The sequence below is a fragment of the Anaerotalea alkaliphila genome, assembly GCF_010179735.1.
In the GTDB taxonomy this organism is placed as follows: domain Bacteria; phylum Bacillota; class Clostridia; order Lachnospirales; family Vallitaleaceae; genus Anaerotalea; species Anaerotalea alkaliphila.
Genome location: NZ_JAAEEH010000001.1, coordinates 172,133 through 214,746 on the forward strand (window position 1 = coordinate 172,133; position 42,614 = coordinate 214,746).

Consider the following 42,614-nt stretch of genomic DNA (forward strand, 5'->3'; position numbering starts at 1 on the left):
CAGGTCTATGCGAAGATGAACAAGCACCGGTTGAAGGAAGTATATGCGAAGGCCCATCCAAGGGCATGAAAAAAGGGCTGTTGCAGACCAACTTGCGGTTGGATGCAACAGCCCTTTTCACGCATTTATCCGAAATACCTCTTCAACAATCCTGCAAACTGCTGTCCATGCCGCGCCTCGTCCTTGCACATTTCGTGCACGGTGTCATGGATGGCATCGTATCCAAGCTGCTTGGCCTTGGTTGCGATCTCCTTCTTGCCTGTGCAGGCTCCGTGCTCCGCATCCACCCGTACCTGCAGGTTGGATTTGGTGTCGGCTTTGACGACCTCGCCCAGAAGCTCCGCAAATTTAGCGGCATGCTCCGCTTCTTCCCAGGCGATCCGCTTGTAGGCTTCCGCAACCTCGGGATAGCCTTCCCTCTCAGCCTGACGGGCCATGGCCAGATACATGCCGACTTCCGTGCATTCGCCGGTGAAGTTCATGCGAAGGCCTTCCAGAATTTCCTGGTCCACATCCTGGGCCACACCGATCCTATGCTCGTCCGCCCAGACCAGTTCCTCTCCGTTTTGTTCCGTGAACTTGGAAGCAGGGGCCTTGCATTGGGGACAGTGTTCGGGAGCCTGGTCCCCTTCGTGTACGTAGCCGCAAATGGTGCAAATGAATTTTTTCAATGGATGATCCTCCTGATGTAATGAATGTCATATGATAATGTCTATCTGCTTGTTCATTATAGCATACACGTCAGGAATGTCAAGGGGAAAGTTCCGGCCCGTGTTGTTGCGGATGGGAGCCTATGCTATACTGGAGCCATAGACATTGGAATAAGGAGGCGGCGATATGGTTGATAGGATAGTCTGGATCGTACTGGACAGCGTGGGTGTGGGGGAACTTCCCGATGCCGGCAGGTTTGGGGATGAGGGAAGCAACACGCTGGTCCACACGGTCCAGCGTACAGGAATCCGCCTGCCCCATCTGGCTGGTCTGGGCCTTGGCCGGATCCAGGGCGTAAAAGGTATCGAGATGCCGGAACAAGTCAGCGGAATTTATGGGAAATGCGCGGAGATGTCCAATGGGAAAGACACCACCATCGGCCATTGGGAGATGGCGGGCATCCACTCTCCGGATCCGCTTCCCACCTATCCGGAAGGTTTCCCCGAGGAGGTCCTTCAGCCTTTCATGGAAAGGACAGGGTATGGGGTCCTTTGCAACAGGCCCTATTCGGGAACGGACGTGATCCGGGATTACGGGGCGGAGCATATGGAGACGGGCAAACTCATCGTCTACACCTCGGCGGACAGCGTCTTCCAGATTGCGGCCCATGAAGCGGTGGTGGATGTGGAAACACTCTACAAAGTCTGCTCCGTGGCCAGGGAAATACTTCAGGGAAAGCATGGGGTGGCCCGGGTGATCGCCAGGCCCTTCCAGGGGGAGCCGGGGAAGTTCACCCGGACAGCCAACCGCAGGGACTTTTCCTTGGACCCGCCCGGTCCTACGGTGCTGGACAGGGCGAAGGAAGCGGGATTGGACGTGGTCGCCATCGGCAAGATCGAGGACATCTTCAATGGGAAGGGCATCACCCATGCCATCCACACGAAAAGCAACATGGAGGGCGTCGATGTCCTGTTGGAGTCCATGGAGTGGCAAGGGAAAGGAATCATTTTCGCCAACCTGGTGGAATTCGATTCCGCCTGGGGACATCGGAATGATGTGGCAGGTTACGCCAGAGGGCTGGTGGAGTTCGACGACCGGCTTCCGGAAATCTTGGGAAAGATGAGGGAAACGGATGTGCTGGTGATAAACGCGGACCATGGCTGCGACCCCACCACGCCCAGCACGGACCATTCCAGGGAATATGTGCCCCTGCTGCTGTACGGCCACCGGCTTGGGAAGGGTGTGGATTTGGGCATACGGTCCAGCTTCGCGGATATCGGCCAAACCCTGGCGGAACTGCTGGGGCTGCAGGAACTGCCGTTCGGCAAATCTTTTGCCGGGCTAATCCTGCCGCAGTCCAATTGAGGAAAGGAGGTTGTTCCATGCGCATGCTGGACATCATCGAAAAGAAGAAACGGGGTGGAATCCTGAACCGGGAGGAGATCGCCTTTTTCGTCCAAGGATATACAAGGGACCAGGTGCCTGACTACCAGATGGCAGCCCTACTGATGGCCATTTGGTTCCGGGGACTGGAGGATCGGGAGGTTCTGGACCTGACCCTGGAAATGGCCGGCAGCGGGGAGACGCTGGACCTGTCGGACATCCGGGGGGTTGTGGTGGACAAGCACAGCACGGGAGGGGTCGGCGACAAGACATCCCTGGTGGTCGCTCCCATGGTAGCATCCCTTGGGGTTCCGGTGGCCAAGATGTCAGGAAGGGGGCTGGGCCATACGGGAGGGACCATCGACAAGCTGGAGGCCATACCAGGTTTCAGCGCCGCCTTGGACAAGAAGGCGATGGTGGACACAATCAACCGGGTGCACATGGCCATTGCTGGCCAGACGGCAAACCTGGCTCCGGCGGACAAGAAAATGTACGCATTGCGGGATGTGACGGGAACGGTGGACCAGACGGGACTCATCGCCAGCAGCGTCATGAGCAAGAAGATCGCCTCCGGAGCCCAGGTGATCGTGCTGGATGTGAAGACAGGGTCGGGAGCCTTCATGAAAAGGGAAGAGGACGCCCTGGAGCTGGCGGCCCGCATGGTTTCCATCGGAAAAGGCCTGGGAAGGACGACGGCGGCGCTGGTGACGGACATGAACCAGCCCTTGGGGGAAGCGGTGGGCAATTCCCTGGAGGTGGTGGAGGCCATCCGCACCCTCCAGGGAAAAGGTCCGAAAGACCTGTATGAACTGTGTCTGGCTTTGGGAAGCCAAATGCTGCTGGGTGCGGGAAGGACAGGCGACCCTGGGGAGGCGAAAAAGCTGCTGCAGGAGGCGGTGGCTTCCGGTGCGGCCCTGGCCACCTTCAAGGCCTTTGTGGAGGCCCAGGGGGGGGATGGGGCCTATGTGGACAATCCTGGACTCTTTCCCGAAGCCAGGCATGTGGCGGAGGTGCCCGCGCCGAGAAGCGGCTATGTCCAGGCCATCCAGACCGAAGAGGTGGGTGTGTCCGCCATGCTTCTGGGAGGGGGACGGGAAACGAAGGATAGCCCCATCGACCTTGCGGTGGGCCTGTTGGTTCGCAAGAAGGTGGGGGATTTCGTGGAGCAAGGCGAACCCCTGGTGCGGATCCATGCCAGCGGCAGGGAGCGTCTGGAAGCGGTCGCCGCCCGTTTGACGGAAGCCTACACCATCGGGGATGCCCCAGTGCAACGCCTCCAGCTTGTGAAAAAAGTGCTGACCTAGCAAAAAAAGTATTGCAATATCGTAATATTATGATATAATGAACTCAACGGTTCCGGTACAGGAAAAGACAACCCAAATCAGGAAAGTTGAGGTAAGCATATGTTTTTTACGAAAGCATACAAGAACATCTCCCCCAAGGCGGGAAAAGAAATGATGGAACAGGACAAGAACGTCCTGCTGTTGGATGTAAGGACCAGGGAAGAACACAAGGCAGGCCATATCCCGGGAAGCACCCTGATTCCCCTGGACTCCCTGGAGCATACGGCCGAGACCAAGTTGGGGGACAAGGACCGACCTGTCATCGTCTACTGCCTGAGTGGGGGAAGGAGCGCTGTCGCCTGCAAGATCCTTGCCGGCAAAGGATACACCAACATCCTAAACATGGGAGGTATCATGAACTGGCCTTACGAGAGGGTTTCCAAATAGGCTTTGGCGGTTTGACAAATGGGTCCCATATGTTATAATAATGTAGAAATGAAGGTATTCTTAGTACTAAGGATACCTTTTTTAGTTGCCGGGAACATTCGGTCCCAGGCTTATGTAAAGAGGAGATTCGACTTATGACCTATTTGATCGACATTGCCATCCGGGCTGTCTGCGTCCTGCTGACCGTCTGGATCCATGAAGTTCCAAAGGCTGCGGCCGCCTACAGCCTCACCCATCCCATCCACCGCAAGAAAGAGGACTTCAGGCTGGACCTGAAGTCTTACATCGACCCCATCGGCTTCCTGCTCTTCCTCTTCATGAACTTCGGATGGCAGAAGCCGGCGGAATACAACGCCAGCAGATACAAGGACAGGGACAGGGGGCTGGTCGCGGTGGCCATGGCCGGGCAGCTGGCCAACATCCTTGCTGTGGCGGTCTTCCTGCTCCTCAGGCGCTATGCCGGCGGCCCCGTCTGGAACCTGTTCACCCTGTACATGGTGTATTTCAATTTCGCCATCGTCCTTGTGAATTTCCTGCCGGTGCCTCCCCTGGAGGCCAGCAAGCTGGTCTACGCCTATTCCAGCAACGCCTATTTCAAGCTCATCCAGAACGCCAGGATGGTCCATGTGGTATTCCTGCTCCTGATTTTCCTGGGCTTCATCGGCAGCTTCATCAACCTGCTTTTCGAACCCATCAGGAGGATCCTCTAGACCATGGAACTGTCCTACAAGCTGGAAATCTTTGAGGGGCCATTGGACCTGCTGCTGCATCTAGTGGAGAAGAACAAGGTGGACATTTCGGAAATCCCCATCGCTCTGGTGGCGGGACAATACCTGGAGCATGTCCGGGAGATGGGGGACTGCCCCATGGAGGTCATGAGCGGCTTCCTGGAGATGGCCGCCACATTGATCTACATCAAGACAAAGATGCTCCTTCCAAGGCATCGGGAGCAGGAAGGGGAGGCGGGCCTCTCCGCAGAAGAGGAAAAGGACGCACTGGTGGCCAGACTTCTGGAATACAAGAAATTCAAGACCCTGGCCAAGGAGCTGGCGGACATGCAGGAAGCCGGCGGAAGGCATTTCTACAAATCCCCGTCCCTCCCAGCCGGCCTGCTGGACGACATTCCGAGGCCGGACCCCCAGGAGCTGCTTGCGGGGCTGGCCTTTGCGGACCTGTACAAAGTCTTCTGCTCCCTCCTGCGGCAGTCCGACGACCGGGTGGACCCGGTCCGGAGCGGTTTCGGCAAGATCCGCAAGGAAAGCCATACCGTCCACGAGAAGATGGAGGAGCTGCTTGCGGGGGGGAAAAGGGGGGTGAAGCGCAGCTTCAGGGAGATCCTGGCCGCTGAGCCGGAACGGATGGGGATGATCGTGCTGTTCCTTGCGGTGCTGGAACTGGTCAAGGGCGGCAGGATACAGGCCAGGCAGTCGGATGCGTTCGACGACATATTGATCGAGTACCTTTAGAGGAGTGTAGATGCGATGCGATTGAATCGGAAAGAGGCCGCCCTGGAGGCGGTCCTGTTTGCGGCGGGGGAGGCCGTTTCCCTGGAGAAGCTGGCGGCGGCGCTGGAATTGGACAAGGATACCGCCAAGCGCCTGGCGCTTCGGCTGCAGGACACCTACCAGCTGGAGCAAAGGGGGATGCGGATCATGGAAATCGGGGACGGCTTCCAGATGTGCACCTGCGAGACCCAGTTCGAGGCGGTAAGGCGTCTGGTCGGGAAAGAGCCGGCCTCTTCCCTGACGGACGCCCAGGTGGAAACGCTTTCCATCATCGCCTACAGACAGCCGGTCACAAAGGCGCACATAGAAAAAATCCGTGGGGTCAAATCCGACGGAATCGTAAACAAACTGGTGGAATACGACCTGGTTTGCGAACTGGGAAGGATGGACGGGCCTGGGAGGCCAATCCTCTTCGGCACGACCCAGGCCTTCCTGCGCAGTTTCGGGTTGCGGTCCCTGGAAGACCTGCCCCAGGAGTCAATGGAAAAGGGAATGGAGATGGAAACATGATGAGATTGCAGAAAATGATGGCGGAAGCCGCCGTGGGATCCAGAAGGGCCTGCGAAAAACTGATCCAGGAGGGAAGGGTCAAGGTGAACGGTGCGGTGGTCACGGAATTGGGTACGAAAGTGGACCCCGAGAAGGACCAGGTGGAGTTGGATGGAAACAAGGTGCAAACCCGCCGGGCAGCCCAGAACATCTACTACATGCTCCACAAGCCCGTGGGTTATGTGACGACAGCCTCCGACGAACAGGGAAGGGATACGGTGTTGTCCCTGGTGCCCCAGAAGGACAGGGTCTACCCGGTGGGAAGGCTGGACATCATGTCCAGCGGGCTGCTGCTCCTGACCAACGACGGCGACCTGACATACAAGCTGACTCATCCAAAACACGCCATCGCCAAGCAGTATGTGGTGAAGGTGCGCCCTCCGGTCCCGGAGGACAGGATCCTCCAGTTGCAGAAGGGCGGGGACATAGGCCCCTACGCCATCAGCCCGTCCAAAATACGGCTGCTGTCCTCCGACGGGGAAACGGCCGTCTACAGGGTGGCCATCAAGGAAGGGAAAAACCGGCAGATCCGCAGGATGTTCGAATTCGTGGACGCCCAGGTCGTGCGCCTGCAGCGGGTTGCCGTCGGGGAGCTGACATTGGGAGACTTGCCCAAGGGTGCCTACCGCGCCCTGACAGAGCAGGAAATCTCCTACCTGAAAGGGCTTTGAGCATGTTTCATCAGCGGATCACGGAAATCGTGCAGGAACTGATGAAGCCCTATCTTCCCCCGGGAGGGACCGTGTTGGACGCCACCATGGGGAACGGCCGGGATACCCTTTTCCTGGCGCGTTGCGTGGGAAGCCGGGGCAAGGTGTACGCCTTCGACATCCAGCAGGATGCGTTGGATGCCACGGCAAGGCGTCTGGAGGAGGCAGAGTGCAGGGAATGGTGCAACCTGGTCCTGGAAGGGCACCAGCACTTGGAGCGGCATGTGGGGGAGCCCCTGGACGGCGCCATGTTCAACCTGGGCTATCTCCCGGGAGCGCCCAAGGAAGCGGCCACCCGGGGGGAGACCACGCTGCTGGCGCTGGAGTCGGTGCTCCGCCTCCTGAAACCCGGCGGCGTCTGCTCGCTGGTGCTGTATCCGGGCCATCCGGAGGGGGCCCTGGAACAGCAGGAGGTGCTTGCATATCTGCAAGAGAAAGATGGGAAAGAGTTGGATGCCTTGCTCATGAGTTACCCAATTCGTAGTGGAAAACCACCGAGTATCCTGGTGATTTACAAAAAAAGTGCGTAATATTTAACAAACACCTTGCAAGTCTGATGGTAATATTGTAGAATGATACTTGATTTAGAAATTTTCTCAAGAATGAATCAATGGAGGGTTGATATGAGTATCCAGCAACGCAAGAACGATCTCACAAACCGCCGCGCACACATCGAACTGGGAGGCGGGAAGGATGCCATCGGCAAGCTCCACGCCAAGGGGAAACTCACCGCCCGGGAAAGGATTTCCAGGCTGTTGGATGAAAACAGCTTTGTGGAAGTGGGGGCTTTCGTGACCTCCCGCGTCAAGGATTTCGACCTTGGGTCCAAGAACCCGCCGGCGGATGGTGTCGTCACCGGATTCGGGACCGTACGCGGCAGATTGGTGTATGTATACAGCCAAGATGCCACTGTCCTGGGTGGCGCGCTCGGGGAAATGCATGGAAAGAAAATCGGCGCCCTGTACGACATGGCGTTGAAGATGGGAGCGCCAGTGGTCGGGTTCCTGGATTCCGCAGGACTCCGCCTGCAGGAAACCTCCTACGGCCTGGAGGGCTTCGGAGCCATCTACCAGAAACAATCCCAGGCATCCGGCGTCCTTCCCCAGATCACAGCGGTCATGGGAAATTGCGGAGGCGGATCGGCGGTGATCACATCCCTGTCGGACTTCACGTTCATGACGGAGAAGAACGCCCATCTCTTCGTGAACAGCCCCAACACGCTGGACGACCGGCACGCCACCATGGACAAGTACGCAAGCGCCAAGTTCCATGGGGAAACCACGGGTATTGTGGATTTCGTCTGCAAAGACGAGGCAGGCCTCATCGAGGATATGGTCCGCCTGCTGGACATGCTGCCCTCCAACAATAGAGAAGAGGCCTACAGCGGCTCCACCACAGACGACCTGAACAGGGAAGACTGGGAGATTGTGGACCTGGTGGGGGAAGGCATGGACGGACGCCAGATGGCAGCCATGATCGCGGACAACCACCAGGTGGTGGAAGTCAAGGCCCTGTATGGACAGGAAGTGGTCACCGCGTTCGTGAAGATGAACGGGAACACCGTAGGCCTGGTCGGAAGCCAGTCGGCCGGGGGGGCCGGCAGGATCGGCAGGGACGGGTGCGACAAGATCGCCGATTTCGTACGGTTTTGCGACGCATTCAACATCCCCCTGGTCACCCTGGTGGACGTGGAGGGGTTCGAGGCCACTGTGGAACAGGAACAGAAGGCCGTCTCCAAGGCCATCGCGGACATGACCGCCGCTTTTGTGGGGGCCTCTGTCCCCAAAGTGGACGTCCTGGTGCACAGGGCCTACGGTTCCGCCTATGTTTCCCTGAACAGCAAGCATGTGGGGGCGGACATCGTGCTGGCCTGGCCTAGCGCCACCATGTCCGTGATGGACCCCAAAGCCGCCGTACGCATCATGTACGCCGAAGAACTGGCCGCCTCCAAGGACGCCAGGGCCCTGCAAGAGGAAAAGGCTGCAGAATACGCCAAACAGCAGGCCAGTCCCTATGCCGCCGCGGAACGGGGTTTCGTCGACGACATCATTGAACCGCAAGCCACCCGGAAGCATGTGATTTATACGCTGGAAATGCTGCGTACGAAGCGCGCGGAGGGTTTGGACAAGAAACACAATACAATTTAGAGAGGTGTAAAAATGGAATGGTTTTCAGAAGGCATGGTCGCTTTGATCAGCGGCATGGGTACGACGTTCCTTGTTTTGATTTTCCTTTCCTGGTTGATCGGATTGCTGAAATATGTGAACAAGCCCCAGCCCGTCAAGGTGGAAACGGTCACGACCGTAACACCGGCGCCGGCACCGGCACCAGCCCCTGCGGCTGCAAAGCAGGATGATTCCGAATTGGTGGCTGTCATCGCGGCTGCGATTGCGGCAACCTTGAACACAACCACGGACAAGTTCCAAGTAAGGTCATTCAGAAGACTGCAGCCATCCGAGAGATGGAATGCACGCTAAATCACAGGAGGATATGAAAGATGAAAAAATTCCAAGTTACGGTCAATGGCAGCACCTATGAAGTGGATGTAGAAGAGATCGGCGGCGTGTCCGCTCCGGCAGCTCCCAGGGCAGCAGCCCCCGCGCCCGCAGCAGCGGCCCCTGCGCCCGTTGCGGCGGCCCCCGCACCTGTTGCGGCGGCACCGGCAGCGGCACCGGCGGCAGCCGGCGGCGTTCCCGTGGAAGCCCCCATGCAAGGCAAGATCTTCGCCGTCAAGGTAGGTCCCGGACAGGCGGTGAAGGCCGGTGATGTCCTCATCGTGCTGGAAGCCATGAAGATGGAAAACGAAGTCGTGGCACCCCAGGACGGAACCGTCGCCAGTGTGAGCGTTGCGGTCGGTCAAACTGTAGAGGCAGGAGACATACTCGCCACTCTCAACTAAAACCAGGGAGGTATTGACACAATGCTTTACGAGCTGCAAGAAGCCGCGGTGGATTTCATACAGAGTTCAGGACTCTACTGGCTCTATGAGAATTTCACCGGCGAAGGATACAAGAACGTAATCATGATTGCGGTTGCCCTGGGACTGATGTACCTGGCAATCAAGAAACAGTACGAGCCGCTGCTCCTGCTTCCCATTTCCTTTGGGATGCTCCTGGTGAACCTGCCGATCAGCGGCGTCATGAGCCATGTCATGACCGAAATCACCATGCCGGACAGCTCCATCGTCACCTACGACGGGAAACTGGTGGAGGCGGCCCTGGCCTACGGCCCCAATGCGGCCGGATATATCCTGGAGAACGCCCGGGAAATCCCCGGAGGACTGATCTACTACCTCTACCAGGGGAACAAGCTGGGAATCTTCCCTCCCCTGATCTTCATGGGTGTAGGCGCACTGACGGACTTCGGTCCCCTGCTGGCCAACCCCAAGAGCTTCCTGTTGGGGGCCGCCGCCCAGTTCGGCATCTTCCTGGCCTTCTTCGGAGCCCTGGCGGTCGGCTTCACCACCGATGAAGCAGCCTCCATCGCCATCATCGGCGGAGCGGACGGCCCGACGGCCATCTTCACAACCATCAAGCTGGCACCCCATCTACTGGGACCCATCGCGGTGGCGGCCTACTCCTACATGTCCCTGGTGCCCATCATCCAGCCTCCCATCATGAAGCTGCTGACCACCAAGGAAGAGCGGAGGATCAAGATGAAGATGCTGCGTCCGGTTTCCCAGACGGAGAAGATCATCTTCCCCATCCTGGTCACCATCGTTGTCATCCTGATCCTGCCCACCACGGCGCCTCTGATCGGCATGCTGATGTTCGGAAACCTGATCAAGGTCTCCGGTGTCACGGAGAAGCTGGCGGAAATCGCATCGGGACCGCTGATGTACATGATCACCATCGCCCTGGGCATCAGCGTGGGCGCCACAACCAGTGCGGACGCGTTCCTCAACCTGGCGACAATCAAGATCCTCTTCATGGGGATGGTGGCCTTCGCCTTCGGCACCGCCGCCGGCGTGCTGTTGGGCAAGGCGATGAACTTCTTCGCCGCCGGAAAGACCAACCCCCTCATCGGGGCCGCCGGGGTATCCGCGGTTCCCATGGCCGCCCGTGTGGCCCAGAAGGTGGGATCCCAGGAAGACCCCACCAACTTCCTGCTCATGCATGCCATGGGACCCAACGTGGCCGGCGTCATCGGTTCCGCTGTAGCGGCCGGGGTGTTCCTGTCCTTGTACCTGTAGGGAATATGCAAACATAGGAAAAATGCGACCGCCGCAAGCCATTGGATGGCTGGCGGCGGTCGTTTACAAACGATATCACAAGGAGGTCATTATGGAGCAAACGAAAAAGCCCATAGGTATTACCGACACCATCCTTAGGGATGCCCACCAGTCCCTGATTGCGACGCGGATGACGACGGAGGACATGCTCCCCATCCTGGACGCCATGGACAGGGTGGGCTACCATTCCGCAGAATGCTGGGGGGGAGCCACCTATGACGCCAGCATCCGCTTTCTGAAGGAAGACCCTTGGCACCGGCTGAAAATGCTGAAGAAGGGATTGAAGAACACCAAGCTGCAGATGCTCCTGCGGGGACAGAACCTGCTGGGATACAGGCACTACGCGGACGATGTGGTGACCTATTTCGTGCAGAAGTCCATCGCCAACGGCATCGACATCGTACGGATCTTCGACGCCCTCAACGACATCCGCAACCTGGAGACTTCCGTGAAGGCCACGAAAAAGGAGGGCGGACACGCCCAGATCGCCATCGCCTACACCTTGAGCGACTACCACACCCTGGAATTCTACGGTAAGCTGGCCAAGGACCTGCGGGATATGGGGGCCGATTCCATCTGCATCAAGGACATGGCGGGCCTGCTCATGCCCTATGCCACACCGGATCTGGTGAAGACACTGAAGGAAGCCTCCGGACTGCCCATCCAGGTCCACAGCCATTACACCTCCGGGGTGGCTTCCATGACCTATCTGAAGGCGGTGGAAGCGGGAGCCGACTACATCGATACGGCCATCTCCGCATTCGCCATGGGAACCGCCCAACCGGCGACGGAAGTCATGGCCGAGACCTTCCGGGGCACGGAATACGACCCTGGTCTGGACCACGACCTGTTGGCGGAAATCGCGGAATACTTCAGGCCCATGCGGGACGAGGCGCTGCGCACGGGACTTCTGGACCCCAAATCCCTGGCGGTGGACATCAAGACCCTGATGTACCAGGTCCCCGGGGGCATGCTTTCCAACCTGATTTCCCAGCTGAAGCAGCAGAACGCGGAGAGCAAGTACTACGATGTCCTGAAGGAAATCCCCCGCGTGCGGGAAGATCTGGGGTATCCTCCCCTGGTGACGCCCACCAGCCAGATCGTGGGGACACAGGCCGTGTTCAACATCCTGGGCGGGGAGCGGTACAAACTCGTGACCAAGGAGACCAAGGCCCTGGTCCGGGGAGAGTACGGAAGGACGCCGGGACAGATCAAGAAGGAAATCGTCGAGAAGATCATCGGCAAGGAAGAGCAGATCACCTGCCGTCCCGCGGACCTGCTGAAGCCGGAGCTGGAACAGCTGCGGCACGAAGTGGCCGCCTACGCACAGAACGAGGAGGATGTCCTGCTCTACGCCATGTTCCCGCAAGTGGCACTGGACTACTTCAAGCACAGGGAAGCCCAGGAGAGCAAAATCGACCCCGCCCTGGCAGGGAAGAAGGACAAGACCTACCCGGTATAGAAACCGGAGTGGAAATGCAAGAAACGTCTGCAGTCCGGACGGTTCTTGCATTTTTTGTTGGGGAAATTTCAAGTGTTGCGGAAACAAAGGCCTTCATGTATAATATGATGAAGGATGAATGTGAAGGAAATTCATTTATTTTATTATTAGATGCAACTCACGTTGCAGCAGAGAGGTTGTGTGGAAGGGATGCAAAGGCAGAACGATTTGATAAAAAAGATCAACGACCATTATCCAAAATTGAGCAAGGGCCAGAAGCTGCTGGCCAACTACATCATAGACCACTACGAGAAGGCGGTCTTCCTGACGGCCGCCAGACTGGGGAAGATCGTGGGAGTCAGCGAATCCACAGTGGTGCGTTTCGCCAACGAGTTGGGGTACGACGGCTACCCGAAGCTGCAGAGAGCCCTGGAGGAGCTGGTCAAGAACAAGCTGACCTCCATCCAAAGGGTGGAGGTCACTTCGGACAGGATCGACAAGACCCATATCCTGCGGTACGTGCTCCAGTCCGACTCGGAAAAGATCAAGCATACCCTGGAGGAGCTTTCGGAAGAGGATTTCGACAAGGCGGTGGAAACAATCCTGGGAGCGAAGAACATCTATATCCTGGGGGTGCGCAGCTGCTCCTCCCTGGCGGGGTTCCTGGGGTTCTACTTCAACCTGGTATTCGACAACGTGCGTCTGATTCAGACAAACAGCCCCAGCGAGATGTTCGAGCATCTCTACAGGATCGGTCCGGAGGATGTGATCATCGGCATCAGCTTCCCCCGCTACTCCAAGACCACGCTGAAGGCGGTGGAGTTCTCCAAATCCAGAGGGGCCCAAGTCATCGCCATCACCGACAGTGTGCTGTCCCCCCTGATCCCCTACGCGGACAGGAGCCTCATCGCCCGCAGCGACATGGCCTCCTTCGTGGACTCGTTGGTCGCTCCCTTGAGCCTCATCAACGCCCTGATCGTGGCCATCTGCATACGCAAAAAGGACGCCGTGGTGGACAGCCTGGAGAGTCTGGAGAAGATTTGGACCGAATACCAGGTGTATGAGAATGACGAGGAGATCGCCATCAGCTTCAATTCCACCTTTGTGGAGAGCGGCCTGTGAGCGGGACGAAGGAAAAGCCCCTTGGGATCGTGGTCGGCGGAGGTCCGGCGGGAATGGCCGCCGCCATCTCCCTGGCCAGGGAAGGGGCCCGGGTGCTGCTGCTGGAAAAGAACGAGAAGCTGGGCAAGAAGCTCTACATCACCGGAAAAGGCAGATGCAACCTGACCAACGCCTCTCCCGTGGAGAACCTGCTTGAAAACACGGTCTCGAATCCAAAGTTCCTCTACAGCGCGTTCCATCATATGGACAGCTTCGCCACCATGGCCTTCTTCCGGTCCATCGGCCTTCCCGTGAAGACGGAGCGGGGAAACAGGGTGTTCCCGTCCAGCGAGAAGGCGTCTGATGTGAACAAGGTCCTGGAGAAGGAGCTGCGCCGTCTGGGTGTGGAAGTCCGCCTGCATACGGAAGTCACCGGTCTGCTGGTGGAGGACGGGGTGGTCCGGGGGGTCCGGACCGCCGACAGCCGCCGGCGGGAGGAGGTGCTGGAGGCCCAGGGGGTCCTGCTTGCTACGGGGGGGCTCTCCTATGCCATGACAGGCTCCACCGGGGAGGGATTGGAATTCGCGGCCGCTTCCGGCCACCGGCTGGTGGAACCTGTGCCCAGCCTGGTGCCGCTGGAGACAAGGGAGGAAGAGTACGCTGCCATGCAGGGACTGGCCCTGAAGAACGTCTCCCTTGCCTTGTGGAACGGGAAGAAGAAGCTGTACGAGGGGTTCGGGGAAATGCTGTTCACCCATTTCGGACTGTCCGGCCCGCTGGTGCTGAGCGCCAGCGCGTATCTTCCACGAAACATGCAGGGGGAGGCGACCTTGTCTTTGGACCTGAAGCCTGGCCTGAGCTTGGAGCAATTGGACGCCCGGGTGTTGCGGGAGTTCCAGGCCAACATGCGCAAGGCCTTCAAGAACAGCCTGGACAGCCTGCTTCCGAAAACGATGATCCCTGTCTTCCTCGGACGGCTGGACATCCAGCTGGAAAAGCCGGTGGACCAGGTAACGAAAGAGGAGCGGGCCGCCCTGGTGGCGCTGATGAAGGACTACCGCTTCACGGTCAAAGGCCCCAGGGGCTTCCAGGAGGCGGTGGTCACCCGGGGAGGGGTGAGCACCAAGGATGTGCGGCCGGGGACCATGGAATCGAAAATCGTAGAGAACCTCTATTTTGCCGGAGAAATGCTGGACCTGGATGCGTTGACCGGAGGATACAATCTGCAAATCGCCTTCTCCACGGCCTTCTTGGCGGGTAAATCCATGGGAGAGCGTCTCCTGCAGAATTCTGACACAAGGAGTTGAAATGATGATAGCAATCAGAGGCGCCATCACAGTGGACGCAAATACGAGGGAGGCCATCCTGCAGGAAACGGAGGCGCTTCTCAAGGAGATCCTGGAACGGAACAGTTTGGAGCGGGAGGAAATCGTGGGCATCAACTTCACGGCGACCAGGGACCTGACGGCCGCCTATCCTGCGGTCGCCGCCAGATCCCTGGGGCTGGTGGACTGCAGCCTCATGTGCTTCCAGGAGATGCATGTGGAGAACAGCCTGCCCATGTGCATCCGGGCCATGGTCCTGGTGGAACGGCAGACGGGCCAGAAATCGGCGGCACATGTATATATGAAGGAAGCCAGGAGACTGCGTCCCGATCTGGCGTCCGGGGAAGCGGGGGCCGGACGTCCACTGGCCGTGGCCATCGACGGGCCTGCCGGTGCGGGAAAGAGCACGGTCGCCAAGGGCGTGGCGAAGCGGCTGGGAATCATTTATGTGGACACGGGAGCCATGTACAGGGCTTTGGCCCTCCATTGCATGGAGCAGGGAGTGGACCTGGAAGATGGGGAAGCGCTGGCGAAAGCCCTGGACCGCTCCGGCATCCGCCTGGAGCACGGTAGCGACGGCCAGCGGGTGTTCCTTGGAGAGCGGGATGTGACGGAGGAAATCCGCAGGGAGGATGTGGGGAACAACGCCTCGCGGGTGTCCGTGCACCCTGATGTCCGGGAAAAGATGGTGGAAATGCAGCAGCGGATCGCCGGCTCCCAGGCGGTGGTCATGGACGGCAGGGACATCGGAACCCATGTCCTGCCGGATGCCACGCTGAAGGTCTACCTGACGGCCAGCAGCCTGGTGAGGGCCCAAAGAAGGCATTTGGAGCTGCAGGCCAAAGGAATGGAAAGGCGGTTGGACCTGCTGGTAGAAGAAATTGAGGAGCGGGACCGGAGGGATATGGAAAGGGAGCACGCGCCCCTTAGGCAGGCGGAGGATGCGGTCCTGCTTGATGCATCGGACCTGGATGCGGAACAGGTGGTGGAAAGGGTCCTTTCCCTGCTGGAGAGGGTGGAGGCATGAAAATCATCGTGGCCGAGACATCGGGCTTCTGCTTCGGCGTGGAGAAGGCCGTGGAGAAGGTCTACGCCCAACTGGGGCAGGGCCCCCTGTATACGTATGGACCCATCATACACAACCGGTCGGTGGTGGAGGATCTGGAATCCAAGGGGGTTCGGATCATCCATGACCTGAAGGAACTGGGGACAAGCCCCAAGGGGACCATCCTCATCCGGAGCCATGGGGTATCCAAGGCGGAAATGGATGCCATGACCGGCAGCGGCTTCCGGGTGGTGGACGCCACCTGCCCCTATGTGAAAAAGATCCACCGGGTGGTGGAGCGCTGCAGCAGGCTGGGAGACGGAGTCATCATCGCAGGGGATGAAAACCACCCGGAAGTGGCCGGAATAAAGGGATGGAGCGCAGTTCCCGTCTATTACGCCACCGATGAAGGGGACCTGGACAAGCTGCCCCTGGAAGAGGGCAAGGAATACTGCATCGTGGCCCAAACCACATTCAATTACGAAAAATACCAAAGAATCTTAAAAAAATTGCAAAATTTTCCTATTCGTGTTATTATGAACGAGACAGTGTGCCAAGCCACGGAAGACCGCCAAAAGGAAGCCGAAAAATTGGCTGGAATGGTAGACAAGATGATTGTTGTCGGCGGCAAAAACAGTTCAAACACGCAGAAGTTGTATGAGATATGTAAAAGCCGATGTGCCCAAACCTATCACATTGAAACCATAGACGATTTAGTGTTGAATGTTTTTTCTGAGAGTGATATTATTGGTATAACTGCAGGAGCTTCAACTCCAAAGAACATTATTGAGGAGGTCATTTTACATGTCAGAAATGCAACAGAGTTTTGAGGAAATGCTGGAGGCGTCATTGGTTGAAATTCATAGAGGGGAAATCGTAGAAGGTACCGTCATAGATGTCAACGACAACGAAATCTACGTCAACATCGGATACAAATCCGACGGGATCATCCCCAAGAGTGAATTCTCCAACTTTCCGGCTATCCACCTAAAAGACGCGGTCAAGCCAGGAGACACCATCCGCGCAAAAGTTTTGCGGGTGAACGATGGGGAAGGGCAAGTCCTTTTGACCTATAAGAGACTGAAGTCCGAAGAGGGCCTCAGAAAGGTGGAAGAACTCTACAATTCGAAAGAGCCTGTGACAGCCAAAGTGAATCTGGTCCTTGATGGTGGTCTTGTAGTGATCATTGATGAAGTCAGGATTTTCATCCCTGCATCCCTGGTATCCGACACTTATGTGACGGATTTGTCCGAATTCAAGAACCAGGACTTCACCTTCGTCATCACCGAATTCAATCTCAAGAAAAACAGGATCATCGGAAACAGAAGGATCCTTTTGGAAGAGGAAAAGAACGCAAGGATCGAAGAGGTTTTCGAGACATTGGCTCCGGGCCAAGTCATCGAAGGCACCGTAAAGAACATCACAGATTACGGGGTGTTCGTCAGCGTCAACGGTGTGGATGGGCTGGTGCACATCTCCGAATTGTCTTGGGGCCGGATCCGTTCCCCCAAAGATGTGGTCAGCGTGGGTGACACCGTAAAAGTGCGCATCTTGGACGTGAACACGAAGAAGAAGAAGATTTCCCTGTCCATGAAGTTCGAAGAGGACAACCCATGGAACAATGCGGAAGAAAAGTTCGCCGTAGGCAACGTGGTGACCGGCAGGGTGGCCAGAATGACCGATTTCGGCGCATTCATCGAACTGGAAACCGGAGTGGACGCGCTGCTGCACGTATCCCAGATTTCCATCAAGCATGTGGAAAAACCCTCCGATGTGCTGCAGGTTGGTGAAATGGTTACTGCAAGGGTGACCGACTTGAATCTGGAAGACAAGAAGATCAGCCTTTCCATCAAGGAACTGGAGAGGGAGCAGGAAGCTGCCGGCGTATACGATGACGCTGTGGAAGACGAAGAGTAAGCTGTATTGTCCATAGAATCCCTTAGGGGAAGAAAAACTCAGAGGTCAGGAATGACTTCTGAGTTTCCTTTTGAAGCAGGGAAATCGGTCAAGGAGATGTGCGGCTCCCCTTCCAGGAAGAGCCGCCACACCCCGGGACCCAGCAGCGGCCCCAAAAGCCGGGGGTCCAGGGAAGCCAGGGCGCTTGCCTCCACATAGACATGCTCCCGGCGGGGGTCCTTATGGAACAGGGGCAACCCTTTCAAGTGGGGGCCGAGGACGGCGGGTAACTCCACGAACAATCCGGATTTCCTGACAAATGCGGTATCCTTGCCGGCTTGGACCCTGTGTCCGGGGGCAACGAAACGCCCTACGCTCTTGTGTATGGCGGTGTCTTCTTTCGGGAGGTAGTAATAGTTCCGATAATCGCTGAAATAGTGCAGCAGGGACAGCGGCCGGATGGGGAGGTGGAGGGACAGCAGGCTTCCTTGCAAGAGGATCCGGTGGCCGCTCCCGTCGAACGCCGCGGTTCCGAAATGACGCTGCTCCAGCCGGAAGAGGAAAGTGATCTGGTCTTCTTCCCTCTCCAGGGAAAAGGATTCCGGATGGAAGCGGTTTTCCTTCAACTGCAGCACGGTTTCCAGCAGGGGACGCAGTGCAAGCAGTACGAGGGTGTTTTCCAGGTCTTCCCTGTTGTGGACCAGAAGGGGTTGGGCAAGATCCCGCCTATGGCCTTCCAGGAATTCCCGGTGTGTCCTGGCGAGAAGGAAACCGGAGGAGTTGTCCGTCCGACCCAGCCCGAAGTGGGCCGCCAGGACCTGGAGGCGCAAGCCGGGAAAGCCAAGCGCCTGTTTGCATGGCCGAAGACGAAGGTATAGGTCGTACTGGCCCAGGTCCTCCAGGGGGCTTTCCAGACCGAAGGACCTGAAGCGGGCCCCCAGGAAGGGGAGGTCGAAGGCGGTACCGTTGTAGTGGGCCAGGGTCTTGAATGGGGACAGGAACTCCCGAAGCCGGTACAGCAGCTCGTATTCGTCCGCGGGCCGTTCCCCCAGCCACTGGACGGAGCGGATTCCGTCCGGAGACCGGTACAGGCAGCCTGCAAGGAGGAGCTGGTCGCTCCTTCTGTCGAATCCGGTGGTTTCGATGTCCAGGACACATTCGCCTGGACGCAGATGCTCCAGGAAAGGCAAAGCCGTTTCCAAATTGTTTTCGACGATCAGCATGGTCCACCTCCTTCCTTCCATGCTAGGGCAAAGGCCTGGAAATGTCAAGAGCCCTGGGGAATGAAAGAGTTGCCTATACGGGAAACTATATGATAAAATGTTTAATAGCATGGTCCTATGAATAAGATGCAGAAGACTGCCGGGCCGATTTAAGGAAAGGAATGTCAATGGAAAAATTGGTTTTGTATGGTTTCAATAATTTGACCAAATCGCTCAGCTTCAACATTTACGACATCTGTTATGCCAAGAGCAAGGAGGATCAGGAAAAGTACATCGAATACATCGATGAGCAGTACAATTCCACCAGGCTCACGAAGATCCTCACCGATGTGACCGAGATGATCGGAGCCAGTGTCCTGAACGTGGCGAAGCAGGACTATGACCCCCAGGGAGCGAGTGTGACAATTCTGATTTCGGAAGAGGAAGTGCCGCTGCATGCGGTGGACCCTTCCTGCAACAGAGGCATCCTTGCGCCCATGCCCACCCATGTGGTCGGGCATCTGGACAAAAGCCACATCACGGTCCACACCTATCCGGAAAGCCACCCGGACCAGGGAATCACCACATTCAGGGCAGACATCGACGTTTCGACCTGCGGTACCATCTCCCCGCTGAAGGCTTTGGACTACCTGATTGAAAATTTCGATTCCGACATCATCATCTGCGACTACCGGGTCCGCGGATTCACCAGGGACCTGAACGGAAACAAACACTACATCGACCACAAGATCAACTCCATCCAGGACTACATTGCCGAGAGGAATCTGGAGATGTACAACATCATTGACGTGAACGTCTACCAGGAAAAGATTTTCCATTCCAAGATGATCCTTAAGGACCTGGAACTGGACAACTACCTGTTCGGACTGAACAAGGCAGACTTGTCGGATGAGGAAGTGGAAAGGCTGGAAAAGCAGATTTACGCGGAAATGCACGAAATCTATTACGGAAAGAATCTGAAGAAATAAGGGCGCGCCCGACTGGAGGTATGAAATGACACAATGGTTTATGGAACAGCATACGAAGGACGCACAATTCAGAATAGAAGTCAAGAAACACCTGCACAGTGAAACATCCCCTTTCCAGAAGATCGACTTCTACGAAAGCGACACCTTCGGCAAATTCTTTGCCCTGGACGACGTGCTCATGGTCACGGAAAAGGATGAATTCATCTACCATGAGATGATTGTCCACGTGCCCATGGCGGTGCATCCGGAAATCAAGAAGGTGCTTGTCATCGGTGGAGGGGATGGAGGGACAGTCAGGGAGCTGACCCGGTATCCCTCCATCGAAAGCATTGAAATGGTTGAGATCGACGAACGTGTGGTGCGCCTTTGCCAGGAATACTTGCCGCAAACTGCAGGAAAGCTGACAGACCCCAGGGTCAAACTCCATTTCGAGGACGGCATTTCCTTCGTGGCAAGGAAGAAGGACGCATACGACCTGATCCTGGTGGACTCCACCGATCCCATCGGACCAGGGGAAGGGCTTTTTTCCTCCCGATTCTACCAGGATTGCTTTGATGCGCTGAAACCGGACGGCATCCTGATCAACCAGCATGAAAGCCCCTACTACGAACGGGAGTCTACGGAAATGAAGAAGGCGCACAGCAAGATCAAGAAGACCTTCCCGATTTCAATGGTATACCAGTTCCACATCCCCACCTATCCTTCCGGCCACTGGTTGTTCGGTTTCGCATCCAAGAAATTGGATCCGCTGAAGGACCACAAACCCCAGGTGTGGGAGCAACTGGGCCTGTCCTGCGGATACTACAACAGCGAACTCCACAAGGCGTCCTTTGTGCTGCCCAATTATGTGAAGGAAATGCTGGAGAATGCATGATCCTCAAGCCCTTTACCTCTTCGACAGGCAGTTCGGCTGCAAGGGACCCGTTTGCGGCATAGACGAGGTGGGCCGGGGACCTTTGGCCGGACCGGTGGTTGCCGCCGCGGTGGTGCTGCCCGCGGTGGCTGACCTGCCGGGACTTGACGATTCCAAAAAGCTGTCGCCGAAAAAGCGGGAACGCCTGGCCGGACTGATCCGGGAACAGGCGGTGGCTTGGGCGGTCGGCATGGCGTCGGTGGAGGAAATCGACACGTTGAACATCCTGGAAGCCACAAAATTGGCGATGGAGCGGGCTGTGGCGGATTTGGGCGTCGAACCGGAACTGCTGCTGGTGGATGCGGTGCGGCTGCCCCGGATTTCCCTTCCCCAGGAGAGCATCCTGCAAGGGGACGCCAAAAGCGCATCCGTCGCCGCAGCCAGCATCGTCGCCAAAGTGGCAAGGGATGCCATGATGGAAGCTTATGCCGGAGCCTATCCGGATTACGGATTCGAAAGACACAAGGGATATGGGACCAAGCAACATATCCAAGCCCTGCGCTCCCTGGGGCCGACGCCAATACACAGGAAACTTTTCATCCGGAATTTCATCGGCCGGCCGGAGGAGGCAGGACGGTGAACAACCAGGAGAAGGGGCGCCAGGGGGAAGACAGGGCTGCCGCATTCCTGGAAGCCGCAGGCTACAGGGTGCTTGCCAGGAACTACCGGTGCGTGTACGGAGAAGTGGACATCGTCGCCTTGGACCCCGCCGTTCCGGAGCAGACCATTTTCATAGAGGTGAAATATCGGAAGACCGGCACCAGGGGAAACCCCTGGGAGGCGGTGAACCGAACAAAGCAACAGAGGATCATCCGGACATCGGCCGCATATCTGCGGGAACATGGAGGGATGAAGGGCCAGGTGCGCTACGATGTCCTGGAGATGGACGACCGGAAGGTGGTCCATCATCCCTGTGCCTTCGACGCAAGCGGCATGCGCGGGATATGAAGGAGGATTTTGTGTCAATGGAAGAGATGCTCCTGACAGAGCGGGAAGGGGTTCCTTTCCTGGAATTTGCACATTTCAAGGAGTCCGGATTGGTCAGCCATGGGTTTTCGACACGGCATGGAGGCGTCAGCCCCAGTCCGTTCGACACCTTGAATCTGGGACTTGGAAGAGGGGACGACCCGGCCCATGTGGTTGAAAATTTTACAAGAATATGCAAGGCTTTGGAAATCCCCCCCCGATCCCTGGTGTTTTCAGACCAGGTCCATGGTTCCGGGCTTCTGGAGGTGGGACTGGGGGACCGGGGCAAAGGACTCTTCAGGGAATCGGACATCCGCAATGTGGACGGCCTTATGACGGACAGCCCAGGGGTGGCCCTGGCCACCTTCTATGCGGACTGTGTCCCCCTGTTCTTTTTGGATCCGGCGCACAAGGCGGTGGCCCTTTCCCATGCGGGATGGCGGGGGACCGTGGACGGCATCGGGCCCAAGACCGTGGCTGCCATGGCCAAGCGTTTCCAAAGCGTTCCCGGGGAATTGCTTGTGGGAATCGGCCCGTCCATCGGGCCTTGTTGCTTCCAGGTTTCAGAAGAGGTCGTGGACGCCTTCAAGAGGCTGTTTTCACCGGACATGCTGGAACGGATCGCAAAGCCGGAGGGGAACGGAAAACACCGGATCGACCTGTGGCTGGCAAACCGGATGCTCCTGGAAGACAGCGGCGTGCTGCCGGGAAACATCCATGGGGCCCATTTGTGCACCAAGTGCAACGGGAAGGATTTCTTTTCCCATAGGGCCATGGGGAGCAACAGGGGAAGCTTGGCGGCCATACTGGCGTTGAAAGAGGGAGGTGCCCGATGAGGAAGCATCGGATCAAGGAGGTGCTGGAAGGCAGCATCGGAGAGGAAATGGAAATCGAACCGGGAGACTGGCTGGTGGCCATCAACGGCATGGAAGTGGAAGATGCCTTGGACTACCATCTGCTGGTTGCCGACAGTGAACTGGAGTTGAGCATAGAAAAGAAAGACACAGGGGAAGAGTGGGAGATTGTCATCGAAAAGGAAGAGGATGAGGACCTGGGACTCCTTTTCGAAAGCAATCTGATGGATGAGTACAAGTCCTGCACGAACCGCTGTGTCTTTTGTTTTATAGACCAGCTGCCTCCGGGAATGCGGGAAACGATGTACTTCAAGGATGACGACGCCCGGCTCTCCTTCCTCCAGGGCAATTACATCACCCTGACGAACATGCGGGAAAAGGACGTGGACCGTATCATCCGGTACAGGCTGGAACCCATCAACATCTCCATCCACACCATGAACATGGGCCTCCGCCAGGAGATGCTCGGCAACAAGAAGGCGGACCGGATCCTCGGCTATATGGAAAAGCTGCGGGATGCGGACATCCGGATGAACGGCCAGATCGTACTTTGCAAGGGAATCAACGACGGCAGGGAACTGGAGTATTCCATCAGGGAGATGGCCAGGTTCCTGCCCCAACTGCAGAGCGTGTCCATCGTACCGGTGGGTCTGACCAGACACCGGCAAGGGCTGGCCCCCTTGGAGCCGTTCACCCCGGAAGACGCAAGGGAAGTCGTCCGGATGGTGGAAACCTGGCAGAAAAGGACCTTCGCATCCCACAACAACCATTTCATCCATGCGGGGGACGAATTCTATTTTCTGGCCGGGGAAAATGTTCCGGAGGCGGTGACCTACGACGGTTATCTCCAGTTGGAGAACGGCGTGGGCATGACAAGGCTGCTGCTGGACACGTTCGAAGAAGCCCTGGGACACATGGATGTGGATCCCAGGGGAACCTATGCGCCTGTGGCGCTGGCGACCGGGATGCTGACCTTGGACCTGATGCGGCGGCTGGTGGAACAGGTCCGGGAAAAAAGGCCCGGAATGCAGGTGGAGGTCCTTGGGATCAGGAATGATTTCTTTGGGGAGCGGATAACCGTATCCGGCCTGCTGACCGGGCAGGACATCATCCGCCAGCTCCAAGGTAAAGTGGCGGGAAAGCTGCTTCTGCTCCCCTCCAATCTGTTGCGGGACAGCGACCCGGTCCTGTTGGACGACAGGACCCTGGAGGACATCGGAAAGGCCCTCCAGGTGGAAGTGCGGGTGGTGCAGCCCGGAGGAAAAGAACTGATTGACGCATTGGAAGGAGCAAGACATGAGTAGACCGATAGTGGCCATCGTAGGCAGGCCCAACGTGGGGAAGTCCACGCTGTTCAATAGATTGGCGGGAGACAAGCTCTCCATCGTCCAAGACACGCCGGGCGTGACCAGGGACCGGATTTATGCGGATGTGGAGTGGTTGAACTACAGCTTCACCATCATCGACACGGGAGGAATCGAGCCCCAGACGGACGACCTGATCCTGCAGCACATGCGGAACCAGGCGGAAATCGCCATCGACACCGCGGATGTGATCATGTTCATTACCGACGTGAAGGCGGGACTCACGGATTCGGATTTCAAGGTTGCGGAGATGCTGCGCCGTTCCCGGAAGCCTGTGGTGCTTGTGGTGAACAAGGTGGACAGCCATGAAAAGCTGCAGTACGACGTGTTCGAATTCTACAACCTGGGTCTTGGAGACCCCTATGGGATCTCCTCCGCAAACGGCACCGGCCTGGGGGATGCGCTGGATGCTGTGGTGGCCCATTTCGCCCCTGTTTCGGAGGGGGAGGAGGAGGATGAGGTCCCCAGGATCGCCATCATTGGAAAGCCCAATGTGGGAAAATCCTCCCTGATCAACAAGGTTCTGGGGGAAGACCGGGTGATTGTAAGCGAAATCGCAGGCACGACCCGGGACGCCGTGGATACGGACGTGCGCTTCGACGGGAAGGAATACATCTTCATCGATACGGCGGGATTGCGGAAAAAAAGCAAGATCAAGGAAGAGATCGAGAGGTTCAGCATCGTGCGGACTGTCGCCGCCATCGAGCGTGCAGACCTGGTGGTGATGATGGTGGATGCGGAAGAGGGAATCACGGAGCAGGACGCCAAGATTGCAGGCATCGCCCATGAAAGGGGCAAGGGCGCGGTCATCGCCGTGAACAAATGGGATGCGGTGGAGAAGGACGACAAATCCATGTACCGTTTCCTGGATACGGTCCAGAAGACCCTGGCCTACATGACATACGCACCGGTCGTGTTCATTTCCGCGAAGACCGGGCAGAGGATCAACAAGCTGTTCGAAACCATCGACATGGTGGTGCAGAACCAGAACCTGCGGGTGGCAACCGGGGTGTTGAACGAAATCCTGTATGACGCCATGGCCATGAACCAGCCGCCTTCCGACAAGGGCAAGCGCCTCAAGATCTTCTACATGACCCAGGTTTCGGTGAAGCCGCCAACCTTCGTCCTGTTCATCAACGACAAGGAGCTGATGCATTTCTCCTATACCAGATACATTGAGAACCAGATCAGGGAAGCCTTCGGTTTCAAAGGGACGCCCATCCGGATGCTTGCCAGGGAAAGGAAGGAGAAGGAATGATCCTGCGTTTGACAAGCATGCTGGTGGGATATCTTTTGGGATGTTTCCAGACAGCCTATATCATCGGAAAGCTGGCCATGAAAACGGACATCCGGGAGATGGGGAGCAAGAATGCGGGAACAACGAACGCCGTCCGCGTCTTCGGCTGGAAGTTCGGGTTCCTCACGTTCCTTGGGGACATCTCAAAGGCGGTGGCGGCGGTACTTGTGATGTCCGCGCTGTACCAGGATCCAAAGGCGGGCCTTTACGCCGGCCTTGGAGTGGTGCTGGGGCACAATTGGCCCGTGTTCCTGAAGTTCAAGGGAGGGAAGGGCATCGCCTCCACCGTGGGAGCCCTTCTGGCCCTGGACTACCGGATCGGACTAGGCGCAATCCTGTTCATGATCCTGGTTGTGGCGGTCACCCGCTATGTCAGTTTGGCTTCAATCCTGATGGCCCTCTCCATTCCGGCGGCATTCGCATGGCTGGGACATGACCGGGAGGTTGTGGCGGTGGGTGTCGCGTTCGCGGCATTGGCCATATACAGGCACAGGGAAAACATCGCAAGGCTGCTCCAAGGCAGAGAGAACAAATTGGGAAAGAAAAAGGAGGGGAAGCCATGAATATTGGAGTGATCGGATCCGGCAGCTGGGGAACCGCCCTTGCCATCCTCTTGTCCAACAACGGGCATCAGGTGACGCTTTGGACACGTTTCCGGGAGGAAGCGGAAATGCTGGAGAACAAGCGCGAGCATGTGAAAAACCTGCCTGGGGTCCGGATACCGGAAGGGATACGGATCACCACGCAGGTGCAGGAGGCCGTCTCGGGCAAGGAAATCCTGGTGTTTGCAGTGCCTTCCCAGTTCACCCGTTCCACAGCGGAATTGTGCAAGCCGGCCATCGGGAAGGACCAGATTCTGGTGAACGTGGCAAAAGGGCTTGAAGAAGGGACTTTGTACACCATGCAAGAGGTAATCAACGATGTGCTTCCCGAGAACAGGGTGGTTGTCCTTTCAGGTCCCAGCCATGCGGAAGAGGTGGCCCGGGGGATTCCCACTTCGGTGGTCATTGCCTCCCACCAGGAGGAAACGGTGCTGACCGTGCAGGATGTGTTCATGTCGGAGAACTTCCGGGTCTATGGAAGCCATGACCTGATCGGCATCGAGATGGGAGGATCCTTGAAGAACGTCATCGCATTGGCGGCAGGTGTTTCCGACGGCCTAGGGTACGGCGACAACACCAAGGCAGCCCTGATGACCCGGGGCATGGCGGAAATCAGCCGTCTGGGAGTGGCCATGGGGGCCAAGGCGGCAACCTTCAACGGCCTGTCCGGCATAGGAGACCTGATCGTGACTTGCACAAGCATGCACAGCCGGAACCGGAGATGCGGAATTCTGATCGGCCAGGGGGCTTCTTTGGAGGAGGCGCTGGCGGAGGTGAAGATGGTGGTGGAAGGGGTCTATTCCGCCAAAGCAGCGCTGGAGCTTGCCCACAAGCACCAGGTGGAGATGCCCATCATCGAACAGGTGAACCTGGTCCTTTTCCATGGGAAAAGCCCCAGGGAGGCGGTGTTCGACCTGATGGAACGGGACAAGAAATTCGAGTAGAGAATAAAGGTTGTAATCTGCGTCTGCTTGTGGTATAATCATGCACAGGCAAAGAATCATCAGGGACGGAAAAGAAAGGAGTGGACAGTTGTCCACTCCTTGTATTTTGGAGTGGGAAATTGTGGATTTTCCACCCGGATGTCCGGAAAGGAGAAGACGACGGATGGGATTCAAGGAAGATATTGAAAAAATGGTGGAAACGATGGTGCAACCCATTGTAGACACACATCAGTTTGAATTGGTGGATGTTGCCTATGAAAAGGAGGCGGGAAACATGTTTCTCCGCATCTACATCGACAAGGAGGGCGGAATCACCGTGGACGATTGCGAAGTGGTCAGCCGGAGCCTGGAGATGAAGCTGGACGAGAAAGACCCCATCAAGGACCCCTACATACTGGAAGTAAGCTCTCCCGGACTGGACCGGCCCCTGAAGAAAGAGAAGGATTTTGCGAGAAGTGTGGGCAAGATGGTGGAGTTGAAACTCTACAAGCCCCTGGTTTCTGAAATTCCCCAGGTCAATGGCGAGAAAGCCCTTGTAGCCAAATTGGTGGGCTACGATGAGGATACGGTCACTTTGGCAGTGGAGAACAAGAAGAAGGAAGAGCACATCGTATTGAAGCGGTCGGAAATAGGCATGATCCGGCTGGCTGTCATATTTTAAGGAGGATTTTAGGAAATGAATGCTGATTTCATTCAAGCATTGGATCAGATTGAAAAAGAGAAGGGGATTGAAAAAGAGGTGCTGATCGAAGCCATCGAAAATTCCCTGATTACGGCGTGCAAGAACAATTTCGGACCCACGTCCATCATCAAGGTGTATATCGACAGGGACCAGGGAAGCGTCACCGTTTTCGCTGAGAAGGAAGTTGTGGAAGAGGTCGAGGACCCCCAGTCCCAGATTTCCCTGGAGGATGCGAAGGAATTGAATGTGCAGTATGAAATCGGTGACGTGGCCCAATTGGAAATCACTCCCAGGAATTTCGGACGCATTGCAGCCCAGAAGGCGAAGCAGGTGGTCGTGCAGAAAATCCGCGAGGCGGAAAGGGACGTGCTCTTCAACCAGTACATCTCGAAGGAAAAAGAGGTGGTCACCGGCATCGTCCAAAGGAAATCCAAGGACAACCTTGTGGTCAACCTGGGCAAGATCGATGCCATCATGGCAGAGAAGGAGCAGGTCAAGACGGAAACCTACCAGCCCAACGAACGGCTGAAGGTGTATGTGGTGGAAGTCAAGGACAGCACCAAAGGTCCCAAGGTCTATGTCTCCCGGACCCATCCGGATCTGGTGAAGCGCCTTTTCGAAAACGAGGTGCCCGAGGTCCACGACGGCATTGTGGAAATCAAGTCCATCAGCAGGGAGGCGGGATCCAGGACCAAGATTGCGGTCCATTCCAACAACCCACAGGTGGATCCGGTGGGTTCCTGCGTGGGACACAACGGTTCCAGGGTCTCCGTAATCGTCAACGAGCTGCGGGGAGAGAAGATCGACATCATCCCTTGGAGCGAAGACATGGCAAGCTACATATCCGCTGCCCTTAGCCCTTCCAAAGTAGTGCAGGTGGTGGTGAATGAAGAGGAGAAAAGCGCCAAGGTGGTGGTCCCGGACTACCAGTTGTCCCTGGCGATCGGCAAGGAAGGGCAGAACGCCCGGCTTGCGGCTAAACTGACCGGCTATCGGATCGACATCAAGAGCGAGAAACAGGCCAATGAAACAGGCTTCATCAGCGAGGAAGAGGCGGAGGGCAGCTTCCGGGCGGATTTGGAATATGACGAAAAGTACAAGAAGATGGACCTGGATAATCTTTTTGACGAGGACGACCTGAACTAGGGGTGGGAAGGATGGTCATGCAGAAAAGAAGTCCCTTGCGCAAGTGCATCGGGTGCGGAGCCATGAAGGACAAACGGGAAATGGTCCGTGTCGTCCGGTCTCCGGAAGGAGCCTTCTGTGTGGACAGGACAGGAAGGAAAAACGGGCGCGGCGCCTATGTCTGCAACGATCCAGCCTGTCTGGAGCGGGCGGTCAAAAGCAAAGGCCTGGAACGGTCTTTCAAGAGCCCCATACCCAAGGAAGTCTATGAACAATTGAAGAAGGAGTTTGAAGAGATTGGATAAAGCCTTGGCAATGCTTGGACTCTGCATGAAAGCAGGGAAATTGGTCTCCGGTGAGTTTTCCGCCATGGATGCCATCAAGAGCAGGAAAGCGTTTCTGACGGTCATGGCCAGTGACGCTTCGGAGAACACAAAAAAAAGGTTTCGCGACAAGTGCGCATATAGAGGGATACCCATCGTGGAATACGGAGACAAGGAAGCCTTGGGAAGAGCCGTCGGCAAGGAAGGCCGGGCGGTTCTGGCAATCCTGGAGGAAGGTTTTGCAACGAACATCTTACACATCATGGAGGTAAATGGATGTCAAAAATAAGAATACATGAATTGGCCAAGGAACTTGGCATAGACAATAAGGAATTGATCCATACCCTGACGGGATACGGCCTGGAAATCCAGAGTCATATGAATTCGGTGGACGAGCAGTATGTGGGGAAGGTGAGGCAGAAGTACGGAAAGACGGCTCCGGCAACGCCATCTGCACCGTCTGCGCCTCCGGCTCCGGCCAAAACCAGCCAGCAGGGTGAAACAAGGAGCCAGTCCACAGGACAAGGGGGCCAAAGTGCACAGGGCGGCCAACGTCCCGCAGGAAGCGGTTCCCAAAGCCAAGGCGGCCAACGTCCCGCAGGAAGCGGCTACCAGGGCCAAAGGCCCGCGGGAAGCGGTTCCCAAAGCCAAGGCGGACAGCGTCCCGCAGGAAGCGGCTACCAGGGCCAAAGGCCTGCGGGAAGCGGTTCCCAAAGCCAAGGCGGACAGCGTCCCGCAGGAAGCGGCTACCAGGGCCAGCGTCCCGCAGGCCAGGGCGGCTATCAGGGCCAAGGCGGACAGCGTCCCGCAGGAAGCGGCTACCAGGGACAGCGTCCCGCAGGCCAGGGCGGCTATCAGGGCCAGGGCGGCCAGCGTCCCGCAGGCACCGGCTACCAGGGGCAGCGTCCCACAGGCCAAGGCGGCTATCAGGGCCAGGGCGGCCAGCGCCCGGCAGGCACCGGCTACCAGGGCCAGGGCGGCCAGCGTCCCGCAGGCACCGGCTACCAGGGGCAGCGTCCCGCGGGCCAAGGCGGCCAGCGTCCCGCAGGCACCGGCTACCAGGGGCAGCGTCCCGCGGGCCAAGGCGGCCAGCGTCCCGCAGGCACCGGCTACCAGGGGCGTCCTGCCGGTGGAGGATACCAGGGCAAGGACAAGGACGGCGGAACGGACAGGCGCCCACAGGCGGGTGCCGCCAAGGAAAAGACCGGTTCGGCCAAACCCGGAAGCTCTTTGGGCCAAGGCAGATTCCTGAATTCCGGTGTGCAGCCGGGCAAGGCAAACGGAGCGGCCAAGAAGAAGGAGTTCGACAAAGGGGACAAGGAAGCGGCCAAGAACCGGACGACCCGCACGGGCAGAGGCCCCCAGAAGAGAAGCAAACAGCCCAAACCCCCGGTTGTGTTCGAGGAGAGGACCGTGCAGATTCCGGAGACCATCACCGTCAAGGAGTTTGCGGAAGTGTTGAAGTGCGCCATCTCCGATGTCGTGAAGAAACTGATGCAAAAGGGGATCATGGCAACCGCCACCCAGACCATCGATTTCGATACGGCAGTGGAAATAGGCTTGGAGTTCAAGGCCTTTGTAGAGCTGGAGCAGGAAGTGGAGATCCTGGACGCCTATTTCAATGAGGAGCCTGAAGATCCGGCCAATCTGAAGCCAAGGCCTCCTGTGGTGGTGGTCATGGGCCATGTCGACCACGGAAAGACTTCCCTGCTGGATGCGATCCGCAAGACCAACATCCAGGCTGGGGAACAGGGCGGAATCACCCAGCACATCGGGGCTTCCGTCGTCAAGATCAACGGAAAGAGCATTACCTTCCTGGACACTCCCGGCCATGAGGCCTTCACGGCCATGCGTCTGCGTGGAGCGATGGCAACGGACATCGCCATTCTGGTGGTGGCGGCGGATGACGGGGTCATGCCGCAGACAATCGAAGCCATCAACCATGCCAAGGCGGCAGGCGTGCAGATCATCATCGCCATCAACAAGATCGACAAGGAGGGAGCAAATCCCGAGCGTGTGAAGCAGGAGCTGATCGAGCACGGCCTGGTCGCAGAAGACTGGGGCGGGGACACCATCTGCGTGCCTGTATCCGCCATGACAAGGGAAGGCATCGACAACCTGTTGGAGATGGTCCTCTTGGTAGCGGAAGTGGAGGCATACACAGCCAATCCCAAGAAGCCGGCCAGGGGAACCATCGTGGAAGCCAAGCTGGACAAGGGAAAGGGGCCTGTGGCCACCGTGCTGATCCAGAAAGGGACCTTGCGTGTGGGAGACCCCATCATCGCAGGAACCTCTTGCGGAAGGGTCAGGGCCATGATCGATGACAAGGGAAGACCTCTGAAGGAAGCGGGACCATCCACGCCTGTGGAAATCCAAGGCATCGACGAGGTTCCGGTTGCCGGAGACGCATTCTTTGTGGCCAGGAGCGACAAGGAGGCAAGAACCATCGCCGACAAGATCAAAGCCCAGGGAAGGGTCAAGCTCATACAGAACACCCCCCAGAAAGTGACCTTGGACGACCTGTTCTCCCAGATCAAGGAAGGGGAAATGAAGGAGCTGAAGCTGATTGTAAAGGCAGATGTGCAGGGATCCGTGGAAGCGGTCCGCAGCAGCCTGGTCAAGCTGAGCAACGACGAAGTCGCCGTGAACATCATCCACGGGGGCGTGGGTGCCATCAACGAGTCGGATGTCATGCTCGCTTCCGCCTCCAACGCCATCATCATCGGTTTCAACGTGCGTCCGGAAGCCATGGCCACACAAAAGGCGGACAACGAAAACGTGGATATCCGTTTGTACAAGGTCATCTACAATGCCATCGAGGATATGGAAGCCGCCATGAAGGGGATGCTGGAACCCATTTTTGCGGAAAAGGTCACAGGCCATGTTGAAATCCGTCAAATCATCAAGGTTTCTGGCGTGGGCACCATCGGTGGAGCCTATGTCCTGGACGGCAAGATCGTACGGAACTCCAAGGTCCGTCTTCTGCGTGACCAGAAGGTCATCTATGAAGGACAACTGGGTTCCCTGAAGCGTTTCAAGGACGACGTGAAGGAAGTCAATGCCGGTTACGAGTGCGGTGTCATGTTGGACAAATACAACGACATCAAAGAAGGCGACATTGTGGAAGCCTATATTATGGAGGAGGTGCCCAGATAGGGTGCCGCTCCAGAATGCGAGGAGTGATGACCGATGAAGAAAATCAGCAACCGAATGATCCGAATCAATGAAGAAATGAAGCATGCCCTGGCAGACATCATACGGAATGAATTGAAGGACCCCAGGGTGGACAAGTTGACCTCGGTGTTGCGCGTGGAAACGACCCAAGACCTGTCCTATTGCAAGGTTTATGTAAGCCTCATCGGAGACGACGAGGCCCAGAAAGCCACATTGGAAGGCTTGAAAAGTTCCGCAGGCTTCATCCGGAAGGAACTGGCCAGGAGGGTCAACCTGAGGAACACGCCCCAGGTGCAGTTCTCCTTGGACCATTCCATCGAGTACGGGGTGCACATCTCCAAGCTGATCGATGATGTCAACAAGCCGACCCAGGAACAGGAACAGGAAAACACATGACTTTCCAAGAACTGCTGGCGGCGCTGGAACCCTTTGGGGGCATCTATCTGGCGGGACATGTGCATCCCGATGGGGATTGTGTGGGTTCTGCGGTAGGCCTTGCCGGGCTGTTGGAAAAGGCAGGCAAGCGGGCAAGGATCCTGATGCGGGAAATTCCGGGTACATTGGAATTCCTGTACCAGGAGCAACCGGGCCTGCTTCTGGAAGAGCCCGACGGGCCGGTGGAGGCGCTTGTGGTTTTGGATTCCGGTGATCCGGAGCGCCTGGGGGAATACGAGCCGTATTTCCATCAGGCAAAATGTACGGTCAACATCGACCACCATGCCAGCAACGCTTTTTTTGCGATGCACAACGTGGTGGACGAGCACGCCAGCTCCACCAGCGAGATGGTGTTCCGCATGCTGGAAGAGGGGGCGGGAGACTACCGTCTGCTGGACGACAGCACAGCCCAGGCGCTGTATACGGGAATCGTGTACGATACAGGAGCCTTCAAACACAGCAACACCGGCAGGAGGACCCATGAGGCGGCGGGAAGGCTGATCGAGTTCGAATTTCCGGCGACGGAAATCATCGACAGGATGTTCTATTACAAGAGCCTCCAAGCCATCCGCGTCCAGGGGGAAGCCATCCGGAATCTGCAGACCCACAGGGGGAACAGGATTGTCCTGTCCTATGTGACCCAATCCTTTTTGGACACATTGGGCGCGGAGAAGAAGGATGTGGAGGGGATCGTGCAGATCCTGAACGATATCGAGGGCACAGACTGCGCCATCTTCCTTTACGGCTTGGGGGACCAGCTTTACAAGGCCAGCCTCCGGTCCAAGGGTAGGGTGGACGTCTGTGCCGTCGCCTCCGGTTTTGGAGGCGGGGGACATAAGAAAGCTGCCGGCTGCACAATGCAGGGGCCCTTGGAGGAGTCCATCAGGTCCCTGCTGCAGGCGGTCGGAGGACAATTGGAGTAGAGGATGCACGACGGAATAATCAACATATACAAGGAAAAGGGGTTCACCTCCTTTGATGTGGTGGCAATCCTGAGAAGGAAGTTCGGCACCCGGAAGGTGGGCCATACAGGAACGCTGGACCCTGAAGCGGAGGGGGTCCTGCCCGTTTGTCTGGGCAAGGCTACGAAAGCTGTAGAGTATCTGGTAGAGAAGGACAAGACGTACCGGGCCACAATGGTCCTGGGCACAGTCACCGACACCCAGGACCACACGGGACGCATCCTGCGGGAATCCCCCGTTGCGGTGGAACCTGCCCAAGTGGAACAGGTGCTGGGGGAGTTTGTGGGGAACATCCTCCAGGTGCCGCCCATGTATTCTGCTCTGAAGGTCCAAGGCCAGAAGCTTTGCGATCTGGCCCGGAAGGGAAGGGAAGTGGAACGGAAACCCAGGGAAACGACGATTCATAGCATCAGCGACATCCATTGGGATTCCCCCCGGGAAGTGTCCTTCACCGTGGACTGCTCCAAGGGGACCTATATCCGCACTTTGTGCCATGATGCAGGGGAACGGCTGGGGTGCGGCGCCCATATGGGCGCCTTGGTGCGGACCAGGTCGGGAGACTGGAAAATCCAGGACAGCATACCCTTGTCCGCAATCCTGGACAAGGAAGCCTGGGAGGAACAGAACCCGGAGGGCGTCTCCCATGCCGCCTATCTGGACAGTCTGCTCACGCCGGTGGACCGGGTCTTTCCTATGGAATCCCTCCATGTGGAGGACATCCATGCAAAACAGTTGATGAACGGCAATGCCTTGGCGTGGGAAATCTGCGGATTGTCCACAGCGCCGGAGGAAGGTGTGCGTTTCAAAATATATAAAAAGTCGACGGGTTTGGAAAAAGAGGCGTTCATAGGGATTTACAAGGTTGTCCTCCGGGACGGCCATAGGATCCTCAAACCCGAGAAACTCTTTTTTTTAGGATAGGAGCGTGACCTATGGAAATCATAAAAGGCAATCTGACCTTTGTCCTGGAGCATCCCACCGCAGTGGTGCTGGGGAATTTCGACGGCATACACAAGGGGCATCTGGAGCTTCTGCGCAAGGCCATGGAATTTGCCGGACAGGAGCGGTTGAAGTCCACCTTCTTCACCTTCGAACCACATCCAAGCTTTGTCCTGGCGCACAAGGAACAGGTGGACCTGATCTATACCGCACAGGAAAAGATGAAGGTTGTGGAGGAATTGGGGATGGACTATTATGTGGAATTCCCTTTCAACGAGGAAGTGGCGTCCATGGAGGCCCAGGTGTTCGTTGAAAAGGTTCTCGTAGAACAGGTCAAGGCACGCTGCATCGTCGTGGGAGCGGATTACCGTTTCGGCAGAAGACGCATGGGGGACGTCCATATGCTGGAGGAATTGTCCCGGAAACATGGGTACACCCTTGTGGTGATGGAGAAGCTGGCGGACCATGAACGGGAAATCAGCAGCACACTCCTGCGGCAGGCCATCAGGGAAGGGGACATCATCCTGGCCAACGAACTGATGGGAAGGCCTTACTTTGTCCGGGGAGACGTGCGAACCGGGATGCGGATCGGCAGGACCATCGGCATCCCTACGGCAAACCTGATTCCCCCCCGGGAAAAACTCCTGCCACCCTATGGGGTGTACCATACGGAGGTGACCGTGGATGGTGTGATGTACCAAGGCCTTACGAACATCGGAACCAACCCCACGGTGGGGGGGGAAGGGATCAAGGTGGAAACCTTCCTTCTGGATTTCGAAGGGGACCTATACGGGAAGACCTTGGATCTGGAGTTCCTTGAATACCTCCGCCCGGAAGTCAAGTTTACCGGCCTGGCTGCCATGCGGACCCAGATAGGCAAGGACATCGACTACGTCATAGGCAAGGTCCGTGGGTCCGGCCATGCCTGACCGGAAGCGCTTCAAGAAAATATACGTGGAAATCACCAATATCTGCAATCTGGATTGCGCCTTCTGTCCCCAGACCGGGAGGCAGGAGGCGTTCATGGATTTGGCATCCTTTAGCCAGGTGGCAGAGCAGGTGAAGCCATTCACCGACCGCATCCTTCTGCATGTGATGGGGGAACCCCTGCTCCACCCGGACCTGGAGGGCATCCTGGAAGTCTGCAGGGAAAAGGGCCTGGAAGTGGAAATCACCACCAACGGCACGCTGCTTGGAACCGCGGGGATGCTGCTGCCGGGGCATCCCGCCGTCACCAGGGTGAACGTCTCCCTCCACAGCATGGAAGAAAACGGCGACACGGACCACTACCACAGCTACATCCGGCCCGTAGCCGCATTCCTGGAAAAGGCGTTTATGGAGGGAAGCCCCTCCGTTTGCTTGCGGTTTTGGAACGGAACTGGAGAAAGGCGGGAGACAAAAGTGCTGATGCCGGGAGTGCTTCTTCAATACGACACGCCCTTTGTCTGGCCCGTGGACGCCGAAGGTTCCTCCACCGCACCCATCCGGTGCTTCGGACTCCGGGACCATCTGGGGATCCTGGTGGACGGAAGCGTGGTCCCCTGTTGCCTGGACAGTGAAGGGATCCTGGCGCTTGGGAATCTGAAGGAACAACCGTTGGCGGGGATTCTGGATGCGGTGCACACCAGGAAGGCCTACAGGGACATCTGCAACAGGAAACCGATAGGAGAATTGTGCACCCACTGCAATTTCCACCGCAGGAGAGGAAGCCAGGGTTAGGGTGCCTGCCTGAAAGGGGGATCTGACATGGGGAATCAAAAGTGTTGCGGAAAATACAGGAAAAAAGGCAAGATGTGCGGCTCCTGCCCTCTACGGAAGAAGCTGGACAAGGAACAGATCAGGACCCTTCTGAAAAAGGGGCCCAAGCTGAAGGAAAAGGACGGGGGCAAAAAGAAAAAGGGGAAGAAGCACAAGAAAGAGTAGGGAAAACAATTTACAAAAGGATGGACCTATGGTAGAATTGTAAATTGGAAACAGCCGTTGCCCGGACTGAAGGAGACTCCGACCCAGCCTTGGCAACAGGCCTAGTAGCAGGCGCAGCCTGAAGAATACATGGAGGTAAGAAAATGGATCCAGTAATGAAGAAGGAAATCATCGAGAAATTCGGCAGAGGTGAAGGCGACACAGGTTCACCGGAAGTCCAGATCGCGCTGTTGACCGCAAGGATCAACATGCTGAACGGACACCTGCAGACACACAAAAAGGACCACCACTCCAGAAGAGGACTTCTGAAGATGGTAGGTGCGAGAAGAGGCTTGTTGAAATATCTGCAGTCCAAAGACGTTGCAAGATATCGTGCATTGATCCAGGAGCTTGGATTGAGAAAATAGGCATCAAACAAAAGGGCGGAGACAATCCGCTCTATTGTTTATCAAAAAACAGGTAAAGCAGCCGGTATAATAACAATTAGTCCTTAGCATGGGCTTTTCAAAAAGGCCGTTTGGAAGGCGGATGCTAATGGCTAATTATGCCGGAGTGCAAGGAAAGGAGAACAGATGTCAAGAATCTATTCAATGGAACTGGCGGGACGCACCTTGAGCGTCGAAATCGGGAAATTGGCCGAGCAGGCCAACGGCGCCGCATTGGTGAAATATGGGGATACGGTGGTGCTCTCCACGGCAACCGCATCCAGCAAGCCAAGGGAGGGGATCGATTTCTTTCCCTTGAGCGTGGATTATGAAGAAAGGCTGTATTCCGTCGGGAAAATTCCCGGAGGCTTCATCAAGAGGGAAGGCAGGGCCAGCGAAAACGCGGTCCTGACCTCCAGGGTCATCGACAGGCCCATCAGGCCCCTGTTCCCCAAGGATTACAGGAACGATTGCGCCGTGGTGAACACCGTCATGTGTGTGGACCAGGATGCGCAGCCTGAATTCGCCGCCATGGTCGGAAGTTCGGTTGCGCTGGCAATTTCCGACATCCCCTTTGAAGGTCCCATCGGATCGGTTTTCATCGGACTTGTGGATGGAGAGCTGGTGGTCAATCCGACCAGTGAAGAGCGGGACAAGACGGACATGACCGTCATCGTCGCCTCCACCCTGGAGAAGGTGGTCATGATCGAGGCTGCCGCCAACGAAGTCGGTGACGAAACCATGCTGCAGGCAATCCGGAAGGCCCATGAAATCAACAGGACCATCGTAGAGTGGATCAACGGAATCGTTGCAAAGGAAGGGAAGCCGAAGCATACCTACCAGACTTCTTCTGTGCCGGAAGAGCTCCTGGGGGCGGTGAGGGCCCACATCACAGACGACCGCATGGAAGCGGCCGTGTTCACGGACATCCGGCAGGAGCGGGATGTGCGGATGGCAGCCATCCATGCGGAACTGAAGGAGAAGTTCGAGGAAGGGAATCCGGAATGGATCCCTTGGATCGGGGAAGCCCTTTACCAGTATGAGAAGAAGACGGTCCGGAAGATGATCCTGAAGGACCACAAGCGTCCGGATGGCAGGGAACTGGATGAAATCCGCAAGCTCAGCGCCGAAGTGGACATCCTACCCAGGACCCATGGTTCCGCATTGTTCAGCAGAGGCCAGACCCAGGTGCTCACCATCACCACCCTGGGCGCGTTGGGAGAGATGCAGCGGCTGGACGGCTTGGACGAGCTGGAGACAAGCAAGCGGTACATCCACCACTACAATTTCCCGCCCTATTCCGTAGGGGAAGTCCGGCCCATGCGCGGCCCCGGAAGAAGGGAAATCGGCCATGGAGCCCTTGCGGAAAAAGCCCTGATTCCCGTGCTTCCCGACGAGGAGACTTTCCCTTATGCCATCCGTACGGTCTCGGAGGTCGTAAGCTCCAACGGATCCACTTCCCAGGGGAGCATCTGCGCAAGCTCCATGTCCCTCATGGCGGCGGGCGTCCCGCTGAAAGCCCCGGTGGCAGGCATATCCTGTGGATTGGTGACGGGAGACAGCGACGACGACTACATCCTGCTGACGGACATACAGGGACTGGAAGACTTCTTTGGCGACATGGACTTCAAAGTTGCCGGAACCCACAAGGGCATCACCGCAATCCAGATGGACATCAAAATCAAGGGGCTGACCTTTGAGATCATAGAGAAATCCATCCACCAGACCCACAAGGCAAGGCTTTACATCCTAGATGAAGTCATGGCTCCAGCCATTGCCAAGGGAAGGGACGAAATCTCCCCCTATGCGCCCCAGATCGTGCAGATCATGGTGGATCCGGAGAAGATTTCCGAAATCATCGGCCCCCGTGGCAAGACGATCAACAGGATCATTGACGAGACCGGAGTGAAGATCGACATCGAAGACGACGGAAGGGTGTTCATTTGCGGTTCAGACAGAAATGGCGTGGACAAGGCGATCCGCATCATCGAGACCATCGGCAAGGAAATCGAGGTCGGAGCCATCTATACGGGCAAGGTTGTCCGCATCATGAACTTCGGCGCATTTGTGGAACTTGCTCCCGGCAAGGATGGTCTGGTGCATATTTCCAAGCTCGCCAAAGAGCGGGTGAACAAGGTGGAGGATGTGGTGAACATCGGAGACGAGATTGTCGTCAAAGTCACAGAGATCGACCAGCAAGGCAGAATCAACCTCTCCAGGAAAGCGGTTCTGGAAGGATCCGATTCCAACTAAACACCATCCCGGGACAAACAACAGACGTTTTTCCGCCGCAACCCAAAGGTTGCTGCGGAAAAACGTTTTTCTATAAGGAAAGGAAGGAACGGCATGCAAAGAATAAGAGTGGACATCCAACAGACACCAGAGGGGAAGGACCTTGCCCTGCCATCCTATCAGACACTCCATTCGGCGGGAATGGATCTCTACGCCTGTGTGGACGGGCCGTTGGTCTTGAAAGCAGGAGAAATCCTTCTGGTGCCCACCGGCATCAAGATCGCCCTACCGGAAGGATATGAGGCGCAGATCAGGCCAAGGAGCGGGCTGGCTTTCAAGCACGGAATCTCCATGGTGAACAGTCCTGGAACCATCGATGCGGATTACCGCGGAGAAATAAAGGTGATCATGATCAACCACGGCAAAGAGGACTTCACCATCAACCGGGGGGAAAGGATAGCCCAAATGGTCTTGAACCAGGTTGCGCAAGCCCAGTGGAACCCGGTCGACACACTGGACGAGACGGAGCGCGGCGGCAACGGGTTCGGGCATACGGGGGTGCGCTGATGGAAATAAAACAACGCGGAGACTTCGGTTACATGGAGGGTGAAAAAAGGAAAAAGCTCCACCAGTCCTTGCTTTTCACCGCCCTGTTCATGGGGGCCTACCTGGTGGGGCATGTGACTACAGGATCCAGGGCAAATGCCATGACACTGGCTTCCGCCCTCCTGATCCTGCCGGCGGCCCAGTACTTCACCAGATACCTGCTGTTCACACGCTACCGCCCCGGCACCCGGGAACAGTTTGGACGCGTGGAGGGTCTGGCGGAAGGCGCGGCCCTGCTGTGCGACATGATCATGGTGCGGAACAAGCAGACGGTGTTCTTCCAGTACATTCTGGTCAACGACCGGGTGCTCGTAGGTGTGATCGAACCCCACAAGAGCGAAAGGCCCAGCAACAATCCCATGGCAAAGGCCAAAGCGACGGCTGCGGAACGGAAAGCGGCGGCAGCCGGCATCCTGGAAAAAATACTGCAGGTCCGGGGAATCAAGATGGAGATTCTGGTCCTCGACAGTCTGGAGGAGGCACTGGCTGTCCTGGGGGAGATGGGGCCCGGAAAACTGCAGCCCGTGGACCGGACCATGATGGAACGGAATGCGGAAATCTTGCTGGACAACTGCGTGTAGCTGTTCCCAAAGGAAAAGGAGTTCCCATGGAAAGCTTTAGAATCGGAAGAGAAGAGGCAAATCAACGGGTGGACAAGATAGTGATGAAGATTTTGGACAAGGCCCCAAAAGCCTTCATCTACAAGATGTTCCGGAAAAAGAACATCCTTCTGAACGGAAAGCGGATTTCAGGTCAGGAAATCGGCGCAGAGGGAGACGAAATCGAAATCTACTTCACAAAGGAAACCTTCCGGACCTTTTCAAGCCCAAGGCTCCCAAGGGGGCCCAAATCCAAATCCGCTCCACACCTGGAGGTCCTCTATGAAGACGAACACCTGCTGGTCTGCAACAAGCCGGTAGGGATCCTTTCCCAGCCGGGTCCGGAAACTCCTGGTGAGGAAAGTCTGGTGGAGATGATCGAGGACCATGTGGGTGCCCGAGGCTTCTTCAAACCCGGGATATGCAACCGGTTGGACCGGAACACCAGTGGCGTGGTGGTGGCGGGGAAGGATGTGCGGACCTTGCAGGCGCTGAACCTTGCGGTGAAGGAGCACAGGGTTGAAAAACTTTACCATTGCCTGGTGGAGGGGGTCTTCCAGGATAGGGAGAAGGTCCTGGTTTCCTACTGGACGAAGGACCACAGCAACAATAGGGCGAAAATCCACAGCCAACCACCGAAGGAAGCCTATGAGCTGGTGGAAATCCGCATCCAACTGCTCAAGGCGGGCCCCGGCCACAGCCTCCTGGAGGTGGACCTGCGCACCGGGAAAAGCCACCAGATCCGGGCGCAGCTGGCCAGCATCGGACATCCGGTGGTGGGGGACTTCAAGTATGGCAGCCGCTCCTCCAACCATCGGCTGAAGGAGCGGTACGGGGTCGGAAGCCAGCTGCTGCATGCCAGGACCTACGCGTTCAGAGGGCTGGAGGGGGAGCTGGAGCCGCTGGACGGCAAAACATTCACGGCACCCTATCCGGAAATGTTTGAAAGGATGATGGGCCTTCTGTTATGAACAAGATGGAATGGATAATAAAAAAGGCGAAAGAGCTGGAACTGGATGCCTTGGGCTTCTGCCATCCAGGCCCTCTTTTGGAAAGGTATCCGGTGGACTTCCCCGATGCGAAAGCTTGCCTGGGCGTGCTGGAGAGCTACCGGGTGGAGGAATCCCCCCGTCCGGAGACGGGAGCTTGGGGCAGGATCAGCCCTTCCGCCATATTCGCCGACTACCACAGGCTTGTCCTGGAGAAAACGGAGAAGATGGGGGCTGCCATGGAGGAAGAATGGGGCTGCGCCACCCGTTCCTACTGCGACCGGGGTCCCCTGCCGGATAGGGCTGTCGCCAAATTGTGCGGACTTGGACAGATCGGCAGGAACACGTTCCTCATCAACGAGCGGTTCGGGACGCGGACCTACATCGGCTATCTGCTGACAGACCTGGACTTGGGACTAAAGGAGAGCGTTCCGGAGGGAAATGATGTCTGCGGTTCCTGCAACCGGTGCGTGGAGCACTGCCCCACGGGGGCGTTGACCGGAGACGGCGGCATCCGAAGGGAACGTTGCGTTTCCGCCCTGACCCAGGCGAAGGAGCTGGAGCAGCCTTGGATGGAAAAGGCTCTCGGCGTGCAGATATACGGGTGCGACATCTGCCAGGCCGGCTGCCCCCACAACAGGCTAAGCGGCAGCCGCAACCGGTTCCATCCCCCAATGGTTTCCCAGTGGGTGGACCTGGAAGCGCTGTTGGCCATGGGGAACAGGGAATTCAAGGACACCTATGGGCGCTCCAGTGCCGGGTGGATCGGCAGGAAGCGGTTCCAGAGGAATGCCCGGATCGCGGTGGCAAACCAGGAAAAGAGGTAGAGCATGGGCTTTTGGAGAACCAGGGGCCTGCGAGGCTCCGCATTGGAGGAATTGGTCAACCATACCAATGACAAGTACAGGGAACGGGGATTGGCCCTGGTGCAGAAGGTCCCCACGCCCATAAAGCCGGTGGAGTTGGATCCGGCCAACGGCAACATCCGCCTGGCTTTTTTCGAGCAGAGGAGTACGGTGGACTACATCGGCGTGGTCCAGGGGGTGCCCATCTGTTTCGATGCGAAGGAGACGAACAAGGAAAGGTTCCCCCTCCAGAACATCCACGAGCACCAGCTGCGCTTCATGGAGGACTTCGAGCGGCAGGAGGGGGTGGCGTTCCTGCTGGTCAACTTCACCCAGCACCAGGAATTCTATTTCCTGCCCTTCGGACAGCTGAAGGAATCCTGGGACCTGGCCCTGCAGGGAGGAAGGAAATCCATACCTTACCGGGACTTCAAGAAGGCGTTTCCGGTTTATGGAAAGGACGGTTACCTTGTCCACTACCTGGAGGGGCTGGCGGCCTATCTGGAACAAAAATGAATGGATGGTTTCCATGTCAAGCGTTTTTGAAAATGTCCCGAAAAACTTATAACATAGGCACCAGCTATTGCTGGTGCTTTTTTGGTCTTGGGCGTGATGCAAGGGAGCGGCATTTATTCCACGGACCTGTTTACAGCGAGC

The 42,614-nt window shown here is 57.0% G+C and carries 48 protein-coding genes and 1 pseudogene (1 of these 49 cut by a window edge); 47 read left to right on the forward strand and 2 right to left on the reverse strand.

Annotated features, from left to right (window positions below; translation table 11 throughout):
• On the forward strand, positions 1 to 69 hold the 3' end of the coding sequence (xerD, locus tag GXN74_RS00810) for a site-specific tyrosine recombinase XerD (protein WP_162369008.1). Its footprint begins 816 nt before the window's first position; only the last 69 of its 885 coding nucleotides appear in the window; its start codon lies beyond the left edge, outside the window; the stop codon is at positions 67 to 69.
• Positions 70 to 125: 56 nt separating this feature from the next.
• Here the strand turns inward: xerD and GXN74_RS00815 are convergent, their stop codons facing one another.
• A complete protein-coding gene (locus GXN74_RS00815; protein WP_162369009.1) occupies positions 126 to 671 on the reverse strand; it encodes an NADH peroxidase in 546 nt (181 codons plus the stop codon).
• A 166-nt stretch (positions 672 to 837) separates the two neighbouring features.
• Between GXN74_RS00815 and GXN74_RS00820 the strand changes: the two genes are divergently transcribed.
• The 19 genes and pseudogenes from GXN74_RS00820 to rpsA all read left to right on the forward strand — a co-directional run bounded on the left by GXN74_RS00820 (position 838) and on the right by rpsA (position 17,588).
• On the forward strand, positions 838 to 2,016 hold the full coding sequence (locus tag GXN74_RS00820; protein WP_162369010.1) for a phosphopentomutase: 1,179 nt from the start codon (positions 838 to 840) through the stop codon (positions 2,014 to 2,016).
• Between the two features lie 17 nt (positions 2,017 to 2,033).
• Positions 2,034 to 3,338 (forward strand): pyrimidine-nucleoside phosphorylase, encoded by a 1,305-nt coding sequence (locus GXN74_RS00825; protein WP_162369011.1) that lies wholly within the window; start codon positions 2,034 to 2,036, stop codon positions 3,336 to 3,338.
• A 99-nt stretch (positions 3,339 to 3,437) separates the two neighbouring features.
• Positions 3,438 to 3,764 carry a rhodanese-like domain-containing protein gene (locus GXN74_RS00830; RefSeq protein WP_162369012.1) on the forward strand — a complete coding sequence of 109 codons (327 nt, stop codon included), beginning with the start codon at positions 3,438 to 3,440 and terminating at the stop codon, positions 3,762 to 3,764.
• Positions 3,765 to 3,898: 134 nt separating this feature from the next.
• On the forward strand, positions 3,899 to 4,474 hold the full coding sequence (locus tag GXN74_RS00835; protein ID WP_162369013.1) for a site-2 protease family protein: 576 nt from the start codon (positions 3,899 to 3,901) through the stop codon (positions 4,472 to 4,474).
• A gap of 3 nt (positions 4,475 to 4,477) precedes the next feature.
• Positions 4,478 to 5,230 (forward strand): segregation and condensation protein A, encoded by a 753-nt coding sequence (locus GXN74_RS00840; RefSeq protein WP_162369014.1) that lies wholly within the window; start codon positions 4,478 to 4,480, stop codon positions 5,228 to 5,230.
• Positions 5,231 to 5,245: 15 nt separating this feature from the next.
• Positions 5,246 to 5,779: an SMC-Scp complex subunit ScpB gene (scpB, locus tag GXN74_RS00845; protein ID WP_162369015.1), complete on the forward strand. Its 534-nt coding sequence runs from the start codon at positions 5,246 to 5,248 to the stop codon at positions 5,777 to 5,779.
• A complete protein-coding gene (locus GXN74_RS00850) occupies positions 5,776 to 6,489 on the forward strand; it encodes a pseudouridine synthase (protein ID WP_162369016.1) in 714 nt (237 codons plus the stop codon). Before scpB ends, GXN74_RS00850 begins: the two co-directional genes overlap by 4 nt.
• A 2-nt stretch (positions 6,490 to 6,491) precedes the next feature.
• Complete coding sequence (gene mnmM / locus GXN74_RS00855; protein WP_162369017.1) at positions 6,492 to 7,058, forward strand: tRNA 5-(aminomethyl)-2-thiouridylate-methyltransferase MnmM; 567 nt, start codon at positions 6,492 to 6,494, stop codon at positions 7,056 to 7,058.
• A gap of 93 nt (positions 7,059 to 7,151) precedes the next feature.
• Complete coding sequence (locus GXN74_RS00860) at positions 7,152 to 8,675, forward strand: acyl-CoA carboxylase subunit beta (RefSeq protein WP_162369018.1); 1,524 nt, start codon at positions 7,152 to 7,154, stop codon at positions 8,673 to 8,675.
• Between the two features lie 12 nt (positions 8,676 to 8,687).
• Positions 8,688 to 9,005 (forward strand): OadG family protein, encoded by a 318-nt coding sequence (locus GXN74_RS00865; protein WP_162369019.1) that lies wholly within the window; start codon positions 8,688 to 8,690, stop codon positions 9,003 to 9,005.
• 20 nt (positions 9,006 to 9,025) lie between these two features.
• Positions 9,026 to 9,427: a biotin/lipoyl-containing protein gene (locus tag GXN74_RS00870; protein ID WP_162369020.1), complete on the forward strand. Its 402-nt coding sequence runs from the start codon at positions 9,026 to 9,028 to the stop codon at positions 9,425 to 9,427.
• Between the two features lie 21 nt (positions 9,428 to 9,448).
• Positions 9,449 to 10,720, forward strand: coding sequence for a sodium ion-translocating decarboxylase subunit beta (locus GXN74_RS00875; protein ID WP_162369021.1), 1,272 nt, complete (start codon positions 9,449 to 9,451; stop codon positions 10,718 to 10,720).
• Between the two features lie 88 nt (positions 10,721 to 10,808).
• Positions 10,809 to 12,221, forward strand: coding sequence for an oxaloacetate decarboxylase subunit alpha (locus GXN74_RS00880; protein ID WP_162369060.1), 1,413 nt, complete (start codon positions 10,809 to 10,811; stop codon positions 12,219 to 12,221).
• 189 nt (positions 12,222 to 12,410) lie between these two features.
• The gene (locus GXN74_RS00885) at positions 12,411 to 13,322 is read left to right on the forward strand and encodes a MurR/RpiR family transcriptional regulator (RefSeq protein ID WP_162369061.1); all 912 of its coding nucleotides are present in this window, start codon (positions 12,411 to 12,413) and stop codon (positions 13,320 to 13,322) included.
• On the forward strand, positions 13,319 to 14,608 hold the full coding sequence (locus tag GXN74_RS00890) for a BaiN/RdsA family NAD(P)/FAD-dependent oxidoreductase (protein WP_343032778.1): 1,290 nt from the start codon (positions 13,319 to 13,321) through the stop codon (positions 14,606 to 14,608). The genes GXN74_RS00885 and GXN74_RS00890 overlap by 4 nt, the downstream gene beginning before the upstream one ends.
• Positions 14,609 to 14,612: 4 nt before the next feature.
• Positions 14,613 to 14,948 (forward strand): annotated as a pseudogene (gene aroH / locus GXN74_RS14885) (chorismate mutase); the annotation flags it as partial.
• Positions 14,928 to 15,653, forward strand: a complete 726-nt coding sequence (gene cmk, locus GXN74_RS00895; protein ID WP_246208542.1) for a (d)CMP kinase — start codon at positions 14,928 to 14,930, stop codon at positions 15,651 to 15,653. The pseudogene aroH and the gene cmk, both read left to right, overlap by 21 nt.
• On the forward strand, positions 15,650 to 16,501 hold the full coding sequence (gene ispH, locus GXN74_RS00900) for a 4-hydroxy-3-methylbut-2-enyl diphosphate reductase (protein WP_162369023.1): 852 nt from the start codon (positions 15,650 to 15,652) through the stop codon (positions 16,499 to 16,501). Before cmk ends, ispH begins: the two co-directional genes overlap by 4 nt.
• On the forward strand, positions 16,476 to 17,588 hold the full coding sequence (gene rpsA, locus GXN74_RS00905) for a 30S ribosomal protein S1 (RefSeq protein ID WP_162369024.1): 1,113 nt from the start codon (positions 16,476 to 16,478) through the stop codon (positions 17,586 to 17,588). The genes ispH and rpsA overlap by 26 nt, the downstream gene beginning before the upstream one ends.
• A gap of 38 nt (positions 17,589 to 17,626) precedes the next feature.
• On the opposite strand, the gene GXN74_RS00910 is transcribed toward rpsA, so the two are convergent.
• A complete protein-coding gene (locus tag GXN74_RS00910; RefSeq protein ID WP_162369025.1) occupies positions 17,627 to 18,790 on the reverse strand; it encodes a ribonuclease H-like domain-containing protein in 1,164 nt (387 codons plus the stop codon).
• A 167-nt stretch (positions 18,791 to 18,957) separates the two neighbouring features.
• Here GXN74_RS00910 and speD point away from each other — a divergent pair, with 167 nt between their 5' ends.
• From speD to GXN74_RS01040, 27 genes are all read left to right on the forward strand, one after another.
• Positions 18,958 to 19,758, forward strand: coding sequence for an adenosylmethionine decarboxylase (gene speD / locus GXN74_RS00915; RefSeq protein WP_425481797.1), 801 nt, complete (start codon positions 18,958 to 18,960; stop codon positions 19,756 to 19,758).
• 25 nt (positions 19,759 to 19,783) lie between these two features.
• Positions 19,784 to 20,632: a polyamine aminopropyltransferase gene (gene speE, locus GXN74_RS00920; RefSeq protein ID WP_162369027.1), complete on the forward strand. Its 849-nt coding sequence runs from the start codon at positions 19,784 to 19,786 to the stop codon at positions 20,630 to 20,632.
• Positions 20,625 to 21,251, forward strand: coding sequence for a ribonuclease HII (locus GXN74_RS00925; protein WP_162369028.1), 627 nt, complete (start codon positions 20,625 to 20,627; stop codon positions 21,249 to 21,251). Before speE ends, GXN74_RS00925 begins: the two co-directional genes overlap by 8 nt.
• Positions 21,248 to 21,619: a YraN family protein gene (locus GXN74_RS00930; protein ID WP_162369029.1), complete on the forward strand. Its 372-nt coding sequence runs from the start codon at positions 21,248 to 21,250 to the stop codon at positions 21,617 to 21,619. Before GXN74_RS00925 ends, GXN74_RS00930 begins: the two co-directional genes overlap by 4 nt.
• Positions 21,620 to 21,636: 17 nt before the next feature.
• Positions 21,637 to 22,473: a peptidoglycan editing factor PgeF gene (pgeF, locus tag GXN74_RS00935; RefSeq protein ID WP_162369030.1), complete on the forward strand. Its 837-nt coding sequence runs from the start codon at positions 21,637 to 21,639 to the stop codon at positions 22,471 to 22,473.
• Entirely contained in the window at positions 22,470 to 23,795 is a 1,326-nt protein-coding gene (locus GXN74_RS00940) for a DUF512 domain-containing protein (protein ID WP_162369031.1), read from the forward strand. The genes pgeF and GXN74_RS00940 overlap by 4 nt, the downstream gene beginning before the upstream one ends.
• On the forward strand, positions 23,788 to 25,113 hold the full coding sequence (gene der, locus GXN74_RS00945) for a ribosome biogenesis GTPase Der (RefSeq protein ID WP_162369032.1): 1,326 nt from the start codon (positions 23,788 to 23,790) through the stop codon (positions 25,111 to 25,113). The genes GXN74_RS00940 and der overlap by 8 nt, the downstream gene beginning before the upstream one ends.
• The gene (plsY, locus tag GXN74_RS00950) at positions 25,110 to 25,715 is read left to right on the forward strand and encodes a glycerol-3-phosphate 1-O-acyltransferase PlsY (RefSeq protein ID WP_162369033.1); all 606 of its coding nucleotides are present in this window, start codon (positions 25,110 to 25,112) and stop codon (positions 25,713 to 25,715) included. The genes der and plsY overlap by 4 nt, the downstream gene beginning before the upstream one ends.
• Positions 25,712 to 26,698 (forward strand): NAD(P)H-dependent glycerol-3-phosphate dehydrogenase, encoded by a 987-nt coding sequence (locus GXN74_RS00955; protein WP_162369034.1) that lies wholly within the window; start codon positions 25,712 to 25,714, stop codon positions 26,696 to 26,698. Before plsY ends, GXN74_RS00955 begins: the two co-directional genes overlap by 4 nt.
• 163 nt (positions 26,699 to 26,861) lie before the next feature.
• The gene (gene rimP / locus GXN74_RS00960) at positions 26,862 to 27,359 is read left to right on the forward strand and encodes a ribosome maturation factor RimP (protein ID WP_162369035.1); all 498 of its coding nucleotides are present in this window, start codon (positions 26,862 to 26,864) and stop codon (positions 27,357 to 27,359) included.
• 15 nt (positions 27,360 to 27,374) lie between these two features.
• Entirely contained in the window at positions 27,375 to 28,526 is a 1,152-nt protein-coding gene (gene nusA / locus GXN74_RS00965) for a transcription termination factor NusA (protein WP_162369036.1), read from the forward strand.
• A 17-nt stretch (positions 28,527 to 28,543) separates the two neighbouring features.
• Positions 28,544 to 28,810 (forward strand): RNase P modulator RnpM, encoded by a 267-nt coding sequence (gene rnpM / locus GXN74_RS00970; RefSeq protein ID WP_162369037.1) that lies wholly within the window; start codon positions 28,544 to 28,546, stop codon positions 28,808 to 28,810.
• Positions 28,794 to 29,117: a L7Ae/L30e/S12e/Gadd45 family ribosomal protein gene (locus GXN74_RS00975; protein ID WP_246208533.1), complete on the forward strand. Its 324-nt coding sequence runs from the start codon at positions 28,794 to 28,796 to the stop codon at positions 29,115 to 29,117. The genes rnpM and GXN74_RS00975 overlap by 17 nt, the downstream gene beginning before the upstream one ends.
• Positions 29,105 to 31,984 carry a translation initiation factor IF-2 gene (infB, locus tag GXN74_RS00980; RefSeq protein ID WP_162369038.1) on the forward strand — a complete coding sequence of 960 codons (2,880 nt, stop codon included), beginning with the start codon at positions 29,105 to 29,107 and terminating at the stop codon, positions 31,982 to 31,984. The genes GXN74_RS00975 and infB overlap by 13 nt, the downstream gene beginning before the upstream one ends.
• Before the next feature lie 33 nt (positions 31,985 to 32,017).
• The gene (gene rbfA, locus GXN74_RS00985) at positions 32,018 to 32,398 is read left to right on the forward strand and encodes a 30S ribosome-binding factor RbfA (RefSeq protein ID WP_162369039.1); all 381 of its coding nucleotides are present in this window, start codon (positions 32,018 to 32,020) and stop codon (positions 32,396 to 32,398) included.
• On the forward strand, positions 32,395 to 33,360 hold the full coding sequence (locus tag GXN74_RS00990; protein WP_162369040.1) for a DHH family phosphoesterase: 966 nt from the start codon (positions 32,395 to 32,397) through the stop codon (positions 33,358 to 33,360). Before rbfA ends, GXN74_RS00990 begins: the two co-directional genes overlap by 4 nt.
• A 3-nt stretch (positions 33,361 to 33,363) precedes the next feature.
• Positions 33,364 to 34,320: a tRNA pseudouridine(55) synthase TruB gene (truB, locus tag GXN74_RS00995; RefSeq protein WP_162369041.1), complete on the forward strand. Its 957-nt coding sequence runs from the start codon at positions 33,364 to 33,366 to the stop codon at positions 34,318 to 34,320.
• A gap of 11 nt (positions 34,321 to 34,331) precedes the next feature.
• A complete protein-coding gene (locus tag GXN74_RS01000; RefSeq protein WP_162369042.1) occupies positions 34,332 to 35,267 on the forward strand; it encodes a bifunctional riboflavin kinase/FAD synthetase in 936 nt (311 codons plus the stop codon).
• Complete coding sequence (locus tag GXN74_RS14355; RefSeq protein ID WP_246208534.1) at positions 35,260 to 36,057, forward strand: radical SAM/SPASM domain-containing protein; 798 nt, start codon at positions 35,260 to 35,262, stop codon at positions 36,055 to 36,057. Before GXN74_RS01000 ends, GXN74_RS14355 begins: the two co-directional genes overlap by 8 nt.
• 27 nt (positions 36,058 to 36,084) lie before the next feature.
• A complete protein-coding gene (locus GXN74_RS14275) occupies positions 36,085 to 36,261 on the forward strand; it encodes a hypothetical protein (protein ID WP_212505663.1) in 177 nt (58 codons plus the stop codon).
• 143 nt (positions 36,262 to 36,404) lie between these two features.
• Positions 36,405 to 36,668, forward strand: coding sequence for a 30S ribosomal protein S15 (gene rpsO, locus GXN74_RS01010; RefSeq protein ID WP_162369044.1), 264 nt, complete (start codon positions 36,405 to 36,407; stop codon positions 36,666 to 36,668).
• 165 nt (positions 36,669 to 36,833) lie between these two features.
• Positions 36,834 to 38,939 (forward strand): polyribonucleotide nucleotidyltransferase, encoded by a 2,106-nt coding sequence (locus GXN74_RS01015; RefSeq protein WP_162369045.1) that lies wholly within the window; start codon positions 36,834 to 36,836, stop codon positions 38,937 to 38,939.
• Between the two features lie 93 nt (positions 38,940 to 39,032).
• Entirely contained in the window at positions 39,033 to 39,485 is a 453-nt protein-coding gene (gene dut / locus GXN74_RS01020; protein WP_162369046.1) for a dUTP diphosphatase, read from the forward strand.
• Positions 39,485 to 40,105 (forward strand): hypothetical protein, encoded by a 621-nt coding sequence (locus GXN74_RS01025; protein WP_162369047.1) that lies wholly within the window; start codon positions 39,485 to 39,487, stop codon positions 40,103 to 40,105. Before dut ends, GXN74_RS01025 begins: the two co-directional genes overlap by 1 nt.
• A gap of 26 nt (positions 40,106 to 40,131) precedes the next feature.
• Entirely contained in the window at positions 40,132 to 41,094 is a 963-nt protein-coding gene (locus GXN74_RS01030) for an RluA family pseudouridine synthase (RefSeq protein ID WP_162369048.1), read from the forward strand.
• Positions 41,091 to 41,939, forward strand: coding sequence for an epoxyqueuosine reductase (locus GXN74_RS01035; RefSeq protein ID WP_162369049.1), 849 nt, complete (start codon positions 41,091 to 41,093; stop codon positions 41,937 to 41,939). The genes GXN74_RS01030 and GXN74_RS01035 overlap by 4 nt, the downstream gene beginning before the upstream one ends.
• 3 nt (positions 41,940 to 41,942) lie before the next feature.
• Complete coding sequence (locus GXN74_RS01040) at positions 41,943 to 42,473, forward strand: Holliday junction resolvase RecU (RefSeq protein ID WP_162369050.1); 531 nt, start codon at positions 41,943 to 41,945, stop codon at positions 42,471 to 42,473.
• Positions 42,474 to 42,614: the final 141 nt, after the last annotated feature.

What these genes read in the sequence shown, in the direction of transcription:
- GXN74_RS01040 (WP_162369050.1), top strand. Translation starts at nt 41,943, where the DNA reads ATGGGCTTTTGGAGAACCAGGGGCCTGCGAGGCTCCGCATTGGAGGAA.
- GXN74_RS01035 (WP_162369049.1), top strand. Translation starts at nt 41,091, where the DNA reads ATGAACAAGATGGAATGGATAATAAAAAAGGCGAAAGAGCTGGAACTG.
- GXN74_RS00885 (WP_162369061.1), top strand. Translation starts at nt 12,411, where the DNA reads ATGCAAAGGCAGAACGATTTGATAAAAAAGATCAACGACCATTATCCA.
- GXN74_RS00820 (WP_162369010.1), top strand. Translation starts at nt 838, where the DNA reads ATGGTTGATAGGATAGTCTGGATCGTACTGGACAGCGTGGGTGTGGGG.
- rpsA (WP_162369024.1), top strand. Translation starts at nt 16,476, where the DNA reads ATGTCAGAAATGCAACAGAGTTTTGAGGAAATGCTGGAGGCGTCATTG.
- rnpM (WP_162369037.1), top strand. Translation starts at nt 28,544, where the DNA reads ATGCAGAAAAGAAGTCCCTTGCGCAAGTGCATCGGGTGCGGAGCCATG.
- GXN74_RS00835 (WP_162369013.1), top strand. Translation starts at nt 3,899, where the DNA reads ATGACCTATTTGATCGACATTGCCATCCGGGCTGTCTGCGTCCTGCTG.
- mnmM (WP_162369017.1), top strand. Translation starts at nt 6,492, where the DNA reads ATGTTTCATCAGCGGATCACGGAAATCGTGCAGGAACTGATGAAGCCC.
- GXN74_RS00910 (WP_162369025.1), bottom strand. Translation starts at nt 18,790, where the DNA reads ATGCTGATCGTCGAAAACAATTTGGAAACGGCTTTGCCTTTCCTGGAG.
- GXN74_RS00860 (WP_162369018.1), top strand. Translation starts at nt 7,152, where the DNA reads ATGAGTATCCAGCAACGCAAGAACGATCTCACAAACCGCCGCGCACAC.
- dut (WP_162369046.1), top strand. Translation starts at nt 39,033, where the DNA reads ATGCAAAGAATAAGAGTGGACATCCAACAGACACCAGAGGGGAAGGAC.
- GXN74_RS00840 (WP_162369014.1), top strand. Translation starts at nt 4,478, where the DNA reads ATGGAACTGTCCTACAAGCTGGAAATCTTTGAGGGGCCATTGGACCTG.
- truB (WP_162369041.1), top strand. Translation starts at nt 33,364, where the DNA reads ATGCACGACGGAATAATCAACATATACAAGGAAAAGGGGTTCACCTCC.
- GXN74_RS01000 (WP_162369042.1), top strand. Translation starts at nt 34,332, where the DNA reads ATGGAAATCATAAAAGGCAATCTGACCTTTGTCCTGGAGCATCCCACC.
- ispH (WP_162369023.1), top strand. Translation starts at nt 15,650, where the DNA reads ATGAAAATCATCGTGGCCGAGACATCGGGCTTCTGCTTCGGCGTGGAG.
- GXN74_RS00850 (WP_162369016.1), top strand. Translation starts at nt 5,776, where the DNA reads ATGATGAGATTGCAGAAAATGATGGCGGAAGCCGCCGTGGGATCCAGA.
- plsY (WP_162369033.1), top strand. Translation starts at nt 25,110, where the DNA reads ATGATCCTGCGTTTGACAAGCATGCTGGTGGGATATCTTTTGGGATGT.
- pgeF (WP_162369030.1), top strand. Translation starts at nt 21,637, where the DNA reads ATGGAAGAGATGCTCCTGACAGAGCGGGAAGGGGTTCCTTTCCTGGAA.
- nusA (WP_162369036.1), top strand. Translation starts at nt 27,375, where the DNA reads ATGAATGCTGATTTCATTCAAGCATTGGATCAGATTGAAAAAGAGAAG.
- rbfA (WP_162369039.1), top strand. Translation starts at nt 32,018, where the DNA reads ATGAAGAAAATCAGCAACCGAATGATCCGAATCAATGAAGAAATGAAG.
- GXN74_RS00825 (WP_162369011.1), top strand. Translation starts at nt 2,034, where the DNA reads ATGCGCATGCTGGACATCATCGAAAAGAAGAAACGGGGTGGAATCCTG.
- GXN74_RS00955 (WP_162369034.1), top strand. Translation starts at nt 25,712, where the DNA reads ATGAATATTGGAGTGATCGGATCCGGCAGCTGGGGAACCGCCCTTGCC.
- scpB (WP_162369015.1), top strand. Translation starts at nt 5,246, where the DNA reads ATGCGATTGAATCGGAAAGAGGCCGCCCTGGAGGCGGTCCTGTTTGCG.
- GXN74_RS00990 (WP_162369040.1), top strand. Translation starts at nt 32,395, where the DNA reads ATGACTTTCCAAGAACTGCTGGCGGCGCTGGAACCCTTTGGGGGCATC.
- GXN74_RS00925 (WP_162369028.1), top strand. Translation starts at nt 20,625, where the DNA reads ATGCATGATCCTCAAGCCCTTTACCTCTTCGACAGGCAGTTCGGCTGC.
- GXN74_RS00875 (WP_162369021.1), top strand. Translation starts at nt 9,449, where the DNA reads ATGCTTTACGAGCTGCAAGAAGCCGCGGTGGATTTCATACAGAGTTCA.
- GXN74_RS14355 (WP_246208534.1), top strand. Translation starts at nt 35,260, where the DNA reads ATGCCTGACCGGAAGCGCTTCAAGAAAATATACGTGGAAATCACCAAT.
- GXN74_RS14275 (WP_212505663.1), top strand. Translation starts at nt 36,085, where the DNA reads ATGGGGAATCAAAAGTGTTGCGGAAAATACAGGAAAAAAGGCAAGATG.
- rpsO (WP_162369044.1), top strand. Translation starts at nt 36,405, where the DNA reads ATGGATCCAGTAATGAAGAAGGAAATCATCGAGAAATTCGGCAGAGGT.
- rimP (WP_162369035.1), top strand. Translation starts at nt 26,862, where the DNA reads ATGGGATTCAAGGAAGATATTGAAAAAATGGTGGAAACGATGGTGCAA.
- GXN74_RS01015 (WP_162369045.1), top strand. Translation starts at nt 36,834, where the DNA reads ATGTCAAGAATCTATTCAATGGAACTGGCGGGACGCACCTTGAGCGTC.
- infB (WP_162369038.1), top strand. Translation starts at nt 29,105, where the DNA reads ATGTCAAAAATAAGAATACATGAATTGGCCAAGGAACTTGGCATAGAC.
- speD (WP_425481797.1), top strand. Translation starts at nt 18,958, where the DNA reads ATGGAAAAATTGGTTTTGTATGGTTTCAATAATTTGACCAAATCGCTC.
- speE (WP_162369027.1), top strand. Translation starts at nt 19,784, where the DNA reads ATGACACAATGGTTTATGGAACAGCATACGAAGGACGCACAATTCAGA.
- GXN74_RS01025 (WP_162369047.1), top strand. Translation starts at nt 39,485, where the DNA reads ATGGAAATAAAACAACGCGGAGACTTCGGTTACATGGAGGGTGAAAAA.
- GXN74_RS00940 (WP_162369031.1), top strand. Translation starts at nt 22,470, where the DNA reads ATGAGGAAGCATCGGATCAAGGAGGTGCTGGAAGGCAGCATCGGAGAG.
- cmk (WP_246208542.1), top strand. Translation starts at nt 14,928, where the DNA reads ATGAAGGAAGCCAGGAGACTGCGTCCCGATCTGGCGTCCGGGGAAGCG.
- GXN74_RS00865 (WP_162369019.1), top strand. Translation starts at nt 8,688, where the DNA reads ATGGAATGGTTTTCAGAAGGCATGGTCGCTTTGATCAGCGGCATGGGT.
- GXN74_RS01030 (WP_162369048.1), top strand. Translation starts at nt 40,132, where the DNA reads ATGGAAAGCTTTAGAATCGGAAGAGAAGAGGCAAATCAACGGGTGGAC.
- der (WP_162369032.1), top strand. Translation starts at nt 23,788, where the DNA reads ATGAGTAGACCGATAGTGGCCATCGTAGGCAGGCCCAACGTGGGGAAG.
- GXN74_RS00870 (WP_162369020.1), top strand. Translation starts at nt 9,026, where the DNA reads ATGAAAAAATTCCAAGTTACGGTCAATGGCAGCACCTATGAAGTGGAT.
- GXN74_RS00830 (WP_162369012.1), top strand. Translation starts at nt 3,438, where the DNA reads ATGTTTTTTACGAAAGCATACAAGAACATCTCCCCCAAGGCGGGAAAA.